Source organism: Streptomyces sp. NPDC048331, assembly GCF_043201215.1.
Taxonomy (GTDB): Bacteria; Actinomycetota; Actinomycetes; order Streptomycetales; family Streptomycetaceae; genus Streptomyces.
Genome location: NZ_JBICYT010000039.1, coordinates 1 through 57,671 on the forward strand (window position 1 = coordinate 1; position 57,671 = coordinate 57,671).

39 protein-coding genes and 2 pseudogenes (1 of these 41 running past the window's edge) are annotated in these 57,671 nt (G+C 72.2%); 13 read left to right on the forward strand and 28 right to left on the reverse strand.

The window, feature by feature from the left end; translation table 11 throughout:
• The 4 genes from ACGFYY_RS34895 to ACGFYY_RS34910 form a co-directional block, all read right to left on the reverse strand.
• A partial coding sequence (locus ACGFYY_RS34895) for an aldo/keto reductase (protein ID WP_393715653.1) occupies positions 1-713 on the reverse strand: 713 nt, incomplete at its 3' end.
• Entirely contained in the window at positions 710-2,044 is a 1,335-nt protein-coding gene (locus ACGFYY_RS34900; protein ID WP_393715655.1) for an ABC transporter substrate-binding protein, read from the reverse strand. The genes ACGFYY_RS34895 and ACGFYY_RS34900, both read right to left, overlap by 4 nt.
• Positions 2,045-2,143: 99 nt before the next feature.
• Positions 2,144-3,127, reverse strand: coding sequence for a carbohydrate ABC transporter permease (locus ACGFYY_RS34905; protein WP_393715657.1), 984 nt, complete (start codon positions 3,125-3,127; stop codon positions 2,144-2,146).
• A 4-nt stretch (positions 3,128-3,131) separates the two neighbouring features.
• The gene (locus ACGFYY_RS34910; RefSeq protein ID WP_393715659.1) at positions 3,132-4,052 is read right to left on the reverse strand and encodes a carbohydrate ABC transporter permease; all 921 of its coding nucleotides are present in this window, start codon (positions 4,050-4,052) and stop codon (positions 3,132-3,134) included.
• Between the two features lie 280 nt (positions 4,053-4,332).
• Between ACGFYY_RS34910 and ACGFYY_RS34915 the strand changes: the two genes are divergently transcribed.
• Positions 4,333-5,787, forward strand: a complete 1,455-nt coding sequence (locus ACGFYY_RS34915) for an RICIN domain-containing protein (protein ID WP_393715661.1) — start codon at positions 4,333-4,335, stop codon at positions 5,785-5,787.
• 85 nt (positions 5,788-5,872) lie between these two features.
• On the opposite strand, the gene ACGFYY_RS34920 is transcribed toward ACGFYY_RS34915, so the two are convergent.
• The 10 genes from ACGFYY_RS34920 to ACGFYY_RS34965 form a co-directional block, all read right to left on the reverse strand.
• Positions 5,873-7,624: a beta-galactosidase family protein gene (locus ACGFYY_RS34920; protein ID WP_393715663.1), complete on the reverse strand. Its 1,752-nt coding sequence runs from the start codon at positions 7,622-7,624 to the stop codon at positions 5,873-5,875.
• 115 nt (positions 7,625-7,739) lie between these two features.
• A complete protein-coding gene (locus ACGFYY_RS34925; protein WP_393715665.1) occupies positions 7,740-8,546 on the reverse strand; it encodes a DeoR/GlpR family DNA-binding transcription regulator in 807 nt (268 codons plus the stop codon).
• Positions 8,547-8,652: 106 nt separating this feature from the next.
• Entirely contained in the window at positions 8,653-9,786 is a 1,134-nt protein-coding gene (gene galK, locus ACGFYY_RS34930; protein WP_393715667.1) for a galactokinase, read from the reverse strand.
• Positions 9,783-10,742, reverse strand: coding sequence for a UDP-glucose 4-epimerase GalE (galE, locus tag ACGFYY_RS34935; RefSeq protein ID WP_393715669.1), 960 nt, complete (start codon positions 10,740-10,742; stop codon positions 9,783-9,785). The genes galK and galE overlap by 4 nt, the downstream gene beginning before the upstream one ends.
• A complete protein-coding gene (galT, locus tag ACGFYY_RS34940; RefSeq protein ID WP_393715671.1) occupies positions 10,739-11,788 on the reverse strand; it encodes a galactose-1-phosphate uridylyltransferase in 1,050 nt (349 codons plus the stop codon). The genes galE and galT overlap by 4 nt, the downstream gene beginning before the upstream one ends.
• Positions 11,789-12,012: 224 nt before the next feature.
• Positions 12,013-12,822: a DeoR/GlpR family DNA-binding transcription regulator gene (locus tag ACGFYY_RS34945; protein WP_393715673.1), complete on the reverse strand. Its 810-nt coding sequence runs from the start codon at positions 12,820-12,822 to the stop codon at positions 12,013-12,015.
• A 112-nt stretch (positions 12,823-12,934) separates the two neighbouring features.
• Complete coding sequence (locus tag ACGFYY_RS34950; protein WP_393715675.1) at positions 12,935-13,969, reverse strand: ABC transporter permease; 1,035 nt, start codon at positions 13,967-13,969, stop codon at positions 12,935-12,937.
• Positions 13,966-15,555, reverse strand: coding sequence for a sugar ABC transporter ATP-binding protein (locus ACGFYY_RS34955; protein ID WP_393715677.1), 1,590 nt, complete (start codon positions 15,553-15,555; stop codon positions 13,966-13,968). Before ACGFYY_RS34955 ends, ACGFYY_RS34950 begins: the two co-directional genes overlap by 4 nt.
• Positions 15,556-15,680: 125 nt before the next feature.
• Positions 15,681-16,733 (reverse strand): substrate-binding domain-containing protein, encoded by a 1,053-nt coding sequence (locus ACGFYY_RS34960; protein ID WP_393715679.1) that lies wholly within the window; start codon positions 16,731-16,733, stop codon positions 15,681-15,683.
• A gap of 423 nt (positions 16,734-17,156) precedes the next feature.
• The gene (locus ACGFYY_RS34965) at positions 17,157-18,719 is read right to left on the reverse strand and encodes a ricin-type beta-trefoil lectin domain protein (RefSeq protein ID WP_393715681.1); all 1,563 of its coding nucleotides are present in this window, start codon (positions 18,717-18,719) and stop codon (positions 17,157-17,159) included.
• Between the two features lie 514 nt (positions 18,720-19,233).
• On the opposite strand from ACGFYY_RS34965, the gene ACGFYY_RS34970 reads away from it, so the two are divergent.
• Positions 19,234-20,091, forward strand: coding sequence for a peptidoglycan-binding protein (locus tag ACGFYY_RS34970; protein WP_393715683.1), 858 nt, complete (start codon positions 19,234-19,236; stop codon positions 20,089-20,091).
• A 24-nt stretch (positions 20,092-20,115) separates the two neighbouring features.
• On the opposite strand, the gene dgoD is transcribed toward ACGFYY_RS34970, so the two are convergent.
• From dgoD to ACGFYY_RS34995, 5 genes are all read right to left on the reverse strand, one after another.
• A complete protein-coding gene (dgoD, locus tag ACGFYY_RS34975) occupies positions 20,116-21,261 on the reverse strand; it encodes a galactonate dehydratase (protein WP_393715685.1) in 1,146 nt (381 codons plus the stop codon).
• A complete protein-coding gene (locus tag ACGFYY_RS34980; protein ID WP_393715687.1) occupies positions 21,258-22,010 on the reverse strand; it encodes an SDR family NAD(P)-dependent oxidoreductase in 753 nt (250 codons plus the stop codon). Before ACGFYY_RS34980 ends, dgoD begins: the two co-directional genes overlap by 4 nt.
• Before the next feature lie 61 nt (positions 22,011-22,071).
• Entirely contained in the window at positions 22,072-23,013 is a 942-nt protein-coding gene (locus ACGFYY_RS34985; RefSeq protein WP_393715689.1) for a sugar kinase, read from the reverse strand.
• Positions 23,010-23,639: a bifunctional 4-hydroxy-2-oxoglutarate aldolase/2-dehydro-3-deoxy-phosphogluconate aldolase gene (locus ACGFYY_RS34990; RefSeq protein WP_393715691.1), complete on the reverse strand. Its 630-nt coding sequence runs from the start codon at positions 23,637-23,639 to the stop codon at positions 23,010-23,012. Before ACGFYY_RS34990 ends, ACGFYY_RS34985 begins: the two co-directional genes overlap by 4 nt.
• Positions 23,636-24,598, reverse strand: a complete 963-nt coding sequence (locus ACGFYY_RS34995) for an SMP-30/gluconolactonase/LRE family protein (RefSeq protein WP_393715693.1) — start codon at positions 24,596-24,598, stop codon at positions 23,636-23,638. The genes ACGFYY_RS34990 and ACGFYY_RS34995 overlap by 4 nt, the downstream gene beginning before the upstream one ends.
• A gap of 132 nt (positions 24,599-24,730) precedes the next feature.
• Here ACGFYY_RS34995 and ACGFYY_RS35000 point away from each other — a divergent pair, with 132 nt between their 5' ends.
• Positions 24,731-25,981, forward strand: a complete 1,251-nt coding sequence (locus ACGFYY_RS35000; protein ID WP_393715695.1) for an ROK family protein — start codon at positions 24,731-24,733, stop codon at positions 25,979-25,981.
• A 7-nt stretch (positions 25,982-25,988) separates the two neighbouring features.
• On the opposite strand, the gene ACGFYY_RS35005 is transcribed toward ACGFYY_RS35000, so the two are convergent.
• Complete coding sequence (locus ACGFYY_RS35005) at positions 25,989-27,035, reverse strand: LacI family DNA-binding transcriptional regulator (RefSeq protein WP_393715697.1); 1,047 nt, start codon at positions 27,033-27,035, stop codon at positions 25,989-25,991.
• Positions 27,036-27,249: 214 nt separating this feature from the next.
• Between ACGFYY_RS35005 and ACGFYY_RS35010 the strand changes: the two genes are divergently transcribed.
• From ACGFYY_RS35010 to ACGFYY_RS35025, 4 genes and pseudogenes are all read left to right on the forward strand, one after another.
• The gene (locus ACGFYY_RS35010; RefSeq protein WP_393715699.1) at positions 27,250-29,271 is read left to right on the forward strand and encodes a glycoside hydrolase; all 2,022 of its coding nucleotides are present in this window, start codon (positions 27,250-27,252) and stop codon (positions 29,269-29,271) included.
• Between the two features lie 125 nt (positions 29,272-29,396).
• On the forward strand, positions 29,397-30,413 hold the full coding sequence (locus ACGFYY_RS35015; protein ID WP_393715701.1) for a metallophosphoesterase family protein: 1,017 nt from the start codon (positions 29,397-29,399) through the stop codon (positions 30,411-30,413).
• A 216-nt stretch (positions 30,414-30,629) separates the two neighbouring features.
• Positions 30,630-32,075, forward strand: a pseudogene (locus ACGFYY_RS35020) (RICIN domain-containing protein); the annotation flags it as partial.
• A gap of 706 nt (positions 32,076-32,781) precedes the next feature.
• Positions 32,782-33,747, forward strand: a complete 966-nt coding sequence (locus ACGFYY_RS35025) for a DUF916 domain-containing protein (RefSeq protein ID WP_393715703.1) — start codon at positions 32,782-32,784, stop codon at positions 33,745-33,747.
• A gap of 3 nt (positions 33,748-33,750) precedes the next feature.
• On the opposite strand, the gene ACGFYY_RS35030 is transcribed toward ACGFYY_RS35025, so the two are convergent.
• Positions 33,751-33,975 (reverse strand): winged helix-turn-helix transcriptional regulator, encoded by a 225-nt coding sequence (locus tag ACGFYY_RS35030; protein WP_393715705.1) that lies wholly within the window; start codon positions 33,973-33,975, stop codon positions 33,751-33,753.
• A 291-nt stretch (positions 33,976-34,266) separates the two neighbouring features.
• On the opposite strand from ACGFYY_RS35030, the gene ACGFYY_RS35035 reads away from it, so the two are divergent.
• Complete coding sequence (locus ACGFYY_RS35035) at positions 34,267-35,382, forward strand: heparin lyase I family protein (RefSeq protein WP_393715707.1); 1,116 nt, start codon at positions 34,267-34,269, stop codon at positions 35,380-35,382.
• Between the two features lie 875 nt (positions 35,383-36,257).
• Here the strand turns inward: ACGFYY_RS35035 and ACGFYY_RS35040 are convergent.
• From ACGFYY_RS35040 to ACGFYY_RS35050, 3 genes are all read right to left on the reverse strand, one after another.
• Positions 36,258-39,311, reverse strand: a complete 3,054-nt coding sequence (locus ACGFYY_RS35040) for a hypothetical protein (protein ID WP_393715709.1) — start codon at positions 39,309-39,311, stop codon at positions 36,258-36,260.
• A gap of 382 nt (positions 39,312-39,693) precedes the next feature.
• A complete protein-coding gene (locus ACGFYY_RS35045) occupies positions 39,694-40,749 on the reverse strand; it encodes a winged helix DNA-binding domain-containing protein (RefSeq protein ID WP_393715711.1) in 1,056 nt (351 codons plus the stop codon).
• 126 nt (positions 40,750-40,875) lie between these two features.
• On the reverse strand, positions 40,876-41,475 hold the full coding sequence (locus ACGFYY_RS35050) for a TetR/AcrR family transcriptional regulator (protein WP_393715713.1): 600 nt from the start codon (positions 41,473-41,475) through the stop codon (positions 40,876-40,878).
• A gap of 385 nt (positions 41,476-41,860) precedes the next feature.
• Here ACGFYY_RS35050 and ACGFYY_RS35055 point away from each other — a divergent pair.
• From ACGFYY_RS35055 to ACGFYY_RS35075, 5 genes and pseudogenes are all read left to right on the forward strand, one after another.
• A pseudogene (locus ACGFYY_RS35055) lies at positions 41,861-42,010 on the forward strand (NAD(P)-binding domain-containing protein); the annotation flags it as partial.
• Positions 42,011-42,448: 438 nt separating this feature from the next.
• Positions 42,449-43,432 (forward strand): alpha/beta fold hydrolase, encoded by a 984-nt coding sequence (locus ACGFYY_RS35060; RefSeq protein ID WP_393715715.1) that lies wholly within the window; start codon positions 42,449-42,451, stop codon positions 43,430-43,432.
• Positions 43,433-43,552: 120 nt separating this feature from the next.
• On the forward strand, positions 43,553-44,728 hold the full coding sequence (locus ACGFYY_RS35065; protein ID WP_393715717.1) for a winged helix DNA-binding domain-containing protein: 1,176 nt from the start codon (positions 43,553-43,555) through the stop codon (positions 44,726-44,728).
• Positions 44,729-45,062: 334 nt separating this feature from the next.
• Positions 45,063-46,073, forward strand: a complete 1,011-nt coding sequence (locus ACGFYY_RS35070) for a beta-ketoacyl-ACP synthase 3 (protein ID WP_393715719.1) — start codon at positions 45,063-45,065, stop codon at positions 46,071-46,073.
• A gap of 28 nt (positions 46,074-46,101) precedes the next feature.
• Positions 46,102-46,353 carry an acyl carrier protein gene (locus ACGFYY_RS35075; protein ID WP_393715721.1) on the forward strand — a complete coding sequence of 84 codons (252 nt, stop codon included), beginning with the start codon at positions 46,102-46,104 and terminating at the stop codon, positions 46,351-46,353.
• Between the two features lie 28 nt (positions 46,354-46,381).
• On the opposite strand, the gene ACGFYY_RS35080 is transcribed toward ACGFYY_RS35075, so the two are convergent.
• From ACGFYY_RS35080 to ACGFYY_RS35095, 4 genes are all read right to left on the reverse strand, one after another.
• Complete coding sequence (locus tag ACGFYY_RS35080) at positions 46,382-47,215, reverse strand: 50S ribosomal protein L11 methyltransferase (RefSeq protein ID WP_393715723.1); 834 nt, start codon at positions 47,213-47,215, stop codon at positions 46,382-46,384.
• A gap of 76 nt (positions 47,216-47,291) precedes the next feature.
• On the reverse strand, positions 47,292-49,829 hold the full coding sequence (locus ACGFYY_RS35085) for an FAD-dependent monooxygenase (RefSeq protein ID WP_393715725.1): 2,538 nt from the start codon (positions 49,827-49,829) through the stop codon (positions 47,292-47,294).
• A 4-nt stretch (positions 49,830-49,833) separates the two neighbouring features.
• On the reverse strand, positions 49,834-57,135 hold the full coding sequence (locus ACGFYY_RS35090; protein ID WP_393715727.1) for an amino acid adenylation domain-containing protein: 7,302 nt from the start codon (positions 57,133-57,135) through the stop codon (positions 49,834-49,836).
• Positions 57,132-57,671, reverse strand: the final stretch of a protein-coding gene (locus ACGFYY_RS35095) for a cytochrome P450 (RefSeq protein ID WP_393715729.1). Its footprint extends 723 nt past the window's final position; only the last 540 of its 1,263 coding nucleotides appear in the window; the start codon falls outside the window, past its right edge — the gene reads right to left on this strand; the stop codon is at positions 57,132-57,134. The genes ACGFYY_RS35090 and ACGFYY_RS35095 overlap by 4 nt, the downstream gene beginning before the upstream one ends.

The window sequence follows — 57,671 nt, forward strand, 5'->3', positions numbered from 1 at the left end:
AGGTAGCGGCCCGTCAGCAGGCCCTGCGCGAGCGGCGAATAGGCGACCAGGCCCGTGCCGATGGCGGCGGCCGCCTCCAGCAGGCCGCCCTCGGGACCGCGGTCGAGGATCGAGTAGCGGGCCTGGTGCAGAAGGGCCGGAGTACCCAGGTCGCGCAGGATCGCCGCCGCCTCGCGGTGGCGGTCTGCCGGGTAGTTGGAGAGGGCGGCGTACAGGGCCCGACCCGAGCGCACCGCCGTGTGCAGCGCGCCCATGGTCTCCTCCAGCGGGGTCTCCGGGTCGTAGCGGTGCGAGTAGAAGACGTCGACGTACTCCAGGCCCATGCGCCGCAGCGACTGGTCCAGGCTCGCCAGCAGGTACTTGCGGCCGCCCCTGTCCCCGTACGGCCCGGGCCACATGTCGTAGCCCGCTTTGGAGGCGAGGAACATCTCGTCCCGGTAGGGCCTGAAGTCCCGGGCGAACACGACGCCGAAGTTGGACTCCGCGCTGCCGTACGGCGGTCCGTAGTTGTTCGCCAGGTCGAAATGGGTGATGCCCCGGTCGAAGGCCCGGCGCAGTACGGCCCGCTGCGCCTCCAGGGGACGGCCGTTGCCGAAGTTGTGCCACAGGCCCAGCGAGACCACGGGCAGCCGTACCCCGCTGTTTCCGGCCCGGCGGTAGGTCATGGCGGCGTACCGTTCCTGTGCGGGCCGGTAGTTCTCCTCGGTCGTCATTTCCCCACGACCTCGAATCCCTGGTCCGTGCCGTACTTGGCGCTCGTCGCCGCCCACGCCTCCAGGCCCTGGGACAGGGGCGTCGAGGAGACGTACGCCTTGCCCACGGTGTCCTTGAAGACGGAGTTCGCGTACACCTGGTACGGCAGGTACGACCAGCCCGCCGCGACCTCGCGGGACGCAGCGGCCAGGATCCGGTTGGCCTGCTGGCCGCCGAAGTACGGGAACGCGGTGTCCAGGAACGCCGGGGACTCCAGGTCGGCCCGGGTGGCGGGGAAGGCGCCCTCGGAGACGCGGGCCGTGGCTCCGGCTCCCGTGGTCGCGTACTCGACGAAGGCGTAGGCCAAGGCCTTGTTCTTCGAAGCCTTCGGTACGGCGAGCGAGCTGCCGCCGTTCTCCGCACCCGCCGCGGCACCCTTCGTCCACTGCGGGAGGGGCGCCACGCGCCAGTCGCCCGAGGCGGCCGGGGCTCCGGAGGCGAAGTTGGCGGGCATCCAGGCGCCGGTGGCCAGGGTGGCGATACTGCCGTCCGCGAGGCCCTTGTACCACTCGTCGCTCCAGGAGGCCACGGGCGCGAGCAGCCGCTCGTCGATGAGCTTCTGCCAGGTCCCCGCGTACCGGGCCGTGCCCGGGTCCCCGAAGTCGATGCCGACCTCGGTGCCCTCCACCCGGTACGGACGGCCGCCCGCCTGCCAGATCAGGCTGGTCGTGGCTCCGGCGTCACCGGTGTCGTTGGTGATGTAGAGCTTCGGGTCGGCCTTGTGCAGGGCGCGCGCGGCGTCCACGTACTCGTCCCAGGTGGTGGGGACGGCGATACCGTGCCGGTCGAAGACCTTCTTGTTGTAGAACAGCGCCATGGGACCGGAGTCCATCGGAAGGGCATAGGTCCCCTTGCCGTAGCGCACCGCGCTCCAGGGCCCGGTGGTGAACGCCTGGTCGTGGCTGGCCGCGCCGTAGGGGGAGAGCTCCTCCAGCGCCTTGCCGATGGCGAACTGGCCGACGGCGTAGTACTCGACCTGCGCCACGTCCGGCGCTCCCGAGCCGGCGGCGACGGCGTTCTGCAGGGCGGTGTACTGCTTGTCGCCCGTCCCGGCGTTGATCAGCTCGACATCCACCTTCGGGTATTTCTTCTCGAAGTCGGCGGCCACCTTCTTCAGCGTGGGTTCCCAGGCCCACACCGTGACCTTGCCCCCGGCTTCCAGTGCGGAGGCGACGTCCTTCGCGGCGGTGTCGGCCGACGGCTCCGGCCCGCCGCAGGCCGTCGCGCCGAGGCCGAGGACGCACGTCGCGGCGGCGGCGGCGAAGATCCGGCGGCGGCTTTTCGTTCTCATCGGTGGTGCTCCTGACTTGGTGTACGGGCGGAAGGTGGCGGGGCGAAAACGGCGGGACGGAAGGTGGCGGGGCGGATCCGGCCGCCGGGCGACGGCCTGTCACTCCTTGACGCTGCCGGCGGCCAGGCCCGACTGCCAGTGGCGCTGGAGCAGCAGGAAGATCACGACGATCGGCGCGACGGTCAGCAGCGAGCCGGTGATGACCAGGTCGAACACCGGCTCGCCGCCCGCGGTCCGGGCCTGCGCGCTCCAGGCGTTGAGGCCGAGGCTGAGCGGATACCAGTCCGGGTCCTTGATCATGATCAGCGGCAGGAAGTAGTTGTTCCACGTGGCGACCATGGTGAAGAGCAGCACCGTCACGGTCCCCGGCATCAGCAGCGGGAGGGCCACTCGGAAGAAGACGCGCAGCTCGCCGGCGCCGTCGATGCGGGCGGCTTCGAGCAGTTCGACGGGCACCGCTTCGGCGGTGAACACCCACATCAGGTAGAGCCCGAAGGGCGAGACGAGGGAGGGGATGATCACGGCCCACGGGGTGTCGGCGAGGCCCATGCCGCTGAACATCAGGAAGGTGGGAACGGCGAGGGCCGTCCCCGGAACGGCCACGGCGCCGATGACGACGGCGAAGACGGCCCGGCGACCCGGGAATTCGTAGACAGCGAGCGCGTATCCGCCGAGGACGGCGAGCAGGGTCGCACCGCCCGCGCCCGCGGCCACGTAGAGGAGGGTGTTCAGGGCCCAGCGGACGAAGGCGCCGTCGTCGTAGGAGAGCGTGCGGGAGATGTTGTCCCAGAGCTGGAAGTCCTCGCCGAACCACAGGCCGAAGGATCCGAGCAGGCTCTCCTGGTCCTTGGTGGCGTTGATGACCAGCCATACGAGGGGCAGGAGCGTGTAGACAACGACCAAGCCCGCCAGCATGGTCAGCGGGATGCTGCGTCGTGGGTCGAGCGGGGTGTGGGCCGCTCTGCGGCGGCGGAGCGGCGTGGTGGCCGGTGCCTTCCGCGGCGCCCCGGCGGCGGGGCCCGGGGCAGAGCGGGCGCCGCACTCCACGCTGTGCGGGGAGGCGTCGGTGGGGTTGGTGATCATGCGCTCAGCCCTTCCGCATGCCGCGGAGCTGGACCGCGTAGGCGATGAGCGCGGTGAGGGCGCCCATCACGATGGCGATGGTGGCCGCGTAGTTGTGCTGCTGGCCGGAGAAGGCGAGCGAGTACGTGTAGAGGTTCGGGGTGTAGTCCGTCGTGATCGCGTTGGGCGCGAGGCTCTGCAGGATGCTCGGCTCGTTGAACAGCTGAAAGCTGCCGATGATCGAGAAGATCGTGGCGATGACCAGCGCGCTGCGGATGGCGGGTAGTTTGACCGATCCGATGACGCGCCACTCCCCCGCCCCGTCGATGGCGGCCGCTTCGTAGAGGGAGCGGGGCACCACTTTCAGTGCGGCGTAGAAGATCAAGGTGTTGTAGCCGACGAACTCCCAGGTCACGACATTGCCGATGGAGGCGAGCACGAGGGAGGGGGAGAGCGGGTCCGGCAGGGCCAGGCCGAGGCTCTCGTTCAGGTTGCCGACCAGGCCGAATCGGGAGCCGTACATGAACCCCCACATGAGGCCGGCGACGACGGCCGGTACCCCGTAGGGCAGGAAGACGGCCACCCGGAAGAACGCCTTGCCGTAGAGCCGGCCGCTGTCGATGGCTAGTGCTGCCAGCAGGGCGATGCCCAGCATGATCGGCACCTGGACCATTAGGAAGAGGCCGACGCGGGTCGCTCCCTCCCAGAAGCGCGGATCGCCCAGCACCAGTAAGTAGTTGTCGGCGCCGACGAAGGAGGTGCCGCCGATGAGCCGGTCGCGCATCAGGCTGAGGTAGAAGGCGTACGCGAGGGGCGCCAGGAAGACGAGGGCGAACACGGCTGCGAAGGGTCCGGCGAATCCCCACCCGGCCAGGGCGTTGCGGCGGGCGCGTGGTCCGCTGCGGGGTGGGGGGACTGGTTTTGCCGCTGTCGGCAGGAGCGTCATGGAGGGTCCTTGTGTCAGTGACCAGGGGGTCCCGAGAAGAGATGTTTACGTAAACATCAACGCGCCGATCGTGGCACCGCCTCTCCAGGGACGTCAAGCGCCTTGCGGCCAAGCGCTGACCTGAAACCGGTCGTCACGAATCTCGTCCGCGTGCTTGACACTCCCCGACGCCGCTCCCAGACTCGCAGCAGCCCGGGATGTTTACGTAAACATTACCGAGGTGGAACACCGGCGTAACCCGCACGCACCTCTCCCACCCGCCAGCCAGCAAGAGGTACACATGCGACGTCATCCCCCGCACCTGGCAGCCCTCTTCGCCGTCGTGACGGCCCTGCTCGCGAGCTTCCTCGGGGGCCTCGGCACCGCCGCGGCCTCCCCCGCCCCCGTCACCGTCACCAACGCGACCCAGTTCACCGACCCCACCGGCCGGCCCGTCCACGCCCACGGCGGAGGGGTCATCAAGGTGGACGAGCACTACTACTGGTTCGGCGAGGACCGGAACACCGACAACAGCTTCCGCTACGTCTCCGCCTACCGCTCCACCGACCTGAGGAACTGGGAGTTCCGCGGCCATGTCCTCTCCCAGGCCACGGACCCGGAGCTGGCGACCGCCAACATCGAGCGCCCCAAGGTCATCTACAACCGGGCCACGGACCAGTTCGTCATGTGGATGCACAAGGAGGGCAGCGCCACCGACTACAGCGAGGCCCGCGCGGCAGTGGCCGTCTCGTCCACCGTGGACGGCACCTACTCCTGGCGCGGTAGCTTCCGGCCCCTCGGGCACATGTCCCGGGACATCACGACCTTCGTGGACAGCGACGGCACCGGCTACATGATCTCGGCGGCCAACGAGAACGCGGACCTGCACGTCTACCGACTCAGCCCCGACTACACCGCCGTCGAAGCACAGGTGCAGAAGCTGTGGCCCGGCCAGTGGCGTGAGGCCCCGGCCGTGTTCAAGCGGGACGGCGTCTACTTCCTGGTGACGTCCGGCGCCACGGGCTGGGCTCCCAACCAGCAGAAATACGGCACGGCCGACAGCATCACCGGCACCTGGAGCCAGCTTCGGGACCTCGGGGACGGCAGGACATACGGTTCACAGACGGCCTACGTCCTGCCCGTCGAGGGCGTCTCGGGCGTCACGAGCTACCTGTACATGGGCGACCGCTGGGGCAATTCCATGGGCGGCACGGTCAACGACTCGCAGTACGTCTGGCTCCCGCTGACGTTCCCCACCCGGACGACCCTGTCCATGGAGTACTTCCCGCAGATCATCGTCTCTACCGAGGCCGGCACCGTGCGGGGCCTCGGGGACTGGAACGCCCTGACCGCCGCGCACAGCGGCAAGTGCGCCGACGCCGCCGACTGGTCGGTGGCCGAGGGCGCCCGGCTGATCCAGTGGACCTGTGCCTCCGGCAGCGTCAACCAGCAGGTCTGGTTCCAGGGCGCGGGGGCGGGCACGTTCCGGATCGTGCTCCGCCACAGCGGCAAGTGCCTCGCCGTACGGGACGCGGCACCCCACGACGGGGCCGCCGTCGTCCAGACCGCCTGTACGGACGCACCCGGCCAGAAGTGGAAGCAGGCCCGCGCCGACGCGAGCGGGATGCGGCTGGTCGCCCAGCACAGCGGCAAGTGCCTGGACGTCACCCACCAGGCACTGACCGACGGAGCGCCGCTCATCCAGTGGACGTGCACCGGCGGCGACAACCAGAAGTGGCGGCGCTCGGCGGCCTGAGCTGCCCCGATGGGCCCCGGCGGCTGTGCGTACCCCCTCCGTACGCACAGCCGCACCGCCGCGCCTCGCGCCTCGCCGGGGGTGGTCAGCCCTCCACCGGACCGAGGTCCGGCGCCTCCCGCAGGGCGACGTGACCGCCGCGCCCAGGCGCGTGCAGTTCCAGGACGACGAGCTCGTTCAGGCCCTCGCGCAGCACGGGGCCGGGCACGTACAGGGAGCGCTGCGGCCCCCGGGACCAGTAGCGGCCGAGGGCGAAGCCGTTGACCCAGGCGTTGCCCTTCGTCCATCCGTCGAGGTGGAGGAAGGTGTCGGCGGGCCGGTCCACCGCGAAGGTGCCGCGGTACAGGGCCGGGCCCGTGGGCGCGGCCGGCGAGGGCGTGAACGGCACGTCGTCGAGCGAGGTGAGCGGCAGCGGGCGGCTGGTCCATCCGTCGAGCGGCGCGCCGTTCAGCAGCACCCGGCCGAGCAGGCCCTTGCGGTCGTGGATGCCCTGCCCGTAGTTCACCCGGCCCTGGTTCTCCACCAGGACGGACAGGGCGGCGCCCGGCCGCGGTACGGAGAAGGTGAGGGAGTGCTCGTGCCCCTCCCGCTCCAGCACCCCGACGGGCTGTCCGTCGACGAAGACCTGCGCCCGGTCGCGGACCTGTTCCAGCTCCAGCAGCGCGGGCCCTACCTGAGGCGCGTCCGTCTCGTAGAGGACGAAGCCGTAGTCCTGGCCCAGTTCCTCCATGGTGAGCGGGCGGCGGTAGGCGACCGCGTCCCCCAGGGCCGGCGCGGCGTGCAGCAGCCCGATGCTCTCCGTGAGCTCCAGAGTCTCCAGGGCGAACCTCGTGCCGCGCGCGGGCGGGCACTCGGCCGGAACGGGCGCGTACTTGGCGATGACCTCGCGGAAGGCGGCGTACTTCTCGGTCGGGTCGCCGGCTTCGTCGAGGGGGGCGTCGTAGTCGTAGGAGGTGACCGTGGGGCGGTAGGTGTGCTTGTCGTTCGCGCCGTTCATGAAGCCGAAGTTCGTGCCGCCGTGGAACATGTAGAAGTTCACGGACGCCCCCGTCGCCAGCAGGTCGTCCAGCTCCTGCGCCGCCTCCCGTGCGTCACGGACGATGTGCTCGCCGCCCCACCGGTCGAACCAGCCGATCCAGAACTCCGCGCAGAGCAGCGGCCCGGACGGCCGGGCGGCGCGCAGCGCGGTGAGGTGCCGCGCGGACCCGCTGCCGAAGTTGGCGGTCGCAAGCACGCCCGGCAGGGAGCCGCGCTCCAGGTCGGCCGGCTGGTCGCAGGTGAAGAGGGGCACGTCGATCCCGTGGCGGCGCAGCAGCTCCGCGAGCCCCGCCAGGTAGGCGGTGTCGTCCCCGTACGCGCCGTACTCGTTCTCCAGCTGCACGGCGAGCACCGGCCCGCCCCGGGTGGCCAGCCGGTCGTGGAGCGGGGGCAGGAGCCGGCGGAACCAGTCGTCGACGGCGCCGAGGAAGCCGGGGTCGCCGCTGCGCAGGCGGATGTCGGGATCGGCCAGGAGCCAGGAGGGCAGCCCTCCGCCCTCCCATTCGGCGCAGATGTAGGGGCCGGGCCGCAGGAGGACGTGCAGCCCTTCCTCGGCGGCGAGATCGAGGAAGTGGGGCAGGTCGAGGCCGTGGTCCAGGCGGAAGGTGTCGGGCTGCGGCTGGTGGAGGTTCCACGGTACGTAGGTCTCCACCGTGTTGAGGCCCATGAGGCGGGCCTTGCGCAGCCGGTCCCGCCAATGGCCGGGATGGACGCGGAAGTAGTGCAGTCCGCCGGAGAGGATGCGGAAGGGCTCGCCGTCGAGCCGGAATCCGTCGTCTTCGATCTGGAGAAGGGGCATGCGTGTGCTCCTCGGCTGAGCGGGACGGGCGCGCGAGGCGCGCACGGACACCTGTGTATGTTTACGTAAACATGCACAGCCTGGCAAGTCCGAATGGAGGTGCCATGTCATGGGTTTACGACTGGGTCCTACCCAGGATCAGCTGCCCCACCGCATCCCGCAGGACGGCGCACGCCTCGGCGTCGAGGCCGTCGTCGGAGACGAAGTAGTCGATCTCCGTGAGGGCGATGAACCGGCTGAGGCCCACGACGCCCCACTTGGTGTGGTCCGCGACGACGGCGACCCGGGTGGCGCACTCGATGAGCGCGCGGTTGGTCTGGGCCTCCGCCAGGTTCGGGGTGGTGGCCCCGGCGCGTTCCGAGACGCCGTGGGCGCCGATGATGAGGAGGTCCACCTGGAGAGAGCGGATCGTCTGGTCCGCCAGCGGGCCCACCAGGGAGGCCGACTTGGTGGGGGTGCCGCCGGTGAGCAGCAGGGTGTGCCCGGCGGGGGCGTGCTCGGTGCCGGTGGGCCGCAGGAGCTGGGCGACCGGCAGGGAGTTGGTCACCACCGTCAGATCGGGGACTTCCTTGAGATGCGCGGCCACCGCGTAGGAGGTGGTCCCCCCGGAGACGGCGACGACGCTGCCCGGTTTGACGAGGGCGGCGGCCGCCTCGGCCACCGCTGATTTGGCCCGGGACTCCAGACCTGCCTTGGTCTCGAAGGGCGGCTCGTCCCCCGTGGTGACGGCGGCGCTGATGGCGCCGCCGTGCACCTTCGACAGGGAGCCGGTGCGGGCGAGGGCGTCCAGGTCACGGCGGATGGTCATGTCGGATACGCCGAGCTGTTCCACGAGGTCGGCCACGCGTACGGCACCGTCCCTGCGCACGATCTCCAGGATGAGGGCCCTGCGCTGGGGTGCCAGGGGTGCTGCCTCTGTCACGACCTGTCCCCCGTCCTCGGTGCGATGTCCGGTATGCCGTCACGAGGCCACGGCAATCCCCCACAAACGAACAGTCTACGTCGGGACCCGCGGCCTCATCCGGTTCTCACCACACCCGCCGGGCTCCGGAAGCCGCGGAAACGGGCAGCATGTGCGGGGCCTGGTAGCCCGCCGCGCGGAACGCGGTGGTGACCGCCACGCTGATCGGCTCCACCCGGTCCTCCTCCGCCAGCACGATGACCGAGCCGCCGAAGCCGCCGCCGGTCATGCGCGCTCCGTGCGCCCCGTGCTCCAGCGCCGTGTCGACCACGAGGTCGCTCTCCGCACAGGAGATCCGGAAATCGTCCCGCAGCGAGGTGTGCCCGTCCCTCAGGATCGGGCCCAGGGCCGCCACCTGCCCGGCGCGGAGATGGGCGACGGCCCGGGCCACCCGCGCGTTCTCCGTCACCACGTGCCGGACCAGTGGCACCAGGTGGGGCGGCAGGAGTTCCGCCGCGCGCGGCAGGTCCACGGGGCCGAGGTCGCGCAACGCCGCGAGCCCGAGCAGGCGGGCGGCCCGCTCGCAGCCGGTACGCAGTGCCGCGTACGCCCCGTCCCCGAGGTCGTGCTTCACGCGGGTGTCGACGACCAGCAGGCTCATCCCCTGTGCCCGGGGGTCGAAGGGCACCTGCTCGTGGGAGCCGGCCCGCAGGTCCAGGTGGAGGGCGGCGGCCTCGGTGCAGCAGGCGGAGGCCAGCTGGTCCATGGCCCCGCACGGCACTCCGGCGAAACCGTTCTCCGCCCGCTGGGCCAGCAGCGCCAGGGCGGCCGCGGGCAGGCGCAGGTCGTACAGGTCGTTGTAGGCGAAGGCCACCGCGCACTCCAGTGCGGCGGAGGAGGACAGGCCTGCACCGGTGGGCACGGTGCTGTCGACATGCAGGTCGGCGCCCCCCACCGGGTGCCCGGCCTCGCGCAGGGCCCAGACGACCCCGGCGGGGTACGCGCCCCAGGTGGTGACCGCTCCTGGCGTGAGCCCGTCGACGCGGAGGTCGATGACGGGGCCCTCGCCCTGCGCGCTGTGCAGCCGCAGGCGCCCGTCCTGCCGCCGCCGGGCCGCGACCAGGGTGTGCTGGGGAATGGCGATCGGCAGGGCGAAGCCGTCGTTGTAGTCGGTGTGCTCACCGATCAGGTTGACCCGGCCGGGAGCGGCCCAGATCCCCTCGGCGTCGGCGCCGTGGACGCGCCGGAAGGCTTCCTTCACGGGGTCACCTCGCGTACGAAGTCCCAGGCATCGGAGACGATGCGGTCCAGGCCGGTGCGGCTCGGGCGCCAGCCCAGGAGCTCGCGCGCGCGGTCCGCGGAGGCGATCAGCACAGCCGGATCGCCGGGGCGGCGCGTGCCGATGTGTTCCGGGACGGCGTGCCCGGTGACGCGTCGGACCGCTTCGATCACCTCGCGGACGGTGAAGCCCTCGCCGTTGCCGAGGTTGCAGATCAGGTGCTCTCCGGGGCGGGCCGCCGCCAGGGCCAAGAGGTGGGCGTCGGCGAGGTCGGCCACATGGAGGTAGTCGCGCACGCAGGTGCCGTCGCGCGTCTCGTAGTCGTCGCCGTGGACGTCGATGTGCGCGCGCTGCCCGAGGGCCACCTGGAGGACGAGCGGGATGAGGTGCGACTCGGGAAGGTGGCGCTCGCCCCGGCCCGCGTGGGCGCCCGCGACGTTGAAGTAGCGCAGGGACACGGCGGCCAGGCCGTGGGCGGTGGCCGCGCCGGTGAGCATGTGGTCGACGGCGAGTTTGCTCGCGCCGTAGGGGCTGGCGGGTGCGGTCGGGGCGTCCTCCGTGATCGGCCCCCGCCCGGGCTCGCCGTACACGGCGGCGGTGGAGGAGAACACCAGGGTCCCCACCCCGTGCCGGCGCATGGCCGTGATCAGGGCCAGCGAGCCCACGACGTTGTTGCGCCAGTACTTCTCGGGGTCGCACACGGATTCGGCCACCTGCGAGGAAGCAGCGAGATGCAGCACCCCGGCGTATCCGCTGTCAAGGACGGCGGTCGCCTGCGCCACACCGCCGACGACGAAGTCGGCCTTCTCCGGTACTGCGTCCAGGAAGCCGGTGGACAGGTCGTCGAGCACGGTGACGTCGTGGCCCGCCTCGATGAGCCGGGCAGCGACCACGCTGCCGATGTAGCCCGCGCCGCCGGTGACGAGGTACCGGCTCATGCAGCGGCCTCGCGGAGCCGGTGGGCCGCGTCCTCGGGGGCGATGTCGTTGACGAAGGAGTCCATGCCGGATTCCACGCCGGCCAGGAACTTGAGCTTGTCAGCCGAGCGCCGGACCGTGAACAGCTCCAGGTGCAGGGCCAGTTCCTCGCCTCCGCGCCTCGGTGCCTGGTGCCATGCGGAGATGTAGGGGGTCGGAGCCGTCTGCTCCGGCCCTCCTTCCGGACGGAACAGCCGGTCGAAGCGGCGGAGCAGGTCCAGGTAGAGCCCGGGGAACTCGGCGCGTTCGGCCTCGGTGAGGTGGGTCAGGTCGGGCACGCGGCGATGCGGATAGATGTGCACCTCGTACGGCCAGCGGGCGGCGTAAGGGACGAAGGCCGTCCAGTGCTCCCCCGCGAGCACCACTCGGGCGGCGGCGGAGCGCGCCTCGGCCAGCAGGTCCTCGAAGAGGTTGCCGCCGGTGACGCTGCGATGGGTGCCGGCGACGGCGATCATCTTGGCGGTCCGGGGCGGGACGAAGGGGAAGGCGTAGATCTGGCCGTGCGGATGGGCGAGGGTGACGCCGATCTCCACACCGCGGTTCTCGAAGCAGTACACCTGCTCGACGCCCGGCAGGGACGACAGCCGTGCGGTGCGGTCGGTCCATGCGTCGAGGACGAGCCGGGCGCGGCCCTCCGTCAGATCGGCGAAGCTCGCCGCGTGCTCGGGCGTGAAGCAGACGACTTCGCAACGCCCGAAGCGTCCCGCCAGGGCGGGGAAGCGGTTCTCGAACACGGCCACTTCGTAGTCCGCGGCCGGTATCTCGCTGTGGTGCCCGTCCGCCGAGGGGCAGAGCGGGCAGGCGTCGGTCGGTGGATGGTGGACGCGTCCCTGACGGTGGGAGGCGATGGTGACCCAGTCGCCGGTCGTCAGATCGAGGCGCAGTTCGGGGCGGCTGTCGACGGGATCGAGGGCGCGGCGGTCGACGGTGTCGCGCGCGGCGCTCTCGTCGAGGTCGTAGTAGGTCAGCTCGCGGCCGTCCGCGAGCTTCGTCGTGGTTCTCTTCACGGAAACGGGCCCGTCTCTCGGAGTACGGAACGGCGGCGGCACAGCCCGCACGCCGACAAGAGTAAACAGGAAGCAACGAAAGTCAACACCCATGTCGACGCAGGGGCGGACACCTCACGCCGCTGAGGAACATGGCTCACCGGAAAGCGCCGGTGAACGCATCAGGAGGCCGACTGCACAGGCCGTTTGAAGACGTGCGGTCCCAGAAACCGGAACCGCGAGGCTCACGCCCCTCGGGTGTCCGCCAGGATCAGCCGGCCGACGTGCTCGCCGAGGACGCCGCGCGCATCCTCGGCGAGGCCGTCGTCGGACACGAAGTAATCGATCTCGGACAGTCCGGCGAACCGGCTCAGCCCCACGACGCCCCACTTGCTGTGATCGGCCACGACGGCCAGACGTGTGGCGGCGGCGATCAGGGTGCGGTTGGTCTCCGCCTCCGCCAGGTTCGGCGTGGTCACCCCGGCGCGCTCCGAGACCCCGTGCGCGCCAACGATGAGCAGGTCCACCTGCAGGGAGCGGATGGCCTGATCGGCGAGCGGCCCGACCAGGGAGGCGGACTTGGTGGGCGCCCCGCCCGTGACCAGTACCGTCGGGCCCGCGGAGGCGCCCTCCGTGCCGGAGGTGCGCAGCAGGTCCGCGACGGGCAGTGAGTTGGTCACCACGGTCAGCCCCGCGATCTCGCGCAGCCGGTGGGCGACGGCGTACGTCGTCGTCCCGCCGGAGATCGCCACGACGCTGCCCGGCTGCACCAGTTGGGCGGCCGCCTCCGCGACCGCCGCCTTGGCCGCCGACTTGAGGGCGAACTTGGTCTCGAAGCCGGGCTCGTCGCAGGTGGTTCCCGACGTGCTCACCGCACCGCCGTGCACCTTCTCCACCGAACCGGCTCTGGCGAGTACGTCCAGATCGCGCCGGATGGTCATGTCGGAGACGCCGAGCTGTTCCACGAGGGCCGCCACGCGGACCGCCCCCTTGCGGCGCACGGTTTCGAGGATCACCTCTCGCCGCTGGGCCGCCAGCGGTGCCGACTCCGTCACAGTCCCACCCATTGATCTCTAGCGAATCCAGACGGAGATCAATTGTACACAGAGTCAATTAAGCGGGGGTGGGCAGGAGGAAATCCTGCCGCTTGCGGCATTCGTCCGCCAGTCAGTGCGGCAGCCCGACGGCCCTCTCCCCGCTGCGCCGTTGCTGGATGACGACCGCCGCGACGAGCAGCGCGCCCTGGGCGACGTTCTGCCAGAAGGTGTTGATGCCCTCCACCGTCAGGCCGTTCTCCAGCGCACCGAGCAGCGCCACCGCCAGCAGCGTGCCGCCGATACCGCCCTTGCCGCCCTTGAGGGCGCAGCCGCCGAGCGCCGCCGCCGTGATGGCCTTGAGCTCCAGACCCTCGCTCCCGGAGACGGGCTGCCCCGAACCGGTGCGCGCGGTCAGCAGGATGCCGGCGATCGCGGCGACCACACCGATCAGCGCGTAGACGGCGACGAGGTACTTGTTGATGTTGATACCGGCCAGCCGCGCCGCGGTGTCGTTGCCGCCGATGGCGTAGATGTTCCGGCCGATGTCCGTGTATTTGAGCATCACGTGCACCGCCAGCGCCACGACCGCCAGGATCCAGATCATCACCGGTATCCCGGCGATCTTCCCCCGCCCGAGGAACACGAAGAGCGGATCGTTGAGTACGTAGCCCTGCGCGCGGCCGTCGGAGACGAGCTGGGCCACGCCCTTGTAGGCGGCCAGCCCGGCGAGCGTGGCGATCGTGGGATTGACCCGGCCGTAGACGATGGCGACGCCGTTGACCACGCCGACCAGGATCCCGATGCCGATCGCGGCGGCCATGCCGAGGTAGGGGTTGGAGCCGCCGGAGGTGAAGACCATGGCGCTCACGACGGAGGCCAGGCCGGCCTGGGAGCCGACGGAGATGTCGAGCCCACCGCAGATGATCACCACCGTCTGGACGATGGCGAGCAGGCCGGTGATGGTCACCGCCTCTCCGATGACCTGGATGTTGGCGAGGCTGAGGTAGTTGTCGTTCAGGAACCCGAACAGGGCGAGGACGAGGACGAGGGCGCCGATCAGGCTGAGGTTCTGCCCGCCGAGCGAGGAGAGCAGGGCTCCCGCGCTCTTGCGCCCCGGAGTGGGGAGGGTGGTCTCGGCGGGGGCCGGCGTCTGGGTGGTGGTCATCGAACGTCTCCATCGGCGGAGTCGGTGAGCGGTCGGTCGGACACGACGGGCGCGAGGTCGTCGGCCATGGCGAGGTTGAGGATGGCTTCCTCGGTGGCCTGCGATCGGTCGAGTTCGCCGGTGATGCGGCCGTTCTGCATCACGACGACCCGGTCGGCGAGCCCCAGGACCTCGGGGAGTTCGGAGGAGATCACCAGCAGGGCGACCCCCTCCCGGGCGAGGTCGGCGATGATGCGGTAGATCTCGGCCTTGGCACCGATGTCGATCCCGCGCGTCGGCTCGTCCAGGATCAGTACCTTGGGCTTGCGCAGCAGCCAGCGGGCGAGCACCACCTTCTGCTGGTTGCCGCCCGACAGCTTGCGCACCTCGTGCTCGATCGACGGGGTGCGCACCCGGAGCCGGTCGGAGAAGTCCTGTGCCACCGCCCTCTCCTGGCGGCTGCGGACGAAGCGCCAGCGGCGCAGCCGGTCCAGGCTGACCAGGGAGGTGTTGTCCCGGATGGAGCGGTGGAGGAACAGCGCCTGTGCCTTGCGCTCCTCCGGAGCCAGACCGATGCTCGCTCGGATCGCGTCCCGGGGGCTGCGCAGGCGCAGGGGAGTGCCGTTCACCGAGACGCTCCCCGAGCGGACAGGCCGGTCACCGGCGAGGGCGAGGGCCAGCTCGGACCGCCCGGCGCCCATCAGCCCGGCGAGGGCGACCACCTCTCCGGCGCGGACCTGGAGGTCGATGTCGCTGACGTCGTCCGTGGTGACGCCCTCCAGTTCGAGGACCACCTCCTCGCGAGCGACGTCCTGGCGCACGAACAGGGAGGACAGGTCACGGCCCACCATCAGGCGGACGACCTCCCCCTCGTTGGTTTCGCGGGCTTCCAGTACCCCGGCGACCGTGCCGTCGCGCAGGACGGCGATGCGGTCGGCCAGACGGAAGATCTCCTTCATGCGGTGGGAGACGTAGATGACGGCGATGCCCTGGTCGCGCAGCCGGTCGATGAGGCCGAAGAGGGCCTCCACCTCGTTCTCGGAGAGGGAGGAGGTGGGCTCGTCGAAGGCGATGACCTTGGCCTCGCCGGTGAGCGCGCGCAGGATCTCCACCAGCTGGCGCTGTGCCGGGGTGAGTTCGGATCCCAGCTGATCGGGGTGGATGACCTTCTCGAAGCCGAGCCGGGCCAGGTCCGCGGTGATCCGCCGACGCAGCTCGGTGCGGTCGAGCCGGCGTCCCGCCCGGCGCGGGAGGGCCCCGGCGTAGACGTTCTCGGCGACGGAGACGTGCGGGATGATCTCGGGCTCCTGCGGGATGATCCGGATCCCGGCCTTGTGGGCGTCGTGCGGTGAGGCCAGGGGCCGCGGACGCCCGTCCCAGAGGATGCTTCCCTCGGTGGGCTGGTGGTCACCGGTGAGGATCTTGAGGAGTGTGGACTTGCCGGCGCCGTTCTCCCCCATCAGGGCGGTGACGCGGCCCCTCGGGAAGTCGAGCGTGACGCCGCTGAGCGCCTGTACCGCGCCGAAGCGCTTGGTGATGTTCTCTACGGATACCTCCGCGCCGGGATCCTGCGCGGTGGGGGGTGGCTCTGTACCTGCCGTGGTCATGGGGGCCTCGCAAGCTGGGGGTACGTGGGGCTTCGGGCCGGCGGCGCCGCCGGCCGGGCGATGATCGGCACGGGGTGGGTACGGCCGCCGCGGGGGCCGTACCCACCCGTGCCGCGGGCGCGGGCTCAGCTGCAGGTGACGCCCGCTTCCTTCCAGTTGGCGGCGTCGACCATCTTGGTCGGGGCGAACGCCTCCTTCGGGAAGTCCTTGCCGTTCTTGAGCTTGTCGAACATGGTCTGGACCGCGAGCGCTCCGACGTCCTTGCCGTTGATGAAGAGCGCGGCCTTCATGCCGGAGGGCTTGCCGGAGCTCCAGTTCTTGCAGGCGAGGTAGGCTCCGAGGCCCACGCCGATGACGTTGTCGGCGCTGAAGCCGGCGTTCTCCAGGGCGGTGACACCACCCTGGACGTTCTCGTCGTTGCAGCCCCAGACCACCCAGTGCTTCACGGCGGCGTTGGCAGTGATCGTCGCCGCGATCTTGTCCTGCGCGCCCGTCGGGGAGTTGTCGGTCGGTACGTCGATGTTCTGTACGGGGACGCCCGCGCCCTCCGTGAACGCCTTCTTCGCGGCGTTCACGCGGTCGGTGCAGACGGTGACGTCCTGCTTCCAGGCCGAGATGGTCCGCGTCTCGGCCGGGTTCCAGCCGGCCTTCTTGAACTCCTCTGCCGCCCGCTTGCCCACCTCGCCGCCCATCTGCTGGCCGCTGAACCCGATGCGGGGCACCAGGTCGTCGGCGCCGCAGGCGGCGGGGTCGGGGCCGTTGCTGCAGATCTGGTCGTCGGAGGTCAGGAGCGCCACCTTGCCGCTCTTCGCCAGTTGCACGACCTGCGGGCCCACGGCCGGGTCCGGAACGACCACGATCAGTCCGTTGCTCTTCTGCGAGATGGCCGCCTGCGCCTCGCTGACGGTCTTGTTGGCGTCGTTGCCCAGGTTCACCACCTTGAGGTCGACCCCGAGTTCGGCGGCCTTCGCCTTGGCACCGGCGGCCTCCCCGATGAAGTACTCCTGGTCGCCCTGCTTCTGCAGGTAGGTCAGGGAGATCTTCCCCTCGACCTTCCCCACGTCCGCGGTCCCGCCGGTCGTCTCCTGCCCGCTGGAGCAGGCGGCGAGGACGAGCATCGTGGCCAGGCCCAGGGCCACGGCGGCCACCGGACGGCGGGAGTGGTGGTGAATGAGCATGTCGATCCCTTTGCTTGGACGGGTCGCGAGAGGCGACCGGTGGGGCGCGTGCGATGCGGGGTGCGGGGCAGGCCGTCCTCGTGGGCGCCGCCCGAGCCGCGGGCCGGCGGACTGCTGTCGAGGGAGGGGTGTCGGACCTCGGTCGACCACCCCGTCGAGGCGCCCTCTTCAGCGGAGAAATCCGTCACAGTCGGCCGCGTTCAAACTTGATGCAACAGAGAAAAGCGCTATTTCCGCCACAAGTCAACAGCGTGAAGCCGGGGTTTCGGATTGATGCACCCCCGTGACCTCCGAAGAGGCCCGAGAACCGGCAAAACCCTTGCTGTACACGTGGCCAGCCTGACCGGAACTCGCCCGCGCGGCTGGCCCGAAGCACGGGAAGCTGCCGCTCCGCCCCGGGCCGGGCATGTTGGAATCTGTTGACTATCGGGGAGTGGCCGTTGATCCGGCGGGTTCGGTCCACAGCTGCTCGGCCGCCGGACCGGTGCGGCCGAAGGTGACCGCGGCCCCCGGTGCGCCGCCGGACGCGGTCACGGCGTACCCCGGAGCCGTGCGCGGCTTGATGCGCCCTGTCGCGTCCATGGAGAACACGAGATTGTCGCCCTCGCTCTTGCCGTAGGCCGAGCAGGTCCAGATGCCCACGCCCTTGCTGGACGCGCCCCGGGAATCCAGGCAGAAGCGCGGGTCCGCGGCGTTGCGGAGCAGCCCCTTGCCGTCGAGGCGCCACTGCTGGACCGCGTCGCCGGGGCGGCAGCGGGCGGTGACCACATCGGTGCCACTGGCGAGAGCGCCGCCGCGGACGTCCAGGCACAAGCCGGAGGCGGAGTTTACGGCCTGGACGAACGTGGCCGCCCGGAAGGGGCGTACGGCCTCGGGGGACGCCGCCGCCTCCACCGTGGGGCTGGTCGTGGGGTCCTGGCCGGGCGAGGGCCCCGTGGCGGTCGGCGAAGCACTCGGCAACGGCCGGGCCGAGGCCGATGCAGAAGGCCGCGCCCCGATCTTGGTGGGTACGGGCGACCCCTCGCCCTCCCCGCCGCCCACCCGCAGGTCAGGCGCGTCGGCCTGTTCCGCGCGCGGCGCCCGGGGGCCCTCGTCCGGCCCGAGGGCGAACGCGGCCGTGGCCGCCGCGGCCAGGACCGCCGCCGCGCCGAGGACCACGCGCCCCGTCGACCGGCGGAAGAAGGCGGTCCGTCGGCGGTCGGCGCCGGCCGACTGCGGCAGTTGGGCGAGCGCGGGCACGACCGGCAACGAGAGGGTGTCCTCGGCGTCCGCCCCCGTACGTGCCCTCGCCTCGGCGTATCGCCGCCCCGGCTCACCGAGCAGCGCCCCGGCCAGCAGGGGTCCGGGGGTCTCGCCGAGGGCGACCAGGCCGCGCAAGGCGGCCGCGCAGCCGGGGCAGCCCCCGATGTGCCGCGCCAAATCGGGGTTGTCGCGTACGTCGGCCCGCGCGGCCGCCGCGTCGAGCATGCGCGCGTAGCGGGGGCAGTGCGGCGCGGACGGCGCCCTCAGGTGTTCCCGCAGGAAGGCGTCGCGGCAGGCGGAGAGCGCCCGCCGGGTCAGATCCGGTACGGCCTCGGGCCGATCCCCGGTGATCGCCGCGACGCGGTCGTCGGGCTCCCGCTCGACGACGGAGTGCCAGAGGAGGGCCTGCGTACGGAAGGGCAGGGAGGTGAATCCCTGGCGGACGACGGGCTGGAGGGCCGGATCGGAGGTCGCACCGGCTGCGGACTCGGCCTCGGAGGAGGGCAGCAGCATCAGCAGCGACAGGCGAGGGGGCCGTTCCACGTCATCGTCCGCGCCGGCCCGCATGCGGAGGAACTGCTTCATCGCACGGTCCGCGGCCTGCGGGCCGAGCGAGGGGTCGCCGTCGACCGTCCGGGCGAAGGCGATGACGCGCGGGCCATGGCGCCGCAGCAGTTCGGCTTCGGCCGCAGGGGCGGCCGGGGCCTCGGCGCGGAGAGCGGCGCACAAGTGCTGGTCGCTCATCCGACTCTCAGCGGGGAATTGATTCGTCGACACGTGGGACATCCTGAGTACGGAGTGGAAGTCGCCCCATTGTTCAGGACATGACACTCCCGTCGATAGCCTTCCCGTGGGGAATTAAGTCAACTCATTCTGGAAAAAGGGAAGTCCGGCGGCATGCCGAGGACGCCCCTGGCGAGGCTTCTGTGCGACCAACAGAATCGGACACACACACAAGGAAGTCAACGCAGCGCCCCTTCCCCACCGAGCTGCTCCGACCCGCCGGTTGCCGCGAGCCGCACGACAGAGGGCTCCACGCGCACCCCAACACCCCCCGGTTGGCTGATCGTTATCAAACAGAACCCAACTGGGCTGGATCTCAAGCTTGTTGCACAGTAGGTTCACCGTTCATTACCTGCTTTCCCCATTCCCCTCAGGGCATCAGCCTGCCGTCGGCCGTCCCGGACAATTCAGGATGTGCCGATCCGCAGCACCGAGGGCACTTTCTGTAATTCCGGAAACACTCGACTGGAGTTCGGTGGACACCCCCTTCTGCGCACGATGCGGCAACCCCGCGCGCTGTGCCTGCGCCCCCGCGCAGTTCGACCAGGAATGGATCCGCCCGTACGTCGTCCTGCCCGCACCGGCGGCGAGCCCCGAGCCTTGCACCCCCGCCCCGTCGGCGGCCTGGTACTCACCCCAGCCCGGGTACCCGGGCCCGGCGCCCGAGGACCACGCGCTCCCCGCCACGGTCGTCCTGTCCGCGGCGGGCGGCCACCGGGCCCGCAAGCCCCGCAGGCGGCACCGGCCGCTCCGCCTCACCGCGGCACTGGCCACGCTGATCGGCTCGGCCGCCCTCGCGGGCACGTACGCGTTCTCCCGGGACCAGGACGCCCGGAACGCCGCCTCCCCGCCCCCGGCGAGCCGGCTCGACGTCACCGATGGGGACGAGGCCCCCGGTCAGACCCCCGAAAGAATCCTGCCCAGCACCGGCAGCCCCGGCGAGGTGCGGCACGTCGCGCCGTCGGCCCGTACTGCTCCGACGGGCCCGGGGCGGTCGCGCGTACCATCGGCCTCGTCGGGAGCCCCGGCGGCGCCCTCCGGACCGCCGAGCGGTTCCGCGCAGGAACGTCCCGGCACGACTCCCTCCCCCCGCGCACCGTCGGCCACGCCCGCTCCGCCGACGCTCCGTCGGCACGACACCGGGCCCGAGGTCGCGGAGTTGCAGCGGCGTCTGGCCCAGCTCGGGGCGTGGAGCATGCCCCAGCGCGGCCAGTACGACCGGCATCTGCAGGAGGCGGTCGCGCGCTTCCAGGCGAGGCACGGTGTACGCGGGGATCTGCCCGGGGTCTACGGCCCGGCCACGTGCAGGGTGCTCCAGTCGCTCACGTCCTGAGGGTGTGTCCCCCACCGCCGTCCCTCACCATTCGGCGAGGGAGCCGTCGGTGCGCCGCCACACCGGGTTGCGCCAGCGGTGGCCCACCTCGGCAGCGCGTTCCACGGCCTTCTCGTCCACCTCGATGCCCAGCCCGGGCGCCGTGAGCAGCCCGACGTGGCCGTCCTCGTAGCGGAAGACGGACCGGTCGGTGAGGTAGTCCAGCAGGTCCGACCCTGCGTTGTAGTGGATCCCCAGACTCTGCTCCTGGATCAGCAGGTTGGGCGTGGCGAAGCCGACCTGGAGGCAGGCGGCCAGCGCGATCGGGCCGAGCGGGCAGTGCGGTGCCAGGGAGACGTCGTGGGCCTCCGCCATCGCCGCGATCCGCCGTACCTCGGAGATCCCGCCGGCGTGCGAAAGATCGGGCTGGGCCACGGCGATGCCCTGCTGGAGCACCGGCTTGAAGTCCCAGCGGGAGTAGAGCCGTTCCCCGGTGGCGATGGGGATGCTGGTGGAGCGCACCACCTCACCGATGTGCGCGCTCATCTCGGGCACCACCGGTTCCTCGACGAAGTACGGGAGCGAGGGCTCCAGCAGCGGCAGCACCCGGCGCGCCATCGGGAGGGTGAGGCGGCCGTGGAAGTCCACGGCGATGTCGAAGGTGTCGCCGACCTCCGCCCGGACGCTCTCCACCCGTTCGACGATCTCCCGTACCGCCCGGGGCGTGTCGATGAGTTCCAGTTGCGGCGAGGCGTTCATCTTGATGGCGGTGAAGCCCTCCGCCTTGCGCGCGGCCGCCTGCTGGGCGACATCGGAGGGGCGGTCGCCGCCGATCCAGCTGTACACACGCGCCCGGTCCCGGACGTTGCCGCCGAGCAGCTGCCACACCGGCACGCCCAGCGCCTTGCCGGCGATGTCCCACAGAGCCTGGTCTATGCCCGCGACCGCGCTCGACAGGACGGGGCCGCCGCGGTAGAAACCGCCCTTGGTGAGGACCTGCCAGTGGTCCTCGATGCGCAGCGGGTCCTGCCCGAGGAGGTAGTCGGACAGTTCCTCGACGGCGGCGGCGACGGTGTGCGCGCGGCCCTCGACGACCGGTTCGCCCCAGCCGGTGATCCCCTCGTCGGTGTCGACGCGCAGGAAGCACCAGCGGGGGGCGACCAGGTAGGTCCGCAGGGAGGTGATCTTCACTTGGACTCCTTCTTCACGGTCCAGCCGCCGTCCACGGTCAGGTTCGTGCCGGTGATGTACGAGGCGTCGTCGGATGCCAGGAAGGCGACGGCGGCCGCCACCTCCTCGGGGCGGCCCAGCCGGCCCAGGGCTGTGGCGCGTGCGGAGAGCAGACGGCCCTCCTCGTCCACGTCCTGCCAGTTCTCGGTGAGGATGGGGCCGGGCAGGACGGAGTTGAAGCGCACGTCCGGGCCGTACTCGACGGCGAGCTGGCGGACGAGCGCGCACAGGCCGCCCTTGGCTGCGGCGTAGGCCGGGTAGCCGGGCAGGCTGCTGAGGGCGTGCACGCTGGAGGTGGCGACGAAGGAGCCGCGGGTCTCGCGCAGGTCGTCGAGGAAGGTGCGGACCGCCAGGTAGGGCGCCTTGAGGTTGACGGAGAGGTCGCGGTCCCAGTCGCCGCCGGGCAGTTCGTGGGCGGGGGCGTGCGTGTGGGTGAAGGCGTTGCTGTGCACGAGGGACACCGGTCCGAAGAGCAGATGGGCCCGGACTTTGAGGCTCCACCAGTCCTGTTCGGAGGAGACGTCGCAGGGCACGAACTCCGCGCGGCCGCCGTCCTCGCGGATCCTGCGGGCGAGAGCGGTACCGCCCTGTGGGTCGATGTCGGCGAGGACGACGGCGGCCCCTTCGGCGGCCAGGCGTACGGCGCTCGCCGCGCCGATACCGGAGGAGGCGCCGGTGACGACGGCCGTGCGCCCTGTGAATCGGTTCATGGCTGGTCTTTCGTGTGGTGTCGTGGAGGTACGGGACGGGGCGGCGGGGAGCGCGCCCCGGTCAGCGCAGGACGTCCTCGCCCTTCAGGAGGTCGAGTTCGGCGCGCCGCGGCAGGCCCTCCCAGTCGCCGGGCGCGGCCACGGCGAAGGCCCCGCAGGTCGCGGCGAGCAGCAGCCGGGCGGGGAGCGGCGCTCCGTCGAGGTGTCCGGCGAGGTAACCGGCGACGAAGGCGTCGCCGGCGCCGATCGGGTTCACCGGGGTGACGGGCACGATGTCCTGGACGGCCTCGGTGTCGTGCGTGGCGGCGAGGGCTCCGCGGGCCCCGAGTTTCAGGACTGCCTCGCGCGGCCCGCGGGCGAGCAGGGCGCGGGCCATGGCGGCGGGTTCGTCCTGGGGGACGATGAGGGTGGCCTCGTCGGCGCCGGCGAAGACGATGTCCGCGCGGGCGACGAGGCCGGTCAGTTCGGCGGCGGCCTCCTGCCTGCTCCACAGCCGGGCCCGGTGGTTGAGGTCCAGGCTGACGGTGACGCCCGCGGCACGCGCGAGGTCCACGGCGTGCCGGACGGCGGCTCGCGGTCCGGCACCGAGGGCTGGGGTGATCCCGGTGATGTGCAGGATGCGCGCCGCGGCGACGAGTTCGGCGTCGACGTCCTCCGGCACGAGGCGTGAGCCGGCCAGTCCGCGGCGGTAGTAGGTGACATGGGTGTGGTCCGGTGTGCGGCGTTCGCGCAGCATGAGCCCGGTCGGGGCGGTGTCGTCGACGCGGGCGCGGCTGACGTCGACGGACTCGCCGCGCAGTCCGGCGAGGATCATCGTTCCCGCGCTGTCGGCCCCGACCCGGCCGGTCCAGGACGCCTTGTGGCCGAGGCGGCTGACGCCGATGGCCACGGTGGCTTCCGCGCCGGCGAAGCCCATGCGGAGGGAGGTCCCGGAGTCGAGCCGTCCGGGCCGGTCGGCGGCCATGACGGCCATGGTCTCTCCGAGGGTGACGAGCGCGCTCATCGGCGGATGCCGGCCAGCAGGGTGGCGCAGCGTTCCCGGAGGGCTTCCAGGTCGCCGCCCTCGCAGGCGTCCCCGATCAGCGGGCCGCCCATGCCGAGGGCGCTCGCGCCGGCGGCGAACCAGGCCGGGGCCCGGTCGAGGCCGATGCCTCCGGTGGGTACGAGGGGGACGTGCGGCAGGGGCGCGCGAACGGCCCGCAGGTACTCCGGGCCGCCGGTGGCTGCGGGGAAGAGCTTGACCATGGTGGCCCCCGCGTGCCAGGACGCCACGATCTCGCTCGGCGTGAAGGCTCCGGGGATCACCGGGACGCCGAGCCGGCGCGCCTCCCGGATGACGTCCGGGCAGGTGGCCGGGGTGATGAGGTAGGTCGCGCCCGCCTCCACGGCGCGCATGGCGTCGGAGGGGGTCAGGACGGTGCCCGCGCCGAGGGCGGTCCCGGCCGGTTTGGACTCTGCGTACTCGCGCAGTGCGTGCAGGACTCCCGGGGTGGTGAGCGTGAACTCCATGGCCCGGACGCCCGAGACGTGGAGGGTGTCGGCGGTGGCGGCGAAGTGCCGGGGCGATCCGGAGCGCAGGATGGCTATCACGGGGGCGACGGCGAGTGCGCGTGCCAGGTCGGTCGTCATACAGAACCTCGGGCTCGATGGGGGCTGGTGGAGTACGGGGAGACCGGCGCCGGGCCGTCCGCGAACGGCGGGACCGGCAGGCCCCGGACCCCGGGCCTGCAGAGGAAGAGCCGGCCGGCGTCCGGTTCGGCGGCGAGCTGCCGGGCCGTCAGCCCGTCGGCCGCGGTGGTGATGACCAGGAGGTCGAGCTCCGGACCGGCGAAGGCACAGCTGGACACCTGGGAGGCGGGCACCGTCACGACGGAGTGGAGCGTGCCGTCCGGGGTGTAGGCGCGAACCTGTCCGGCGCCCCACACGGCGACCCAGACGCGGCCCTCGGTGTCGACGGCCAGGCCGTCCGGCACGCCCGCGGGCCCGGTGTCGGCGAAGGCGCGGCGGCGGGAGAGCGCGCCGGTCGCGGGATCGTGGTCGAAGACGTCGACGCGGCGGGTCGGGCTGTCCGCGTAGTACAGCAGCCGTCCGTCCGGGCTCCACCCGAGGCCGTTGGAGATGGTGACGGGGCTCAGCAGTGTCGTCACCGTGCCGTCGGGGTCGAGGCGGTACAGGGCGCCCGCGTCCCGGGTGGCGTCGTAGGCCATCGTCCCGGCCAGCAGCCGGCCGCGCGGGTCGCACTTGGCGTCGTTCATCCGGCGCGGGATCCCGTCGTCGGGCAGGGCGGGGGCCGCGTACTCCGTAACCGCTCCGGTGTCGTCGATCCAGACGAAGGCTGTCCCGGCGGCGGCGAGCAGCCCGCCGGAGGTGCACGGCGCGACCGCTCCCACAGGCCCGTCGAGTTCGACGGTGGCCTTCAGGCGCAGGTCCGGCAGACCGCCGCCGCCGTCACGGGCCACCAGCTCGCCCCGGTGGACCAGCCCCGCGGTGATGTCCACCCACAGCAGGTTGCCGTCGGCGGCATGCCAGACGGGGCCTTCGGTCAGGCGGCCCGGCCCAGGCGTGCACGGCAGTGCGGTCAGGTGCATGGTGTCGCTCCTCTCTTGGCGACGAAACTCTAAGAGTTCTTCTAACTCATGTAAATACCCATCCTCCAACGCATGGAATAAGCTCGGCCACCACACGACCGTCCGTACGAGCACGGGAAGGGGACGTACGCCGTGGCGCGACGCACCGCCCAGGACATCCGCAGACGCAACCGGTTCGACGTTCTGCGCCGCGTCTTCGCCGCCCCCGGCCCGGTGAGCCGACAAGAGATCGCGGCGGCGACCGGGCTGTCCTTCGCGACCGCCGCCAACCTGGTGGCGGAGCTGCTGGAGGCGGGGGTGCTGCGGGAGGCCGGCCGCGAGGACTCCCAGGGTGGACGCCCGAGGGCCCGCCTCGCGGTCGATCCCGGACGCGGGGCGCTGGTCGGCATCGACGTGGCGGAGACCTCCGTGCAGGTCGTGCTGTTCGACCTGGCGCTGACCGAGCTGAGCAGCGTACGACTGCCGCTGCCGGCGGCCGGGGTACGGCCGGAGCATGTGGTGGACGCCATCGTGACCGGTGTGGAGGGTCTGCTGGGCGCGGCCGGAGCGCCGCCGCGCGTCCTCGGCGCGGGCGTCAGCGTGCCCGGTCTCGTCGAGCGCGAGGGCGGGGTGTCCGTCTTCTCGCCCTACTGGTCGTGGCGCGACGTACCGCTGCGCTCACTGCTCGCCGCACGCCTCGCGATGCCGTTGTACCTGGACAACCCGCTCAAGGCCGGCACCGTCGCCGAGATGTGGTTCGGCGCCGGACGGGATGTCGACGACCTCGTCGTCCTCACCCTGCGGGCCGGTGTCGGCGTGGGCATCGCGATCGACGGGGCGCTCTACCGGGGCGCCGCCAACAGCGCCGGGGAGTGGGGGCACACCTGCCTGGTGCGCGGCGGCCGGGAGTGCCGGTGCGGGCGGCGCGGGTGCGTGGAGGCGTACGTCAGCTCCCGCGGCGTGGCCGCCACCCTGCGCGAACTGGATGCCGCGAGCCCGCTCCTGGACCCGGACGCGGACACCGTCGTCACCCGGGTCGCGGAGGCGGCCGGGGCGGGCGACGCCGTGGCCGCCGAGACCGTGGCCCGGACGGCGGCCTACCTGGGCGAGGCCGCGGCCGATCTCCTCAACCTGTTCAACCCGCAGGCCCTGGTACTGGGCGGCTGGGTGGCCGACCGGCTCGGCGCGCCGCTGCTCCGGCAGACCCGAGAGGTCGTCGCGGAGCACGCGCTCGCGGCGACGCTCCAGGCGGCCGCCTTTCAGCCGAGCACCGTACGGGGCAACGCGGTGGCCCTCGGAGCGGCCACCTTCGCCCTCGAAGGCTTCCTCGACGACCGCGAGACCTTCGGCACCGTGGCCGAGGGACGCCGGGCCGCCCGGGCGGCGAAGACCCGGACGGTATGACGCGGTCTCAGCCGGCCGGGGGCGGCGCGGTGCTCTCACGCACCACAAGGACGGGCGCCACCGACGCCTGACGCGGGCCTCCCGTCCCGCCGCGGATCTCCTCCAGGAGCAGCGTCACGCAGTGGCGGCCCACCGCGTCGAAGTCCTGGCGCACCGTGGTGAGGGGGGCGGGGAAGTAGGCCGCCTCGGGGATGTCGTCGAATCCGGTCACGCTCACGTCCTGCGGCACACGCCGGCCCGCCTCGCTCAGGGCCCGCATGACGCCGAGCGCCATCTGGTCGTTGGCCGCGAAGACGGCGGTGACCTCCGGCCGCCCGGCCAGTTCCCGGCCCGCGCGGTAGCCGGAGGCCGCGGACCAGTCCCCGTAGAGCAGCGGCGGGGCGACGGCGCCCGCGTCCCGGAGCGTGCGGTGCCACGCCTCGGCCCGCCGGCGTGCCGCGTAGGAGTCGCGGGGGCCCGCGAGGTGCCAGACCGTGCGGTGGCCGAGACCCAGCAGGTGGGCCACGGCCTCGCGGGTGCCCTCGGCCTGGTCGAAGTCGACGTTCGCGTACCGGTGGCCGGTGTCCCCGTCCGCGAAGACCACGGGGACGCCGGAGGGCAGGCGCAGCTCGGGAGTGTCCAGGATCTGCGACTCGATGAGGATGATGCCGTCCACCGACTGCACCATGAGGTGCTGGAACGCCTGGCGCACGGCGGCCCCGGTCTGGGCCCGGGCGCCCATGAAGTTCACCAGCAGATCGGCCTCGCGGGCTGCGTCGGAGATTGCGGCGAAGGTCCGGGCGTTGCCGTAGGCGCTGATGTCGAAGCTGATGACGCCGAGGGTGCCGAAGCGCCCGGTGACGAGCGCCCGCGCGGCCGAATTGGGCCGGTAGCCGAGCATCTTCATCGCGGCGAGGACCCGCTCGCGGGTGGCCGCATCCACGTTCTCGCGATGGTTGGCCACGCGGGAGACCGTCTGCGCCGAGACCCCCGCCAGCGCGGCGACGTCGGCCATCGAGGGCGACTGGCGCAGCGGACGGGACCTCGGTGATCTTGCTCCGCCTTCGCGCGGCATGTGAACCGGACCTCCCCACTTTCTCCGAACCGACTGCGTGGTGCAGTCCGTACGGATGGTAGCGCTGCCGCACGGCGCGGGTCCCGTGGGCATTACCCGCCGGTTCTCTTGACACCCCCACCCGCCGCTCCGACACTCACCCCACCTCCGAATGTTAACGCAAACATCCTCAGAGGCCCACCCGCACCGGCACCCGCCACGACAGGAGAACCCTGTGTCCCGGACCAGCAGCCCGCCCGGTGCCGCCGCCCGCCGGCGCCGGCTCACCACACTCAGAGGCGCGCTCGCGACCCTCGCCGCACTCCTCTTCGGCGGAGCGTCCTTACCCTCGGCACCCTCGGCCGAAGCGGCGCCCGCCCAGCCGGCGGCAGCGGTCGCCGTCCACCTCGATCCCGGCTACCAGCAGGCGCCGTTCGAGGGATGGGGCACCGCCCTCGCCTGGTTCGCCAACGTCACGGGCGGCTGGCCCGAGGCGCAGCGCAACCGCCTCGCCGACGCCCTGTACGGCGCCGACGGCCTCGGCTTCACCATCGCCCGCTACAACATCGGCGGCGGCGACAGCCCCGAGACCGCGCCCTACATGCGGGCCGGGGCCGCCGTGCCGGGCCACTGGAAGCGGCCCGGCCCCGAGACCCCCGACTGGTGGGACCCGGCCGACCCGGCCCACTGGGATCCGTACGCCGACGCCCACCAGCGCTGGTGGCTGCGGGCCGCCAAGGCCCGGGGCGCCGACACCTTCGAAGCGTTCTCGAACTCCCCGCCCTACTTCATGACCCGCAGCGGGCTCGTCTCGGGCACGGCCGATCCCCGGCAGGACAACCTCCGGCCCGGCCAGTACGAGCGCTTCGCCGCCTACCTCGCCGGCGCCGTGCGGCGCGTGCAGCACAGCACGGGGGTCACCTTCGACTCCGTCTCGCCCGTCAACGAGCCGGCCACGAGCTACTGGCGGGCGGGCGGGGGGCAGGAGGGCTCGCACTGGGAGCCCTCCTCCCAGGCCGCGATGATCAAGGCCCTCCGCACGGAGCTGGACCGCGAGGGCCTGGAGACGCCGATCGCCGCGATGGACGAGACGGACCCTGACCTCTTCCGCGCCAACTGGGACAGCTACGACAGCGAGACCCGCAGCGCCCTCGGGCGGCTCAACACGCACACCTACGGGACCGGCGGTCGGACCGGCGTCCGGGACATCGCCAAGGGGACGCGCACCCCGCTGTGGATGTCGGAGGTGGACCTCGGCGGCTCCGTCCCCCAGAGCTTCACCGACATGCGGCCGGCCCTCGACCTCGCCGACCGCATCACCGACGACCTCACCCGGCTCGAACCGCGCGCCTGGGTGATGTGGCAGGCCGTGGAGGACTACGAGAACATGACCCCGGCCCACGAGAACTCCAACTGGGGCCTGATCCAAACCGACTTCACCCCGGCCGACGCCGCGCACGAGCCGCTGCGCCGGAACAAGAAGTACTGGGCGATGGCGCAGTACAGCCGGTTCGTCCGCCCCGGCTCCCGCGTCATCACCACCGACGACCCCGACACCCTGGCCGCCGTGCGGCCGGGCGGTCAGGGGGCGGTCGTGGTGCACACCAACTCCACCGGGGCGTACCGCACGATCGACCTGGACCTCTCCGCCTTCCAGGCCCTCTCCCCCGCCCCCGTGCAGCGCTACACCACGGACCCGGCGCACAACCTGCAGCGCGGGGCCGACATCCCGGTGGCCGGCCGGCGCCTGACCGTCTCCCTCGCCCCCCAGTCGGTCACCACCCTGGTCATCCCGGGCGCCTCCGGTGTCGACGCCCGCAAGGCCGGACCCTCCGCCGAGCCCCGGCTCCTCGTCAACGACCACAGCGGCCTGGCCCTCACCGCCGTCACGGCGGGGCACGGGGACACGCTCGTCCAGCGCCCGGCGCACGGGCCTGATCCCGCGCAGCGGTGGACGCTCACCCGGACGGCGCCCGGGGACTGGAGCAGCACGGCCTCCTACCGGGTGACGAACGCGGGCAGCGGCAAGGTGCTCGCCGTCGCTGAGGGCCGGCTCACCCTGCTGCCGCCGGGGCCGGCGGAGGCGCGGCAGTGGATGCTGTCGACCTCCGGGGACGGGCACCACACCCTGGTCAACGCCGAGACCGGCATGCTCCTCGACGTCACGGGCGCCTCCACCGCGGACGGCGCCGAGGTCGGCGTCTACCGCCCCAACACCGGCCGCAATCAGTCCTGGAGGATCGCCGCGCCCTCGTGAGGCCGCCACGGCGGGCGGAGGCGTTGCCCGGCATTCATCCGCCGGCCGCATTGATTGCGTAAACATAGCGGGCCCCCACCGGCCGCCCACCCGGGGCGGCCCGGTTCTGACGGAAGGACCCCACCATGCACCGCAGGTCTCTGCTCACCGCGGCGGCGGGCGCCGTCGCCCTCGGCGCCGCGAGCCCGTCGCCGGCCCGGGCCCAGCCGCCCGGACCCGCCACCGCCCGGCCCGTGAGCACGTTCAACGTCATCAGCGACATCCAGGGCGACCTGGGCGACTTCGCCGTCGCCCTGCGCGACATCCGGGCCACCGCGCCGCACGGTGCGGGGCTCGCGGTCGCCGGCGACATCACCCCGCGCGGCTACGACTCCGAGTACGCGGCGGTGCGGGAGGTCCTGGACCGCGGCCCGCGGCCGCGCGAGATCGCGTGGGCCATCGGGAACCACGAGTTCTACGTGCCCAAGTACGCCGATCCGCAGACCCTTTCGCTGTCCACCTGGCCCAATGGCACCACGGAGGACTCCCTGTTCCGCAGCTTCCACCGGTTCGCGGAGCGCGGCACGGTGTACGCGGAGACGGCCTTCGACGGCATCCCCGTCCTCTCCCTCGGCACCGAGCGGTACATGCACTACCACGACGCCCGGCTCTGGGACGAAGTATGGCTGAGCGAGGCGCAGTTGCGCTGGCTCGACGAACGCCTGCGCCACTGGGCGAGGCGCCGCAAGCCGGTCATGGTGATCACCCACCACCCCCTGCCCGAAACGGTCTCCGGCTCGCGGAACAAGCTCTACCTGAACGACTACCTCCAGGCCGATGTGCTGCTCGGCCTGCTGGGGCGCCACCGCGACGTGTTCCTGTTCAGCGGGCACACGCACTGGAACCTGGCGCTGTCCGACTGGTACGTGAGGCGGGTCGTACCCGGCACGGCGAACCTGGACGGCTTCTCGGTGGTCAACACCGGGGCCGTGCAGACCGGTTTCGCCGACAACGGCCAAGGGGGCGAGAGCCCGGTGCCGGGCACCTTCAACCAAGGGCTCCAGGTGGAGGTGTACCGCGACCGCGTGGTCATCAGGGCCCGCGACTTCGCGGCCGGGACATGGCTGAAGCAGGTCTCCGTCCCGCTCGCGAACACCCTCTGACCCAGAGCCCGGTTACCCCGTTGCGTAACGCTGTGCGCGGACTGCCACACGGAGCGTCGAAAGTGTTTACCAGCCGTTGACATTCACCCGAGGCGTGCACCAACCTCTGCTCTAAATTGTTGGTTCACGCGCAGAATTGTTTGTTCCTGTGCGTATGCGGGGCGGGACCCTCATACGCACAGGCTCGGCATGCGCGCGGTGACATCAGGGATCTGCATGCGAAGAATGAGATCCGTCCTCGTCGGCCTGAGCCTGCTCCTCCCCTCCCTCGGAGGAGTGCCGACGGCGCTGGCGGCGCCCGTCACCACCGAAACCGGCACCCAGTTCCCGGACACCACGGGACAGCGGGTGCAGGCGCACGGTGGTGGCGTACTCAAAGTCGACGACTACTACTACTGGTTCGGGGAGGACCGCGGGGACGACAACAAGTTCCGCTATGTCTCGGCCTACCGCTCCAAGGACCTCAAGAACTGGGAGCCCCGCGGGCACGTCCTGACGCAGGAGACCGATCCCGAGATCCGCTCCGCCGTGATCGAGCGGCCCAAGGTCCTCTACAACGAGAAGACGAAGCAGTTCGTCATGTGGATGCACAAGGAGGCCGACGACTCCTACGCCGAGGCCCGCGCCGCCGTGGCGGTCTCCTCCACGGTGGACGGCCCCTACACCTGGAAGGGCTCTTTCCGGCCCAAGGACCCCTCCGGCGACGAGCACATGTCCCGTGACATCACCGTGTACGAGGACAGGGCCACCGGCAAGGCCTACATGATCTCCGCGGCCAACTACAACGCGGATCTGCACATCTACGAACTGACCGACGACTACACCCAGATCAAGAGCCTGGTGGCCAATCCGTGGCCCGGCCAGCACCGGGAGTCACCCGCCCTGTTCAAGCGCGGCGACGTCTACTTCATGCTCACGTCGGGGACCAGCTACTGGGATCCCAACCAGCAGAAGTACGCCACCGCCACCAGCCTGGCAGGACCGTGGTCACCGATGGAGGACGTCGGCAACCACAACGGCCACCACTCGCAGACGGCCTTCGTCCTCCCCGTGGAGGGCAGCGAGACCACCTCGTTCCTCTACATGGGGGACCGCTGGGCAGGCGTCTGGTCGGACCCACGGCACGTCAACGACTCCACCTACGTCTGGCTCCCCCTGGAGTTCCCGACGCCCACCACCATGATCCTGCCCTGGTACCCGCAGGTCTCCGTCGACACCGCCACGGGCCGCCTGTCAGGCGCCGGGGGCGACCCGCTGCACACGATGGCCAACAAGCGCAGCGGTGCCTGTGCCACCGTGCCCGGCAGTTCCTCGGACAACCAGGTGCCGGTGACGCAGGAGACCTGCGCCCCCGTCCTCAACAGCCAGTGGCGGTTCACCGACAACAGCAACGGGTACGTCCGGATCCTCGCCCAGCACAGCGGCAAGTGCCTCGACGTCGCGGACCGGTCGACCGCCGACGGCGCCGAGGTCAAGCAGTACGACTGCGGCTCGAGCGACAACCAGCGCTGGCGCTTCGAAACCCTCTCCGACGGGGTCGTGCGCGTCGTCGCCAAGCACAGCAGCAAGTGCCTGGCCGTGCGGGACGGCTCCACCGCGGCGGGCGCCGGGATCGTCCAGTCGGCCTGCGACGGCTCGCCCGGCCAGGTATGGAAGGTGTCCGCCGCCACCGACCCGAGCGGACCGGCGGACCCGACCGACCCGCCCGCTCCCGGCGCGGCGGAACGGCGGCTCACGGCCACGGTCGGCGCGGGCGTCCTGACCATGGCCACCACGGCGGATCCGGTGCAGCTTGCGTCCGTGGACTTCGGCAGCGGCGGCGCCGCAGCCGGACAACTGGGCACCGTCACCGTCAAGGACCTCCGCGGCGGCACGGCCGGCTGGTCGCTCACCGGCAAGGTCACCGACTTCACCGGACCGCGCGGAAAGATCGACGCCGACCGGCTCACCTGGACCCCCACCTGCGCCACGCAGCCCGACAGCCCCAGCACCTGTACGGCGGGATCCCCCGGGACCGTCGGCAAGGACGGTGCGACGCTGGCGTCCGCCCCCGCCGGCGGGGAGCTCACGGGCGGGGAGTTCACGGCAGACGCCGGCGTCTCCCTCGGCATCCCCCGGTACGCCCCCGTCGGCAGCTACACCGGCACGCTCACCCTGACCCTCCTCTGACCGCGGCCGCGGGGGGGGGGGGGGGGGGGGGCGCGGCGGGGGGGGGCGCCGCCCCCCGCCCCCCCCCCCCCCCACCCCCCCCGCCCCCCCCCCCCCACCCCCCCCCGCCCCCCCCCCGGCCCCCGCCCCCCCCCCCGCCCCCGCCGCGCCCCCCCCCCCCGCCCCCCCCCCCCCCCCCCGCCCCGAAAGCTGACGGCCCATGCGCACCGCGTCCACAGTCCTCCTTCTTCTCCTCTTGACCGCCCTCTCCCCCGCCCCGGCACACGCGGCGGACAACGGCGAATGGTCCGTCCGGCCCGCCGACTCCCCGCTCACCCCGCGGGCCGCCTTCGAACTCCCGGCCCGGCCCGGAGCGACCCTCACGGACCGCGCCGTCGTGACCAACACCACCGGCGGGGAGCTGACGTTCCGCCTCTACGTCGCCGACGCCCACAACACCGAACGCGACGGCGGACTGGCCGTACGCGGCATCGAGGAGGCCCAGCACGATGTCGGCGCGTGGGGCAGGCCGGAGCAGGACACGGTCACCGTACCCGCGCGCTCCTCGGTGACCGTGGGCCTGACCCTGAACGTCCCGGCCGACGCCCAGCCCGGGGACCACGTGGGCGCATTCGTCGCGGTCGACACCCGGGTACGGCCGGCGGACGGCTCTCACGTCGGTGTCCAGCGCGCCGTCGGAGCGCGGGTGTACCTGCGTGTGGAGGGCCCGGAACGGCCCGCCCTCGCGGTGGAGGACGTACGGTTCACGGCACGGAGCCCGTTGCTGCCGTGGACGGACGGCAGCGAATCGACCGTCTCGTACACCGTCCGCAACACGGGAAACGTCACGCTCTCCCCGCTGGTCTCCCTGCGTACCGAGGGGCTGATCCTGGGGGGCCCGGACGGGCGGCGGCTGGCCGGGGTACCGGCCGAACTGCTCCCGGGCCAGAAGGTACGGCTGACCGAGACCTGGGCCGGCGCTCCGCTCGCGGGCTGGGGCCGCATCACCGTGACGGCGAGCGCGAACGTCGTCCAAGGCACGGGCTCCGACGGCTACCTGCGCATTCCGTGGCTTCTCACGGCAGTCCTGGCACTGCCTGCGGCCGTACTGCTGGAACGGCGCCGCCGCAGGCGGAAGAGGAGGCGCGAGGAACGCCCCACGGCGGAGACCGCAACGCGCGGCTGACGCCTACGCATCCTCCACGCCGCTGATCTCGGGGAGGTGGGCCTCGCCCCTGTCCTTCATCTGCATCAGGGGCAACGCGACGCTGCTGCCCAGCTCCGTGAGCGCGTACTCCACGTACAACGGCACCCCCGGACAGACGGTCCGGACGACGAGACCGAGGCGGGGCGGTCGGGGCGGAGCTGACCGCGCAGTTGGACGCCTTCCACCGCGAAAGCTGCGGCTACACACCTCTGTTGCCCCCTCATGGGGCGCCGTAGGAAAGGGTGTTCACGCAAGTATCACGTCGCCAAGAGACCTCCGACCCATCGGAACATCACAAGCGGATCTCATCCTCCGTCCACCCTTGACGTACGGGATCCGCCAGGATGTGATGTGCCATCACGTGCGAAAGTGTTTGCTTACGAGCGATTGCATGGCTCGGCGTGGTTGCTCCGTGGCGGCCGAGGCCGCCACGCACTCAGGGGCAGCCATCCGCTCGTCCGCACGCCGGCACAGACTCCCCCTCTTCAAGGACAGTTCATGCTCCAGCCTCACAGTCGTAGACGTCGGATCGGCGCGGCCGCGGCGGCCGTCTTGGTGGTGGGACTCGCGGCGACCGAGGCCGCCGCAGACCGCGCCCTCACTCCTGTCCCCTTCAAGGACGGATTCGAGTCCGGGACCACGTCCGCGTTTCCCCGCAAGGGTATTGAAGGCACGGGCACCGTGAGTGTGACCACGGCGCCAGGTGGACGAGGCGGCAAGGCCGTACGGTTCGCCATGCCCGACGACGGCAACTCCCACCGCACCGAAATCGCCACCGCGCGCGTGCCGTACGGAAGTTACCGCTACACCTTCGCCAACTACCTGCCCACCGACTGGGTCAGCTACGACGCCCAGACGATCGTCTCCCAGTGGCACGGCGGGACGGGAACCTTCCCCGCGGTCGTCCTCGCCGTCAAGGGCGACCGGTGGCTGATGATCGTCAACTGGAAGGGAGCCTCTGAGAAGGCGGACGAGAGCAGGCAGCCCGTGCGCGGGGTCAGGTACGACCTCGGTCCCGTCCGCCTCGGACGCTGGAACCAGTGGTCCTTCGACATCACCTGGTCCACCGCCACCACCACCGGCTCCATCACCGCCCGGCTCGACGGCGCCCAGGTGGGCTCGCACACCGGCCCGAACAGCTATCACCAGGACACCGCCCCCTACCACAAGATCGGCCTGTACCGCCCCAACTGGCAGGCGTGGAAGGGCCACAAGGCGGGCAATGGGCCGGCGGTGGTGAACTTCTACGACGACATCACCATTACCCCCATCTCCCCGGGAGCCTCCACGCCGAGCTCGTCCCCCTCCCCCCGGACGTCCCCGTCGGTCACGGCGCCGACCTCGCACCCCGGCGTCTCGGCCACCCCCTCGCCCTCCGCGACCGGCCCGGTTGCACCGGACACGACCACCGGCCCCGCTGACGAGATCCCTATGGACACCGGCAACGCACCCGACGTCGCCAACGACGGAGGCCCTCTGGCCGAGACCGGCTCGTCCGACCAGACCCCGGTGATCCTCACCCTCGGCGGCGCCCTGCTCGCCGGCGGCATCATCCTCGCCCTCCTCAGCCGGAGGAAGAGGGCGAAGCTCCGCGCTGCAGGCCCGCGGGGTTGAACCATCTCCACCGACCGCGGTCGCCTCACCCAGCCCGGCCACCTCGTCCAGGGCGGCCTACGGCACATCCAGGACCCGCAGCCACCTCACAGACGGCTGCACAGCCGAGCGGCGGCAGTTCCCCACGGGGTTACGACTCAAGGCGGCGGAACGGTTCGCCCTGGGTGAGGCGAGTGCAGTGATCGCCAAGAACCTGCGGGTCAGTGGCCGGTCGGTGCAGCGGTGGCGGCGGACATGGGGCGGGGACCGTCCGCCGGTTCTGCGGTCGCCGGGACCCGCGTCGCTTCCCAGACTGACCGAGAAGCAGTCGGCGCAGCCGGAGGCGGAGCCGGCGACCAGGCGGCCGACAGCTCACGGCGGAATCGCGGCGCAGGAAGCAGCATGCTGGCCGCCGCGCCTGTCGTGAGGGGCCGCCTACGATCCGTCGCCATGCGGAGAGCGCCATCGGATCGCGGGGAGGGGGCGGTCCCCTCCCCCAGCCATTGCAACCGACGCCGAGTCCAGAGCCTGCTCGTCCACAACGCCGCCCGACTCCTCGATACGACGTTCCAGGGCCAGGCAGTACGCACTGAGGACAGAGGCCTCCTGCCAACCCCTGGCCTCTTCACGCAGCACCTCGGCCGGCTGCTCGCGGACAGCACGTTCGTTCGCAACACCCATGGGCGCTTGCCAACGGGCTTCACGTTCTGTCCTGGCCCGCTGCTCATCCTGTCGGCGCCGAGCGTCTCCACAGCTCGTGCCTCGATTCGAAAGGGTGGCCTCCGACTCCGAGCGTCTTCCCCGCCCACCTCTCTCGGGCGCGACCGTCCGGCGCCTTCCGTCGTTCAGGCCGAGCGGGCCCGGGCCCCGCGGCCCGGGCCCGCTCGGGTGCGGCGTCAGGATTTGGCTGCGGAGCCTCCGTTGGACGATGCGTCGGGCTTGGTGTCGGAAGCTGCCTTGCCGCCCTGGTTCAACATGCCGCCGAGGGCACTGAGGTTGGCGCCGCCGGTCACGGCCGGTGCGACCTTGCCGGCGGCGTCGACGGCGATCTGGCTCATCTTCTGCAGGTGTTCGGTGGCGGTCTTCAACGCCTCCTGGGCGCGCTGGCCGGCCTCCTTGTCGTTGCCGGCGGCGGCCTCGATGCCCTTGGTGAGCACCTGGCTCATGGTGTTGAGACCGCTCATGTCGCGGAACAGGCTCGCGGTGGCGATGGCCTGCGCTGTCTGGAGGCCGACCGGGTCGGGCGTCGCCGCGAGCGGACTGAACTTCGCCTGGGTCGATCCGAGAGCGGCCACCGTGGTGTCGAGGTTCTGCGCGCGGGAGGCGGTGGACACCGGCGCGATATCGGCCGGTGTGATCTGGATGGGCGAGTCCTTCCAGTTCCAGAAGCGGGTGAGATCGATCTTCTCGGCCGCGTTGGACCGGCCCAGAACGGCCTCGGCGAAGACGCCCTTGGTCGCGATGGCGATCGTGTTGGTCACCGGAGTGCCGAAGGTGTTGTCGCCCGCCTTCCGGGAGTTGGTCCAGTCGTCCCGCTCCTTCTCGCTGGCGAAGTTCCAGCGGAAGCCGAGGTAGTTGCCGGTGGCGGCGATCGGCTTGGGGTCCAGCAGGGTGCCGAGCAGGACCGGTGCGGCGTTGGAGCCGGCCGGTGTGTAGGAGTAGTTGGCGAGGATGCGGCTGAGCGTCAGCTCGTCGGCGTTGGCCCAGACGGCCTGGCTGTAGTGGCGGCGGTTGTCGTTCAGGTGGTCCAGTACCGCCTGTGCCACGTTCCCGCCGCGCACGTAGAAGCCGATCGACGAGACGTACGTGCGGCTGTCGGACTTCACTGTCGAGCCGAAGAGTCCGCAGATGGCGGCGCCGCCGGCGTCTTCCGTCAGGTCCGGCGGGACGCTGGTCGTGGCGGCGATTCCGAAGTTCGCCACGCCCGAGGTCATGGTCAGGCGCAGCCCGGCGAGGCTGCCGCGGGCGCCGGTGCCGGACCAGGCGTCGACGGAGATCAGCTTGTCGCCGCCCGGGAAGGTGTAGGACGTGCGCTGCTGGACACCGGAGCCGCCGGTGTCGCCGCAGCGGAAGGTCTGTCCCTGGAAGACCACCTGGATGCTGCGGATTCCGACCTCGTCGTACCAGGCGTCGATCTTCGTCGCGTACGGGGAGTCGGCCTTCGGCGGGACGTCGAAGGGCACCGGCGTCTCCCGTGCGGCGCCGAGGATACGGAAGAGGGAGCCGTTGCTGCGGGTCAGCCAGTAGTCTCCGCTGACGGACGAGACGATCTTCGTCGTCGTCCCGTTGGCCAGCGCTTGGAGGACGTTCTTGATGCCGGCGGTGGCCGCGCTCAACGTGCCAGAATCCACGAAGGTGACCTTGCCGTCGGTCGTGGTGGCGAAGAGGATGCCGTCCGCGGCGGCCGACAGGCGCTGCACGTTCGTCAGCGATGGATTGCGCTCCGACCAGGTGGTGCCTTGGCGCGCGTACGCCCGCCCCTGCCGGGAGTACCAGGCCTTGTCCTTGCCGACCACGGCGACCTCGTCGGCCGCGATGTTCAGGTTCTGCCAGGTGCCGTTCGCGGCGCGCTGCCAGAGCATGTTGTCCGTGGCCGCGACGACGTAGAGCACCTCGTCCGTTCCGCAGGCGAGGCTCAGGCCCGTCGGGGCCTGCGGGTCGGGTTTCCAGATGGTCCCGTCGAACTGCACGAGCGTGTTGTCGGTCTTCAGCGCCCAGACGGTGTTCTTGCCCGGTGCGATGCGGATCAGGCTGCTGTCCAGGCCGGTGGACGGTAACGGGTTCCATTGCCGGGCCGCCGGATCGAACCGGACCGGGCTGCCGTCGTTCTTGCGCACCCCGTACACGCCCGCGGCCGACGCGGTCAGGTCGACCAGATCCACCCCGTCGAACTCCTGGGCCGGCGGCGCCTCCGGAGCGGTGCACGCGTCCAGCTTGCGCACGGTGGTGTCGAAGGGGTTGGCCGCCCGGATCTTCGCCGCCCAGTCGGCCGGCGCCACCGAGGCGAGCACCTCCTTGTACCGCTGCAGGCTCGAGTAGTTGAAGTGGAGCTCCTGCAGCGGGATGAACAGGCAGCGTTCCAGCTTGGTCGGCTTGGTCGTCACGTTGTAGACCTGGACGACCTCGTAGTACTGCACCGACATCGCGTGCATGTGGTTGTAGTTGGTGACCACCCGGGTGAGGACCTGGTCCTTCTCCGCCTGCGACGTCTCGCGCACGACCGTCATGTTCCGGCTGCGGGCCGCGGTCGCGAGCTGCTGGGTCCGGGCACTGATCCGCTGCGTCGCCTCCTCGGCGACCGACTTCACGCCGGTCGAGCGCGACACCGCGGTCGCGAAGCCCGTGTTCGACGACTCGCCCCAGTTGCCCCCGCCGCCCATCCCGAAGAACGAGACCCCGATGCTGCCGCCGGAGCTGGAGGACTTGCTGGTCTGGAACGCCTGGGAGTTGCCGTACTGCTCCTCGCGGGCGATCGCGTTCGCGACCTCGCTGATCGACCGGGCCTGGTCGGTGGTGCTGGAGAGCGTGTCGGCCTCGGCGGTCGTCTCGGTGCCCGTGGCCTTGGTGGTGCGCTGCCAGTCGACGACGGCGACCCTGGTGCTCTCGCCGGGGGCGAGCGCGAGGCTGTGCAGCAGTCGGCCGAGCGTGACGCCCTGCGCCGACCAGCTCTGTTCCGTGGTGACGATCATGCCCTCGGCCGGGCGGTCGTAGAACGGCAGGTTCTCCTCGCCCAGGTCGATCGCGCCGGTCAGCTTGCGCGTAGGCTTCGCCCCGGGGATGTCGGTGAGCACCACCGAGCGGTAGCGGACGATCTCCACCGGGTAGTTGCCGGTTGTCGGCAGCAGGTCCTTGGGCGTCGGGCCGTCGAGCATGGCCTTGTCCACTTCGAACGCGGGCGTCTGCGTCCCCGACGTGTTGGTGGCCGGTGTTCCGGCGCTCGGACTACTCATGGGATCCCCCTGCGAAGACGATGAGGCGAACTCCGTTGGCACGCCATGGACGTGGGGCGCGCGAAGGCAGGGAGCACGGCGCTCCCCGGCCGCTCGAAATTACACAGGCTGATCACATTCCCTCCACGCTTTGTCGAGCTTGGCCGGAAAGCACCACACAGAGTCATGGAACGTGCACGTCGCGCAGTGCGGTGCGCGACCGCCCGCGCGCGCCATGGCCGGATCCCACGGCGAAGGGGCCGGCTTACCGGAGAGCGGCCGAGCACAGGCCCCACTCGCGGCCGCCCACTCCCGGTCGTCGGCTGCCGTGCAGCGCCGGGAGCGCCACGGCACATGTCGCATCAGCATCGCGGCGATGTGCAGACCGCCCCCGAGGAACGGCTCAGCAGGCGAGTTCGCGCTCCAGCGGCGTGCGGTAGGCAGGGGTGAAGCGACGCTCCCCGAGGAAGGACGCGATCCTGTGCGCCTCGGTCTCGACGGCTGACCGGGCCTCGCGGCCGGGGTTGGTGAGCAGCCGCCAGTTCAGGGTGCCGTCCTCGCGCTGGGCCCATCCGCCGACGATCCGGCCGTCCCACCACACGGTGGGGCCGATGTTGCCCATCCGGTCGAAGAGCGCGGGGACGTGGGCGGGGTCGAGGTGGAAGCCCCGGTCACGCCAGCCCATGGGGGTGGGGTCCAGGGCGGGCAGCAGCACCGCCGAGGGCTCGGCGCCACCGGCCGGCTCCAGGTCCCCGGCGAGGGCGTGTCCCGTGCCCTCGTCCAGGTCGACGTCCACCGCTCCCGAAGCGGCGATGGCCTTGCGGGTGTCGGTGACGGTCCAGCCGGTCCACCATTGCACGTCGGCAACGGTGCCGGGGCCGAAGGCGCCCAGCCAGAGCCGCACCAGCTCGGCCCGCGCAGACGCCGGTTCCATCCCGGGAAGGTCCGGGCCCAGGGCCCAGGCGTGCTGGTTGCTGGTCCAGCCGCCCCTTCGCGTCGCGCGCACGACACGCCCTTCGGCGGCCAGCACGAACAGCAGATCGGCGGCGACGCTGCGGCGCGACTCGTACCGCTTGCCGGGCGCGACGACGATCTGCCGCTCCAGCCCGCTCACTTCGGCGGCCAGTTCGGTGGTGCTCGCCTCGCCCTGCCCGGCGAGAGCGGCCAGGACATGGCGGGACACCGTCGAAAGCCATCGCTCGTCCCCGATCCCGGACGACTCCAGCTGCCGCAGCAGCTGCTTGCGGCGTACGGCCGCGTGGGGCCGCCCGACCGCCGCCAGCAGCACCGGGGCGAGCTCGCTGGGCGTCACGAAGAGGGTGCAGCGCATCGCGGTCATCCGCAGCAGCGCGGCCCTCTCGTACAGCTCCCGCTCCACCGAATCGGCACAGGGGGCGGCGAGCCGGGCGGCGGCGGAGAGGTACACGGTCGCCGCGTCGGTGGCGTGCAGCGCCAGCACCGACCGCGCCGCCTCCCGTACGCCGGCGACCCGCGCCCCGGGGTGGAGGAGCTACCGGCGCACCAGGCGGGCGCGCCTCTCACGGTCGGTGATCCGAGGGCGGGGGATGCTGCTCACGGTGGTTCCTCAGCTGTCCTGGATGTCCGGGCGGGCGGGGGCGGCGGTGAGGATGAGCCGCAGGATGCCCTCCACCTCGGCACGCGTCGGGGGTTCACTGCCGGCCAGGCCCCGCAGGGTCAGCCCGTTCGCGGCCACGGCGGCGGCGCGGGCGGTGAGCGGATCGACGTACCGGGACAGGGCGTCGACACTCGCCTCGATGTACCGGTCGGCGATGGGCCTCAGCGCCGGGCGGCGCAGCGCGGCCAGATACAGCTCGAACTCCACGACCTGCTGACCGCGCTGGGGGCCGAAGCCGTCGAGCAGCGCGTCGGCGAGCAGCACGGCGAGCTGCTGCGGTGTGAGCTCGGGGCGCCGGGCCACCCAGTCGTCCAGGTAGGCGGTGAAGTGGTCGACCGAGCGCTGCAGAGCGGCTCGGATCAGGTCGTCCTTGCCTGCGAAGTGGTACGTCGTCGCACCCAGCGGGACACCGGCCTCCTCGGCCACCGCCCGGTGGGTCAGCCCTTCGATACCGCGGGCGGCGATGACCCGCTCGGCGGCCGCGACGACTTCCTCGGCCCGCGCCCGCGGGTCGTACCGGCGCCGCTTGGGGCCGCCCGCATCCGCCATCACCACATCACTCCCTGGAGCCTCGCACACGATCAGAGAACCAAATTCCTGAACGAATGTATCAATCCTAACCGACACTTCCGAGACCGTCAGATCGCCGCTCGTCGACGCCGACCAGTTGAGGAGTTCCACCGCTAAGCGGACGCAGCAGACATGGCATCCCCCGCCCCGATTCTGCTACTTTCGCCCGATTTACCAGTAACGCTGGACAGGCAATCTGTACCTATGTACTAATTGAAGAAGCGCCGCGGGACGCGACGCCAACCCGTGCGAGCTGCTGCCCCCCTGAACGACCACGTCATCGGAGTCACCCGGAAAGCCCGGCACCGCACAACGCCTCGCACCAACCCCTCACGCACAAGGAGTCCGTCATGAGTCCACGAAGATCGCCGTCCTCGGCACCGGCGGCGGAGGCCGAGCGCACGCCGCCAAACTGGCCGAACTGGGCCACCAGGTGTACGTCGGCACCCGCGATCCCCAGGCCACCCTGGCCCGCACCGAACCCGACATGATGGGCAACGCCCCGTACAAGGAGTCGGACCTCACGCCGAGCCGTAGCAGGTCCAGCGGTGGCCGAGGGCGCATCATCGGCCGGCCGGAGCAGGTACGCCGAGAAGGCTGCCGAGGCAGGCGTCGACGGGCGTTCCGGCGTGATCCGCGATCAGCGGCGCCGACACCCTGGGTAAGGGCCGCTGAACGGGCCGCGCGACCGGCCGGGCTCCCGCCCACCGCGCGCCGAGGCGTGGTGCCGGAGCGCACCCGGCCCGGGGCCACGAAAGCCGCGCACTCAATTGCGGACCGTATCTGTCCGCAATGGGTCCTAGCGTGGTTCTCGTAAGCCGGTGGTCCGTCCGGACCCGGCAGCGCCTCCAGTGGCGGGCGTTCCACGCCGCCCGATAGTGAGCGAGGGCGCCCCCGTGTACCGGACGGACCACCCCGTGTAGTTTTCGTGCATCCGTGGAGGATGATCCCCGTGGCGAACAACGCCCTCACCGAGCCCGTCCACCGCACCGTCAAGGGTCCCGCGGGCCGGATCCACTTGGTGGAGCAGGGCAGCGGCCCGCTGGTCCTGCTGCTGCACGGCTTCCCGGAGTCCTGGTACTCCTGGCGCCACCAGCTCCCCGCGCTGGCCGCGGCCGGCTACCGGGCCGTCGCGATCGACGTGCGCGGCTACGGCCGCTCCTCCAGGCCCGCCGACGTCTCCGACTACCGCATCGGCGACCTGGTCGCCGACAACGTGGCCGTCGTCAAGGCCCTCGGCGAGGAGCAGGCCGTCCTCGTGGGCCACGACTGGGGGTCCGTCATCGCCGCGAACTCCGCACTCCTCGCCCCGGAGACGTTCCGGGCCGTCGCCCTGATGTCGATCCCGTACGCGCCTGCGGGCGGGCCGAAGCCGGGCGAGATGTTCGCGCACATGGCCCCTCCGGAGCACGAGTTCTACGTGGCCTACTTCCAGGAGCCCGGCCGCGCCGAGGCGGAGATCGAACCCGACGTGCGGGGCTGGCTGCGCGGCTTCTACGCCTGCATGTCCCCCGACACCATGGCCGGCCCGACCGAGCCCCCGGCCGTCCTGGTCCCCCACGGGCACCAGATGCGCGAACGCTTCCCCAAGGCTCAGCCCGGCTGGCTCTCGGACGCCGACCTGGACGTGTACGCCGGCGAGTTCGAGCGCACCGGCTTCGTCGGCGCCCTGAACCGGTACCGCAACTTCGACCAGGACTGGGCGGACCTCCAGCCCCACGCCGGGGCGCCGATCACCCAGCCCTCGCTGTTCATCGGCGGCGCCCTGGACGGCACCGTCATGATGCAGGGCGAGGTCATCAAGGCGTTCGAGCACACCATGCCGAACATCCACGCCACCCACATCCTCGACGGCGCAGGCCACTGGCTCCAGCAGGAACGCCCCGAAGAGATCGGCAAGCTGCTCACCGAATGGCTCGCGGCCATCGACGGCTGACCGGCCGTCGCCACCAGCAGCACGGCCCCGGGACGCCACCGCGCCCCGGGGCCGCCCCGCTCCGTCCGCCCCATCCGAAGGGACACCCGCCCGGCAGCCGCGGCCTCCGGGTTTCCGATCATGACCTCGAAACGGCCGAAGATCACCGACGAGCACCGGCGGCATCTGCTCACCGCCCGGCACCTGCTCACTCCCGCGGCCCGCGCGGCCACCCCCGAACAAGCCGTCGGCGCCGTGCTCGCCCTGCACGCCACGGACCCGGCCACCGTCCACCTCGGCCTCGCCGCCCGCCTGGCCACCCCGTCCCTCGCCGAGGCCGAACGCGCCCTCTACACCGACCACACCCTGGTGCGGATGCTGTGCATGCGCCGCACCATGTTCGTCGTCCCCCGCCACCTGGCACCCGTCATCGACGCCTCCACCGCACGCACCGTCGCGGCCCGCGAACGCAGAAACCTCCTCAAGGTCCTGAACGCACAGCTCGGCCACGACGCACGCTGGCTGAGGGCCACCGAACAGGCTGTCCTGGCCGCGCTCGCCGAGCGCGGCGAGGCGTCCGCGACCCAGCTCGCCGACGCCGTACCCCAGCTGCGTGAGCGGATCGTCGTCGCAGCCGGCAAGCCGTACGAGTCCAGGCCGCGACTGACCAACCGGGTCCTGTCCGCCCTCGCCGCCGAAGGCCGCATCCGCCGCGGCCGCCCCCTGGGCACCTGGGCCTCCTCCCAGTTCCGCTGGACCATCGCCGAACCCCACCCCGAACTCCCCGCCGACCAGGCCCGCGCCGAACTCGCCACCGCCTACCTGGAGTCCTTCGGCCCCGCCACCACCGAAGACCTCAAGTGGTGGACCGGCTGGACCCTGACCGACACCCGCACGGCCCTCGCTGCCACAGCCGCCGTCGACGTCGGCCTGACCAGCGGCCCCGGACACGCCCTGCCCTCCCAACTCGACCCACCCACCGCCCCCGAGCCGGCCGCCGCCCTGCTGCCCGCACTCGACCCCACCCCCATGGGCTGGCGCCACCGCGACTGGTACCTCGACCCCACCCACGCCCCTGAGCTGTTCGACCGGTACGGGAACATCGGCCCCACCCTCTGGTGGAACGGCCGCATCATCGGCGGCTGGGCCCAACGCCCCGACGGCGAAATCGTCACCCGACTCCTCGCCGGTACCGGCATCAACCGCGACGCCCGAACCTCGATCACCACACACGCCGCACGGCTCGCCGCCTTCCTCGGCGAAACCCGCATCCGCCCCAGCTTCCGCACCCCACTCGAACGACACCTCTCGCAGTAGGGCAACGCCCGACCCGCCGCAGCGGACCGGACGAAGGCTTCCGCTTTCCGTTCAGCGGGCTCAGCGGGCTCTGCGGGCTCAGCGGGAGTGCCAGCCGGGGAAAGGTCACCGACACGCAGGCGACTGCCTCCGAGAACCCGTCGGCGGCGCCTCGTGGTCCAGGACCGCGCGTCGCTCGGATCATCGGGCTTCTGGACGTGGTACCACTGTGCCCGATGGGGGATCTACGCATGCACGTGGCCACATGGGGCTGTAGTCGGGAGAACTGCCGAAGGTCTGGAGCGGACATCTCCGCGAGGCTTCCGGTCCGTCTCCCGGAGCGAAGGCAGGGGCAGTGAGGAACCGAGCGGTCCCGGCGTCCGTCCTGGTGGGAGTCGGGTCGTACGTGCCGCCGCGCCGGGTGGCCAACGAGGAACTGGCGGAGCGCCTGGGCCGGTCGCCCGAATGGATCTTCCAGCGCTCCGGCATCCGGTTCCGGCACGTCGTGGAGCCGGGCACCACCAGCGGGGACCTGGCCGTCGCGGCCGGCCGCGAGGCCCTCTCCCGGGCGGCGGTCGGTGACGTCGCGGCCGTGGTCGTCGCCACCACGACCCCGGACAGACCGTGCCCCGGCACCGCCCCGAGCGTCGCCTCGCGCCTCGGGATGACCGGGGCGGCCGCACTGGACGTCCAGGCCGTGTGCGCCGGCTTCGTCTACGGACTGGGGGTCGCCCAGGGCCTGATCGCCGCGGGCACGGCCGACAGCGTCCTGGTCGTCGGCGCGGACACGCTCTCGCTGAACGTCGACCCGGCCGACCCCACGAGCATGCTCTTCGGAGACGGCGCCGGCGCCGTCGTCCTGCGCGCGGGCCGCGACGAGGAGCCCGGCGCCCTCGGGGCCTGCGTCCTCGGCAGTGACGGTGGCGGGCGCGATCTGATCACCGTACGGGGCGGAGGGGCCGAGGAACGCTCGACGGCCGGAGGCGCCCCGGCCGACCCGTACATGCGCCTGGAGGGTCGGGAGGTGTTCTGGCGGGCCGTGGAGCACATGACGTCCGCCTCGCGCGCGGCGCTGGACGCCGCGCGGTGGAAGCCGGAGGAGGCGGACCGGATCGTCGCGCACCAGGCGAACGCGCGGATCCTGACCATGCTCGCGCAGCGGCTGGGCGTCGCGGCGGACCGCGTGCTGTCCGACATCGAGCGGGTCGGCAACACCTCGGCTGCCTCGATCCCGATCCTGCTCGACCGCGCCGACCGCGCGGGAGACCTCGAACCCGGACACCGGGTCCTGCTCACCGCCTTCGGCGGCGGCCTCGCCTGGGGCGCCACCACCCTCGTGTGGCCGAGCCTCGCACGACCGCACTGACCCGTCCCGCTCATTCCGGAGGAACGACATGTACGACACCCTGGTCGGCATCCTGACCGGCAGGTTCCAGGTGCGGCCCGAGCTGGTGACCCCCGAGGCCACCCCGCCGGCCCTCGGACTGGACTCGCTGTTCGTGGTGGAGCTGTCCTTCGTACTGGAGGAGGAGGCCGGACTGAAGATCAGCTTCGACGCCCTGGGGGAAGCCGACACCGTCGCCGACATCGCACGGCTGATGCAGGACGAGCGGAACAGGCAGGGCATGCGGGACGCGTCGCTCTGACATCCGCCGGCCGTCTCCGCGAGGGGCGTCAGCGGCGGGCGGCGCCCCGGGGGCGCCGGAACAGCAGGGCGTGCACCGTGAAACGCGATCCGTCGAACTCCGCCCGGCCCTGCTCCCGCAGTTCCTTCAGACGGAGTTGCAGGGCCTCCCGGTGCTCGGCGTACGCCAGCAGCGGGATGTCCATCTCGAAGACCTCCAGCGTCTCGGCATCGTAGCCGCGCGAGGTGAGCTCCGCGACGGTCCGGGGGACGTCGGCGAGGGATGAGTGCGCCATGAGCAGGCAGCCGCCCGGCGCCAGGAGCCCGTCCACGCGGTCGACGACGGCGTCGTACACCGCGCGGCCGCCCCGCCGGGCGACGAGGGCCGTCTCCAGCCCGTCCGTCCTGGCGTAGCCCGGGTCGTGGGGAAGGTGCGGCGGGTTGGTGATCACCAGGTCGAACCGCTCGCTCGGCGCGTACTCCTCCAGCGGCGACGTGACGCACGTCAGTCGTGAGCGGTCGAGCCCGTTGGCCGTCACGTTGGCCACGGTCTGGGCGACGGAGGCGGGGTTGATGTCCAGGGCGGTCACCCGCTCGGCGCCGGCCGCGAGCAGGGCGACGCTGTAGAGACCGGAACCGGCGCCGATGTCAAGGGCGTTGACGCCCTCCAGTACGGGGGTGCCGGCGCCGTCGAGCGCGCTGAGCAGGCTCAGTCCGCAGTCGGTCGGGAACAGGACCTCCGAGGGGTCCTCCACCATGAGCCGCAGACGCATGCCACGGAACTTCAAGATCCCGCACGAGGGCCGGACCTCCCACAGCGAACCGCTCTCGCCGGCGGGCAGGACACGGCGTCGTGTCGGTGTGCGGTCGGGAGCACCGGTCATCGGAACGGGACCTTTCAAGAGGGAGAGGAGGGCCGACGGGAGCTGGGGAAGGAGGCCATTGGCCCGGCGTGATCGGTCACTCGGCGAGGGCGGACAGCACGATCCGTACGGAGTCGTCGGCGACGCGCCGCGCGCGCGACTCCGTGACCAGGCCCTCGACATAGCCGAAGTTCCAGGCGAGCGTGCCGTGCACGGTGGTCGCCGTCGCCACGACGGCGCCCATCACCGAGACGCCCGTGAGGAACTGGGCGCCGTCGATTCGCCAAGGGCCCGTCCGGTCGGGGAAGTCGTAGCGGCCGACGTTGGACAGGCAGAGGTTGATCGGCCCCTTCTCGTCCATGAATCGCATGAACGAGGCGCCGTCCGCCAGCGAACCGGGGCCCGCCACGCGCGGCAGGCTGATCGTCGCCAGGTGGTCCTTCCGCTTCCGGCGCCGCGCCAGGTCCCGGCTGATGTCCCGGGCCATGGGCCACAGCGACCCGCCCGGCTCGTACCGGACGCGGGTGGGGACCGTGGCCACGTAGGTGCCGACCTCGTCCGGGAGGACGGGCGGTTCGAGGTCGGCGCGGAAGTCGACCGGCGAACCGATCGAGAAGTACGCGGCGGCCGGGGTGCCCGCGTCCCGGGCGACCGCCGACACCATCGCGGCGGCCAGGGCCCCGTGGACCGTGGTGCCGTGCCGCCTGGCCGCCCGCACCAAGTGCTGCAACTGGTCGGCGGTGAGGGACCGGTGCGTCATCCGGGTGCGCCGCCGCTCGAACGGGACGTGCCCGTCGGGGACGATCCGCTGTGCGGGGCGGGTCACGGACGCCCGTTCCTCCCGGCGCATCAGGGCCCGGAACCCGGCGGCGCCCGCCGCGCCCCGGAGGCGACGCGGGAGCAGGTCGTCCGTCGCGGGGAGGACCCGCCGGGCAACGGTCTGCGGCGATGCCTCGCGGTCCAGCAGTGCGGCGATCTCGATCCACTCGCGGACCAGGGACAGGCACGTCTTGCCGTCGGCGACGACGTGCGAGACCGTCAGGAGCAGGTCGTGGACCTCGGCCTCGTCTTCGCCTCCTGCCGATGTGATCACCAGGGCCCGTAGCAGCGGTCCGGTGCGCCAGTCCAGGCCCTCCGCGAGCTCTCGCTCATCGACCTCGTGCTGCCACCGGGTATCCGCGGTGGGATCGTCCGGTCGCACGTGGACGAGCCGGAGCGGGATCTGTCGTCCGTCCAGGGGGACGAAGGCGGGGTGTGCTCCGGTCCCGTCGTCGGTGATCGCGACGCGCAGCAGGGGGTGCCGTAGCTGGAGGACGTCCAGGGCGCGGCGGTGCAGCGACGGGGACAGACGCCCGTGGACCCGGGCGCGGGCGACGACGTTGAGCGGCGACGTCCGGTCGGCGATCCAGTACAGCCGTTCCAGGGGGCTCAGGTCCCGGCGGACGTCACCGGGCCCGGCGGTCCGCCCGCCCGGGGGGTACGTGAGGGCCTGCGCGGTCTGGCGGACGAGGACGCGGCGGGGCACCAGCCGGAAGTAGGCGTCGCGGAGCACGCGCCGGTGCGGATGGGCCCCCTGGGTCAGCCTGTTCATGTCGCGGGAGCCGGCCACCATCGCCCGTGCGCGGTCGCGGCGCAGGTCCTCGTACGCGCGCAGGGCCCGCACCGGGTCGTCACGCGTCGCCGGATCGGCCAGCGCGCGGGCCAGGACGACGGCGTCCTCCATGGCCGTGCCCGCACCCTGGGCGAGCGTGGTCAGCATGGGGTGGGCGGCGTCGCCGAGGAGGGTGAGGGGTCCCTCGCCCCACCGCTCCAGGAAGGGCCGGTCGCGCGAGGGGACGGTGAGGATGTCCGCCTCGGGGGTGGCCTCGATCGCCGCCCGCACCTCCTCGGCCCACCCTTCGTACGCCCGTCGGACGGCGTCCTTGACGCGTTCCGGGGCGGGCGCCCCGGGGCCGGTGCTCATGGCGGCCCACCAGTAGCACCGGCCGTGGCCGATGTCGATGAGGCCGAAACGCTGTCCGCGCCCCCAGTAGTGGCGTACGGCCCCCTCGGTGAGGCGCGGGTGCCGGAAGGGGACGATGCCGAGCCGGAAGAGGTGGTCGCAGTCCCGCGGCCGCTCTGGCCCGACGAGGTGGCGCCGTACGGCCGAGTGGAACCCGTCGGCGCCGACGAGGACGTCCCCGCTCGCCGAACGGCCGTCCTCGAAGCGGACGGTGACCCCCGGACCCGCGGTGTCGAAGCCGACGGCGGTCGCCCCCAGGTGGACCGGGCAGTCGCCGGCCTCCGCCAGCAGGGCCTCCTGGAGGTCCGCGCGGCTGAGGCAGAAGCTCCGCGCGCCCGCCCGCTCGCAGGCCTCCCCGAACGGCAGGTCCCTGATGAGCCGGCCGCGCCGGTCCATGATCCTGAACGACTCCACGGCCCGGCCGCGTTTCTCCAGGCCCAGGTCGATGCCGAGGCCCGCGAGGGCGGTGACGGCGTTACTCATGACCGACAGGCCGGAGCCGGCCTCGCGCAGCTCGGCGGCGCGTTCGTACACCTCGACGTCGACGCCGACGCGCCGGAGTGCGACCGCGCACGTCAGACCGCCGATGCCGGCACCGATGACGAGGACTTTCGCGGGACGTCCCAATGGCATGGCGTCAGCCCACTCCGTGGTCGTGGTCGGATACGTCGGTCAGTCCGGCGAGGATGCTCGCCAGACGGGCCACGTGCGGCTCTTCCATCATCGTCAGGTGGTCCCCGGGGACCCGGACCGTTCGGATCCGTCCGCCGGTCACGGCGCTCCAGCCGTTGCAGGGGTCCTGATGGCGGGTGCGGGCGGCGCCGTGCATGGCGGACAGGACGGTCGGCAGCGGCTCAGCTGCCCGGACCAGCGTGAGGTCCTGGTCCTCGCGCGGGGGCCGGTAGGCCAGCGTCGCCTGCCAGTTCGCCCGGTAGACGTCGAACAGGCGGCGGACGACGGACCCGGAGCTGTCGGCCGGCAGGATGCCGCGCTCGCCCGCGACGCGGGCCATGGCCGCGAACCTCTCCTCCGCCGGGCCGGCCCCGCCCGGGACGGCCGGAGCGGGTGCCGTGCCCCCGTCGCGCGGCCAGAGCAGCTCGTGGAAGAACCACTCCAGCATGGCCTCGTCGTCGTGGGAGGAGCGTGGTCCCTGGTCCAGGGCGGTGGTGTCCACCACCAGCAGGGTCACCCGCTCGCCCTGCGCCCTCAGCCGGCGGGCGATCTCGAAGGCGACGAAGCCGCCGAAGGACCATCCGCCGATGGTGTACGGGCCGTGCGGGCGCACCCTGCGCAGCGCGGTGAGGTAGCTGTCCGCCAGGTCCTCCACCGTGCCCAGCGGCGTGGTGCCGGGGTCGGCCCCGGCCGCCTGGAACGCGTACAGCGGCCGGTCGGCCGGGAAGTGCCGGGCGAACGCGACGTAGCACAGCACGGTGCCGCCCATCGGGTGGACCATGAACAGTGGTGGTCGGGTGCCCTGCGGGCGGAGCGGCACCAGGGGATCGAACGCGGCCTCCGCGCCACCGTCGCGCAGCCGGGCCGCGAGCCCGGCGGGGGTGGGCGTCGCGACGAAATCGGCCAGGGGGAGGCGCACCCGGTAGAGCCGCTCGATCCGGACCACCAGCCGCATCGCGGTCAGCGAGGTGCCGCCGAGGTCGAAGAGGCTGTCGTGCGTCCCCACCGCGTCCAGGCCCAGGGTGTCCGCCATCATCTCGGTCAGCGTCCGCTCGTACGCGTCGCGCGGACCGGTGTCGGGAGCGCGGCCGGGGGCGGCCAGCGGGGTGCGGCGCAGTGCGGCGTCGTCGCGCTTGCCGCTGGGCGTCAGCGGCCACCGGGAGACCCATTGCAGGTGGGAGGGGACCATGTGAGCGGGCAGCACGGCGCGCAGCCCCTCGCGGACACCGGCCAGGTCCTCGTCCGTGCCCTCGCCGAGGAGGAAAGCGGCGAGGAAGGTCTCGCCGTCCGCCCGCTCGCGGGCCACGACCGCGGCGTCGCGCAGGCCGGGAAAGCCGTGGGCCAGGCCGGTGACGGCCAGTTCCACCTCGGCCGGTTCCACGCGGAAGCCCCGTACCTTCACCTGCGCGTCGTCGCGCCCGAGGAAGACGACGTCGCCGCCCGGAAGCACCATGCCGACGTCCCCCGTGTAGTAGAGCCGTTGACCCCCGTCCGCGAACGGGTGCGGCAGAAAGCGCTCCTTGGTCAGGTCGGGGCGGCCCTCGTAGCCGTCGGCCAGGAAGTTGCCGCCCAGGTACACGTCGCCCCGCGCCCCGATCGGCACCGGGCGCATCCGCTTGTCCAGGACGTGCACCTCGGCGCCGTCGACGGCGCGGCCGATCGGCGGCAGCGCGGGGAAGGCCGCGGGGTCCCCGTCCATGGTGAACGCGGTGACCACGTGCGTCTCGGTGGGTCCGTAGTGGTTCTCCAGGACGGCCCCCGGGAGCCCGGCGCAGAACGCGCGGATCTCCGGCGTCACGCGCAGCTGCTCGCCGCAGGTGATCACCGACCGCAGGGCCGTCGGTGTGACGCCCAGCGCCCCGGCGGACTCGGCGAGCTGCTGGAGGGCCACCGGGGGGAGGAAGACCTGCTCGACGCGCTCGCGGTCGAGCAGGCGCAGCAGCGCGGGCATGTCGCGCCGCCGCGCGTCGTCGGCCAGACACAGGGTGCCGCCGGAGCACAGCGTGGAGAAGATCTCCTGGAAGGAGATGTCGAAGCTCAGCGGCGCGAACTGGAGCGTGACGCCGCCCGGGACCGCGCTGGGCGCCGTCGCCTGCCAGGCCACCAGCGCGGCCAGGGTGCGGTGCGGCATGACGACGCCCTTGGGGGTCCCGGTGGAGCCCGAGGTGAAGAGGACGTACGCGGTGTCCTCGCCGCCCGGTCCGCTCCCCGCCGGTGCGGCCGGTCCGCCGCCCGGTGCGGGTGAGGCCACCGACTCGGCGGGCAGCAGCAGTGCCGGGTCGCCGGCCAGGTGGGCGTGTGCGGCCTCGGCCACGACGCGGAAGGGCCGGGCCTGCTCCACCATGGTGGCCAGCCGGGCGGGCGGATAGCCGACATCCATCGGGACGACCGCGCATCCGGCGCGCAGGACGCCCAGCAGCACCGCCATGGTCAGCGGGGACCGGTTCATGGCGACCCCGATCCGGGCGTTCGCCGGCGCGCCGAGCGCGCACAGCCGCCCGGCCACGTTCTCCGCGGCACTGGCCAGCCGGGCGTAGCTCCACCGTTCCCCGCCCCCCACCACGGCGGTCGCGTCCGGGGTGCGGGCCGCCTGCTCGGCGAAGCGGGAGACGACCGTGGGGTGCTCCGCCCGAGGGGCGAGGAGGGGGCGGGGGGCGAGGAAGGCGAAGTCCGGCGCTTCGTGCGGCTGTTCCGCCAGACGGCGCAGGACGCCCAGATAGCACTCCGCGTAGAGGTCGCCCTGCTCGGCCGGGAAGGTCTCCCCGTCGCAGTCGACCCGTAGCCACGTGCCGGTGCCGTCCGGTTCGGTGATCGCGTTCACCAGGAGGCGGAAGTCGTTCTCCTCCCAGGTGCGGAACCCGGTCAGGCGCAGACCGGGCACGTCGAACACGCGCGAGAGCTGGCGGAAGCGCACGTAGTTGAAGGCGGTGTCCAGGACGGGGCCGCCGTGATCCTCCTGGACGGCGCTCAGCGGGTAGTGGCGATGGGGGTGGTCCTCCTGCTCCTGGCGGAAGCTGGCGCGTGCCACCTCCAGCCAGCTGTCCCGCGCGGTGTCCAGCCGTACGGGCACGGTGTTCAGGAAGAGCCCGGCGGTGCGCTCCGCACCGGCTGTCCCGGGGCGGCCGTGGGTGACGAGGCCCGTGGTGACGTCACGGGTGCCGGCGAGCGCCGCAAGCGTCAGGGCGTGCGCCGCGAAGAGCACGGACTTGACGGGCAGGGCGTGTTCGGCGGCGAGGCTCCGCACCCGCTCGACGAGTGCGGCGGGCAGGTCGACCCGCCGGGAGGCCGGACGGTGGCCGGTGCCGGGCAGGTGGGGCGAGAACGACTCGACCGGCAGGGGCTCGCAGCCTGCCAGCTTCTCGCGCCAGTACCGCCGGGACTCCGGCGAACGCAGGGCGGCCCGCTCCAGCCGCACGTGGGCCGCCGGTGAGGGGGGCGCCGCTCCGTCCACGGGGCCGGTGTCCAGGCCGAGGCCGTGGGCGTAGTCCTGGAGCAGCTCCTGGAGCAGGGTGGCGACGCTCCCGCCGTCGAGGAGCGCGTGGTGGAAGCTGAGGACCAGGTCGACCGCCGCGGGGCGCACATGGGCGCGGAACAGGTACAGCGGCGGCCGGTCGAAGACGTACGGGTGGCGGCGGCGCTCCTCGACGTGCGCGGCCACCTCGGCCTCGGCCGCCGCGTCGTCCAGCGCACGCAGGTCGGCGACCTCCAGGCCACCGCACGCCCGGGGCAGGACGACCTGCAACGGCTCGGCGCCATTCAGGTCGAAGGCGGAGCGCAGCACCGGGTGCCGGGCCGTCAGCCGGTCGAAGGCGCGGCGGAACTCCTCCTCGTCCCACGGCATCTCCAGGGTGTACCGGAAGACGTCCCGGTACCGGGCCGAGGACTCGTACCGACGGCTGTGGTAGAGCAGGCCGAGCTGGAGCCGGGTCAGCGGATGGGCGTCCTCGGCGTCCCGCAGCCGGGCCCGGTCCACGTCGGCCACGAGGGCGAACGGAGCCGGGCCGGCCTCGGTGCCCGGCGCGTCGCACTCCTCGGCGTACGGGGCGAGACCCGCCACCGTCGGGTTCCTCAGGATGTCGGTGAGCGAGAGGCGCAGGCCCCGGGCCTCCGCCTCGGCGCGCACCCTGAGCATGGTGATCGAGTCGCCGCCGAGGGCGAAGTAGTCGTCGTGCACCCCCACCGCGTCGTGGCCCAGGACGCGGGCCCAGACCTCGGCGAGGACCGCCTCGGCGCGGTCGCGCGGCCGCCCGCTTCCGGCGGCCCCGGAGATCCCCGCGGTGTCGTCCGGCGCGGGGAGGGCGCGGTGGTCGGCCTTGCCGTTGGGAGACAGCGGGACCGCGTCGATCCGGGTGAAGGACGCCGGGACCATGAACGCCGGCAGCGCCCGTCCGAGCCGCTCGCGCAGCAGCGCCGGGTCGAGGCCGGTCGCGGCCCCGGCGACGTAGTAGGCGGCCAGGACGACTCCCCGGTCGGCGGTGGTACGTGCCACCACGACGGCGTCGCGCACCCCGGGGACCGCTCGCAGGGCTGCCGCCACCTCGCCGGGCTCGACGCGCTGCCCCCGGATCTTGACCTGGTCGTCGATCCGTCCGAGGTACTCCAGGGTGCCGTCCGCGAGCCACCGGGCCAGGTCCCCGCTGCGGTAGAGCCGGCCGCCCGGTACGAACGGGTCTTCGCCGAACTTCTCGGCGGTCAGCTCCGGACGGTCGAGGTAGCCCCGGGCGACTCCGACTCCGCCGATGCACAGCTCGCCGGCGACGCCGACGGGCTGCGGCACGTCGTCGACGCCCAGCACGTACAGCCCGGTGTTGTCGATCGGCCGGCCGATGGGGACCCGTACGACGGCGTGGCCGGGGCCGGTCGGACAGTCGTAGGACGAGACGTCGACCGTCGCCTCGGTCGGGCCGTACAGGTTCACGAGCCGGGTCGGCTCCTCGCCGCCGTTCTCGCGACGGCACCGGTCGGCGAGACGGTTGAACCGTTCGACCTGTGCCCCGGCCAGGGCCTCGCCGCTGCAGTGGACGTACCGCAGGGACGCGATGCCCCGGCGTGCCTCCGGCGACTCCTCCAACAGGTCGAGGAACGGGCCGAGCATCGAGGGGACGAAGTGCACGGCGGTGACTCCGTGCTCGCGGACGGCTCTCAGGACCTCGCGCGGGTCGCGCTGGCCGCCGGGCGGCAGCAGGGCCACGGTCGCGCCCTCGACGGCCCACCAGAACAGTTCCCACACCGAGACGTCGAAGGAGACCGGCGTCTTCTGCAGGAGCACGTCCCCTTCCCCGAGCGGGTAGCGGCGCTGCATCCAGGCGAGGCGGTTGACCACGCTGTGGTGCTCGACCATGACGCCCTTGGGCTGCCCGGTGGAGCCGGAGGTGTAGATGACGTAGGCGAGGTTCCGGGAGGTGGCGACCGGCTCGACCGGGGCGCCGCCGCCGTTCAGCAGGTCGTCGATCGGCCGGACCGGTACGCGTGGGGGGTGGTCGGAGGGGGCTTCGCCGGCGCTCGGGGGGAGGCCGGCGGACCCGCCGTCGACGATCACCAGCCTGGCGCGGCTGTCGCGCAGCAGGAAGTCCACGCGCTCGGACGGGTGGTCGGGATCCACGGGCACGTAGGCGCCGCCGGCCTTCAGGATGCCGAGCAGCGCGACCGGCAGCCGCGGCCCCCGCTCCATCATCACCGCGACGCGGTCGTCCGGGCCGACGCCCTCCGCCCGCAGGGCGCGGGCGACGCGGTCGGCCCGCTCGTCGAGCTCGGCGTAGGTCAGCGCTTCGCCGGACGCCGTGACGACGGCGGTCCGTTCCGGGTGGGCGGCGGCCCGGGCCTCGAACAGCCCGTGCAGGGTCGCCCGGTCCGCGTAGGGCACCCGGGGGCCGTGCGCGCGTCCGGCGGTGAGGTCCCGGTGCTCGGCCGGAGTCAGCATGGGCACGTCTCGGAGCGGCCGGTCCAGCCGGTCCGCCCCGTGCTCCAGGAGCGTCCTGAGGTGGCCGGCCGCGGCGGCGACGGGGAAGTCATCGTCGAAGACGTCGCGGGCGCAGTCCAGGTCGACGCGGACGTCGGACGTGTCGTCGAAGGCGGAGACCATGACGCCCAGCGCCGCCTGGTCGTGGCAGGGGGCCATCAGGGCGCTGCGCCGGACGATCCCCGGGACGTCCGGACGGGACCAGTTCACGGAGGAGAGCGTCACGTCGAAGAGCTGCCGCGGGCCCCCGGCCGCCGGGGACGCCTCGCGCATGACCTCGCCGAGCGGGAGCCGTTCGTGGCGCCGGAGCCGGCGGGTCGTGTCCCGGACCTCGGCGAGGAGTTCCCGGACGGTCAGTCCGCCGGGGGCCGCGATCCGCAGCGGAAGGGTGTTGGCGAACTGGCCGAGGACGTCCCTGTGCCGCTTCGTCGGACGGTTGAGGAAGGGGACGCCGAGCACCGCCTCCTCGCCGCGGTGCAGGCGCGTCAGCCACACGCCGAGCATGGCCGCGACGTAGGTGGAGGGCCAGTGGCCCGCGGCGCGGACACGGTCGACGAGGGCGCCGTCGAGGACGAACGAGTGGCTCCCCCGCTCGCGCGGGCCGTCGTCCGTCGTACGGGTGAACAGTACGGGCGCCACACCCGCGAGGTACTCCCGGTGGAAGGCGCGGTCGCGGTCTCCGTCGGGCCCCGCGAGGTAGGCGGCGTCCTCCTCGACGAGCGCCAGGTAGGAGGGGGCTCCCCCGTCGGTCTCCCGCCGGTCGCCCCCCGGGACGTGGCCGTCCTCCCGGAAGCGGGTCTGCTCCGGGACGGAGCCGCCCTCCGGCGCCCGTGCGTACTCCCGGAGGATCTCGTGGCCCAGCCGGTCGAGGGTCCAGCCGTCGGCGACGATGTGGTGCGCCTTGACGTGCAGGTGCGTGACGTCCGGACCCTCCAGGAGGACCGTGGCCTCGACGAGGGGGCCGCCGTCCAGCGGCAGGGCGCGCTCCATCGACGCGCGCATCCACTCGGCGCGGGCGGCGTCCGGTTCGGACGCCTCCGAGAGGTCGACCACGGCGACCGGGACCGGATCCGGCGCCACCCGTTGGAAGGGGACGCCGGCGCTGTCGGCGAACCGCAGCCGGAACGTCTCGTGTCGGTGCAGCACGCGTTCCGCGCAGGCGGCGAGCCCGCGGTGGTCGACGCCTCCGTGCAGACGCTCGTGGAGCACGCAGTTGAACTGCGGTGATTCCGGGGTTCGGGATCCGACGGACCAGATGTCTCGCTGGTACGACGTCAAGGGGCGCGGTGATCCGAGGTGGGTGCTCAACTGTGGGGGTTTCCTTCGAGCCGTACCGGGATCTCCCGGTGGCCGTTGAAGATGAGGGAGGGCAGGGGGGACAGGCGGTCGGGACCGACGGCGAGCCGGAGGTCCGGGAACCTGGAGAAGAGCGCGGACAGCGCGATGCGGCCTTCCAGCCGGGCGAGTTCGGCTCCCAGGCAGTAGGTGGGGCCGTGGCTGAAGGCCAGGTGCTCGCGGACGGTGGGGCGGGTGACGTCGAAGAGATCGGCCTCCGGGCCGTGCACTCCGGGATCGCGGCCGACCGCCGCGTAGTTGATGACGAGGGCTTCGCCCCGCTCGAACGTCAGTCCCGTCGGCTCGTCGTGGAGGTCCTCGGTGGGGAAACGCATCATGAAGCTGGCCACCGGAGCCTGGTGGCGCAGTGTCTCCTCCACGACCCGGTCCCAGCCGACCCTGCCCGACACGGCCAGGTCCCGCTGTTCCGGGTGGGTGAGCAGGTTGACCACGGCGTGGTCGAGGAGGTTCGCCGTGGTCCCGTAACCGGCGCCGAGCACCATCCAGAT

Excerpts from the sequence above, each read along its gene's own strand:
- ACGFYY_RS34955 (WP_393715677.1), bottom strand. The coding sequence starts at position 15,555 with ATGACCACGGCAGGTACAGAGCCACCCCCCACCGCGCAGGATCCCGGC.
- ACGFYY_RS35025 (WP_393715703.1), top strand. The coding sequence starts at position 32,782 with ATGCGCACCGCGTCCACAGTCCTCCTTCTTCTCCTCTTGACCGCCCTC.
- ACGFYY_RS35085 (WP_393715725.1), bottom strand. The coding sequence starts at position 49,829 with ATGCCATTGGGACGTCCCGCGAAAGTCCTCGTCATCGGTGCCGGCATC.
- galE (WP_393715669.1), bottom strand. The coding sequence starts at position 10,742 with ATGAGCCGGTACCTCGTCACCGGCGGCGCGGGCTACATCGGCAGCGTG.
- ACGFYY_RS35040 (WP_393715709.1), bottom strand. The coding sequence starts at position 39,311 with ATGAGTAGTCCGAGCGCCGGAACACCGGCCACCAACACGTCGGGGACG.
- ACGFYY_RS35015 (WP_393715701.1), top strand. The coding sequence starts at position 29,397 with ATGCACCGCAGGTCTCTGCTCACCGCGGCGGCGGGCGCCGTCGCCCTC.
- ACGFYY_RS34900 (WP_393715655.1), bottom strand. The coding sequence starts at position 2,044 with ATGAGAACGAAAAGCCGCCGCCGGATCTTCGCCGCCGCCGCCGCGACG.
- ACGFYY_RS34905 (WP_393715657.1), bottom strand. The coding sequence starts at position 3,127 with ATGATCACCAACCCCACCGACGCCTCCCCGCACAGCGTGGAGTGCGGC.
- ACGFYY_RS34915 (WP_393715661.1), top strand. The coding sequence starts at position 4,333 with ATGCGACGTCATCCCCCGCACCTGGCAGCCCTCTTCGCCGTCGTGACG.
- ACGFYY_RS34910 (WP_393715659.1), bottom strand. The coding sequence starts at position 4,052 with ATGACGCTCCTGCCGACAGCGGCAAAACCAGTCCCCCCACCCCGCAGC.
- ACGFYY_RS34965 (WP_393715681.1), bottom strand. The coding sequence starts at position 18,719 with ATGAGCGACCAGCACTTGTGCGCCGCTCTCCGCGCCGAGGCCCCGGCC.
- ACGFYY_RS34980 (WP_393715687.1), bottom strand. The coding sequence starts at position 22,010 with ATGAACCGATTCACAGGGCGCACGGCCGTCGTCACCGGCGCCTCCTCC.
- ACGFYY_RS35075 (WP_393715721.1), top strand. The coding sequence starts at position 46,102 with ATGTACGACACCCTGGTCGGCATCCTGACCGGCAGGTTCCAGGTGCGG.
- ACGFYY_RS35050 (WP_393715713.1), bottom strand. The coding sequence starts at position 41,475 with ATGGCGGATGCGGGCGGCCCCAAGCGGCGCCGGTACGACCCGCGGGCG.
- ACGFYY_RS34985 (WP_393715689.1), bottom strand. The coding sequence starts at position 23,013 with ATGAGCGCGCTCGTCACCCTCGGAGAGACCATGGCCGTCATGGCCGCC.
- ACGFYY_RS34995 (WP_393715693.1), bottom strand. The coding sequence starts at position 24,598 with ATGCACCTGACCGCACTGCCGTGCACGCCTGGGCCGGGCCGCCTGACC.
- ACGFYY_RS35080 (WP_393715723.1), bottom strand. The coding sequence starts at position 47,215 with ATGACCGGTGCTCCCGACCGCACACCGACACGACGCCGTGTCCTGCCC.
- ACGFYY_RS34920 (WP_393715663.1), bottom strand. The coding sequence starts at position 7,624 with ATGCCCCTTCTCCAGATCGAAGACGACGGATTCCGGCTCGACGGCGAG.
- ACGFYY_RS35035 (WP_393715707.1), top strand. The coding sequence starts at position 34,267 with ATGCTCCAGCCTCACAGTCGTAGACGTCGGATCGGCGCGGCCGCGGCG.
- ACGFYY_RS34950 (WP_393715675.1), bottom strand. The coding sequence starts at position 13,969 with ATGACCACCACCCAGACGCCGGCCCCCGCCGAGACCACCCTCCCCACT.
- ACGFYY_RS34960 (WP_393715679.1), bottom strand. The coding sequence starts at position 16,733 with ATGCTCATTCACCACCACTCCCGCCGTCCGGTGGCCGCCGTGGCCCTG.
- ACGFYY_RS35065 (WP_393715717.1), top strand. The coding sequence starts at position 43,553 with ATGACCTCGAAACGGCCGAAGATCACCGACGAGCACCGGCGGCATCTG.
- ACGFYY_RS34990 (WP_393715691.1), bottom strand. The coding sequence starts at position 23,639 with ATGACGACCGACCTGGCACGCGCACTCGCCGTCGCCCCCGTGATAGCC.
- ACGFYY_RS35005 (WP_393715697.1), bottom strand. The coding sequence starts at position 27,035 with ATGCCGCGCGAAGGCGGAGCAAGATCACCGAGGTCCCGTCCGCTGCGC.